The sequence below is a fragment of the Exilibacterium tricleocarpae genome, assembly GCF_007004655.1.
Classification (GTDB): Bacteria; Pseudomonadota; Gammaproteobacteria; order Pseudomonadales; family Cellvibrionaceae; genus Exilibacterium; species Exilibacterium tricleocarpae.
Genome location: NZ_ML660101.1, coordinates 115344 through 162636 on the forward strand (window position 1 = coordinate 115344; position 47293 = coordinate 162636).

The window sequence follows — 47293 nt, forward strand, 5'->3', positions numbered from 1 at the left end:
TGCCAAGCCTAAAATGTAACAGGTTTAAAACGTCACTATCTCCTGATCGACGATATGCTGTAGCAGCGGACTCTTGGCGGCGCGCTCAAATGCTGCATCTATGGCGGCGGCGCGCTGCTGGGTGATGGGCCGGTAATTGGGGTGGGAGAAAATATAGAATTCACCCTGGTCCAGCGCCTCCACCACCCGCTTGCCGATAATGTTCACATCGATTCCATTCTCAACTGCCACGGCGGCGCCGCTGGCCATTTTCATTTGCTTTTCCGAGGGCGGCTGATCGGGCGCATAGCGGGCCTGGCGGTTGCGGTGCGACTGGTGAATGCGGGTTTTCACAAAAGCCGGGCACAGCACGGCCACTTTGATCTCGCGTGACTTCAGTTCCTCGCGCCAGGCTTCCGACAGCGCTACCACCGCGTGCTTGGTGGCGGTGTAGGGACCGGCAAACGGGGTGCCGGCCATGCCCGCCATGGAGGCCACATTGATGACCCAACCGCCCTCGCCCTGTTGTTTCAGCAGCGGAATAAAGGTTTGCGCGCCGTACACCACCCCCATCAGGTTGACGTCGATGGTCCAGCGCCAACCGGCCTCATCGGTATGTTCGGCATTGCCGGGAATACCGCCGACGCCGGCGTTGTTGACCAGCATATGCACCTTGCCGAAGTGCGCCAGGGTCTGGCGGGCGACCTCCTGCCACTGGCTCTCCACGGCGACATCCAGAGGTAGGGTCAGGACCGGAATCTGCTCGGCGGACAATTGCTCCTGCGCCACGGCCAGCTGCGCGGTGTCGATATCGGCCAACACCACGTTCATCCCCTGTTGGCCCAGGGCGCGGCCGATGGCCAGGCCGATGCCCTCGGCGCCGCCGCTGATGACGGCGGTTTTTCCTTTATAGTTACTCATGTTTTACCTCAACTCTTGGCTGTTGTGAAAATTGTGCCCGGTGTCAGGTGCCGGCGATTGCATTGATATCGCTGTGTTGTTGCAGCAGCGACCGCAGCATCGCCGGCAGCAGGTCGTCGAAACCGACGCCCTGGTTGAGCTGGCCGGCCAGGTGCAGCGACACCAGGCCGTGGACGGCGGCCCAAAACAGGTGCGCCAGGGTGGCCGGGTCGCCGCGCAGGCAGCCGCGGTCCACCGCCTGCCGGGTGGCGGCGAACAGCATGTTGCCGGTGTGTCCCTGGGCCGCCTCGGTCTGTGGAGGTGCCGGTAACTGGTGTCGGTGCACCACGTATAGCAGGCGGTAGGCGTGGGGGTGCTCGCGGGCGAAACGGATATAGGCGAGTGCCAGGCCCTCCAGGCGTGCCAGCGGATCGAGCTGTGCCGGTACCTGCTCCAGGTACTTGCCCAATTGGCCGAACAGGCGGCTGCGCAGGGCGGCGAAGACGGCGTCTTTGTTGGCGAAGTAGCGATAGGCCATCATCGGGCTGCACTGCATGGCTTTGGCGATACCGCGCATGCTGACGGCATCGTAGTCGGCGTTTTTGTACAGCTCATAGGCCGTGTCGCAAAATTGGTCGCGAAAGCGGTTGATTTGATCTGGACTGAGCGATTTGCGGGCCATCGGGGGATGCTAGGTCATAAAGTTTACGTTGTAAATTAAATATATGATGCCATCGGCCGCATAAATAACCCAGGGTTGGGAGGATCGGCGAGCTAAGATCAAATTAGCCTAAAAATTGTCCTGTGCGGGACTGGCGAAGAAACACTGCTGCGCTATAAATATTCTCGCTCGGCGCGCAAGCTTGCAGCTAAGCGGCGACGCTTGCCGGTAGTGTCTTGTAACCGGCAGAACCAGGCCCGATTTAATTGGTTAGGTGATCGCATGGCAACGAAGAATCCTCCGGCGCGCGATGGTGACGCTGGTGTCGAGAAAGAGTTTTTTGGTAGTAGAGATGACCACGCGGAGGGACGCAGTGTGTCTTCACGTGACCGCTTGCGCGGGCAGTTACAGGATGAGGTTGAAAAGTTTCTCAGCCAGGGCGGCAAGATCGACCGTGTGGACCCTCATGTGACGGCGGACCCGCCGAAAAAGCCGAACAGTAGTTATGGCAGTCGGCCTATTTAGGTTGGCTGGTGCGATGCCTGTCCCAAGGACTTTCCTTTGGCATCTCTCCCGGCGGCACGGTGCGGGGACAGGTTTTACCTGTCCCCCTTGAGCGGGACCACGTACTCTCAAACAGCACTGCTTTCGGTGGCACGGTGCCGCTAAGAGCGCTTACAGTCAGCTTGAAGACAAAAAGAAATCGCAGTAGACCAAACAGGTGGCTCCAGAAAGGGGAGTGGCACCATTCTAGGGGGACGCAACTAAAGTTACGTCCCCGCACCGTGCCGCCGAGAGAGACGCTGTTCGATGTCAGCTACTGCCTGCGGTATTTCGCTGAGACACGCAACCTCGGCATCCGGCCTGCAGCTCGACTCGCGCCAGGGCTCGCCCTCGCGATTCACCCAAATCGTCTGTATACCCAGGGCCGCAGCGCCGAGAATATCGTCCCGCGGACTATCGCCGATATGGATACACTGGCGCGCCTCGACTTGAACGTGCTCGAGCGCGGTCGTGAACGGCACCGGTGACGGCTTGCTGGCATTCAGGGCCTCAGCGCTGTAGTGAAAATCAAAGTAGTTGTCGATACCCAGCCGCCGGGGACAGGCATTGCCGTTGCTGAGGATACCGAGCTGGTAGTGCCGGCCGAGCTGCTCGACCACGCCGAGCGCATGGTCAAAGAAGGTCACCCGGTGGCGAAAGTCCATAAACAGCTCAAATGCCTCATCACTGTGCTGTCGCGCCTCGGCGGCGCTGTAACCGCAGCCCTCCAACAGGTGCGCCAGCGATGAGCGGCGCATAATGCTGATCTGGTGCTTGAATTCAGGGTGTTGTTTCCAATAGGCAACCCGGGCCTCAAACAACGCCTCGGCCGAGTAGGCGCCGGTGAGGGTGGGGCAGTGGTGCTGCAACCAGCCGTACACCGCCTGTTCGGCTTTGCGCAGCACCTCGTCCACATGCCAGAGGGTATTGTCGAGATCGAAGGTTATCAGTTTGACAGCGGTCACTGGGGTGCCTCGGGACGGTTTTCAGGCGGCTCCAGGTTATCTGTTACACCGCCTTCTGCATTGCCGGTACGCCGGGCCCGCGGATGGGCCGCGTCGTAAACCCGGGCCAGGTGCTGGAAATCGAGATGGGTATAGACCTGGGTGGTGCTGATATTGGCGTGGCCGAGCAATTCCTGCACAGCGCGCAGGTCACCGCTCGATTCGAGCATATGGCTGGCGAACGAGTGGCGCAGCATATGCGGATGCACCGGCTGTTCCATGGCCTGGCGTTGACTGATCTGCTGCAGGCGTTGCTGCACGCTGCGCGGCTGCAGGCGGCCGCCACGCCGGCTGACAAACAAGGCCGGTTCGCCGGCGCCGGCCAGCTCTGCACGTGCCCGCAACCAGTCCCGCAGGGCCCGGCAGGCCATTTTACCGACCGGCAGCTGGCGGGTTTTGTTGCCCTTGCCCAGCACCCGCAGGCTGGCGTCGGCCAGGTCGATATCGGCGATATCCAGCGACACCAGTTCCGCCAGTCGCAATCCCGAGGAGTACATCAGCTCCACCACGGCGCGGTCGCGGCAGTCGATAGCACGCTTGCCGGGCAGGCTGACAAACTGGCCGGCCTGATCCACATCCAGGGTCTTGGGCAGGGTTCTGGCACTTTTGGGTGCACGGATGCCGGCGGCAGGATTGGCCTTGAGCCAGCCCCGGCGCAGGCAGAACTCGAAAAAACTGCGCAGCCCCGACAGCCAGCGTTGCAGGCTTTTGCCTCCGAGACCGCGGCGGTGCAGGGTTGCCAGACTCTGGTGCAGGTGAAAAGGCCGGATATCGGCCACGCGCTCAATACCCTGCTCGGCGCAATAGTGGCGCAACTTGTCGATATCGCGCTGATAGGCTGCGGCCGTGCGGGGTGAAAGCTGCCGCTCGGTCACCAGGTAACGCTGGAACGCCAGATTTTCCCGCTGTAACGGCAGCGGTTCGCTCATCGCCGCAACAGTTTCGGCGGCAGCATGCGGTTGAGCACTTCGCCGATATAGCTCAGAAACAGAGTGCCCATGCTGGAGCGATAGTACTTCGGATCGCGGTTGCCGATCGCCAGCAGCCCGAACGCATTGCCGTGAATCAGCGGCACTATGGCGGTGGAACCCACTTGATCAGCGCTGTCGCCAAACAGAAAGCGGCGCTCCGCCGGGCTCATGCTGCCACACATGGCGCGGTTGGTTTTCAGCACCTGGCCGATATGGGCGCGGGCCTCGCCGATACTGACTACCCGCGCCGCCGTCGACGGCAGGCGGGCGGGATCGCCGTAAAACAGCAGGGTGGTGAAGTGAATGTTGAATTCGTTGTCGAAGCTGTAGAACAGGGCATCCACCAGGTCGCCCAGGTCCTGGGCTTCGAGCAGGGCCAGAATCAGGCGTTTGGTTTTCTCAAACAGCTTGTCGTTGTCGCGGGCGTTATCGAGCAGTTTGCTCAGGCGGTGGCGCATATCCATATTGCGTTCGCGCAGCACCGATACCTGTCGCTCCACCAGGGAGATGGCGCCGCCGCTCTCATGGGGCAGGCGCAGGTCGGCGAGCAGTCCGGGATTTTTTACGAAGTAATCGGGATGCTGGCGCAGAAACTCGCTGACCTGCTCTTCGCTCAGGACCGTATCGCGGTCAATGATGGTGTGATCACTCATTAGATCTTTATCTGCCCGTGGAAAACTGTAGTTGCCGGACCGGTCATAGTCACTGCCTGCCCCTCTCCCGGCCAGGCAATGGACAGACTCCCCCCCGGCAGGTTGACCTTTACCTCTGAGTCTAACAGGTCCTGTAGGCGGCCTGCCACTACAGCGGCGCAGGCGCCGGTGCCGCAGGCCAGGGTCTCACCGGCACCGCGCTCGTAGACACGCAGGTTGATTTCGGTGCGTGACAGCACCTGCATAAAACCGGCGTTGACGCGACGGGGAAAATCGGGGTGAGACTCGACCCGGGGGCCCAGTCCCGCCACATCGGCGCTTGCCACATCCTCTACCCGGGTCACCGCGTGAGGGTTGCCCATGGAGACGGCGGCGATGGTCAGGCGAGTCTGGTGGTCCAGGGCAAGGGGGTAGGTGGTGGCCCGCTGCGGGGCCGTGAAGGGCAAGTCGGCCGGTGCCAGGCCCGGTACCCCCATATCGACACTGATCCCACCGTCGGCCCGTACCTGCAACACCATGATGCCGGTGGCGGTCTCCACCGCAATGCGATGCTTGCCGGTCAATTTGCGCTCGCGCACGAATTTGGCAAAGCAGCGGGCGCCGTTGCCGCAGTTCTCCACCTCGGTGCCGTCGCCGTTGTAGATCCGGTAGTGAAAGTCGACCTCGGGGTTGTTCGGCACCTCCACCACCAGCAGTTGATCGCAACCTACGCCGAAACGTCGATCGGCAATTTTGCGCACCTTCTCGCCGGTGAGTTTGATTCGCTGGCTGATGGCGTCGACCACCACGAAGTCGTTGCCGAGGCCTTGCATCTTGGTGAAACGTAGGCGCATAGTCGTCCTTCAGGGTACTTTCTTTATTCCGGCCTTTATTCCGGCCTTTATTCCGGCGCTTTTCGGCGCGTTCAAACCGGCGATTGCGGCAACAACTGTTCCCCGCGCACGAGGTGGTCGAAGTCCTCCCGTACCCGTGCCACGTGGACCTGTTGCCCGTCGATTAACAGCTCCGCGGCACGGCCGCGGCTGTTGTAATTGGAACTCATCGCAAAGCAGTAAGCACCTGCCACCATCATCGCCAGGCAGTCGCCGACCTCAAGATTGAGTTGGCGATCCTTGGCGATGAAGTCACCAGTTTCGCACACGGGGCCGACCAGATCCCAGGTATTTGCGGTGCCGTTGCGGGGTCTTATGGGCTTTACATCCTGCCAGGCCTGATACAGCGCCGGGCGAATATTGTCGTTCATGGCGGCATCGACAATGGCGAAATTGCGCTGCGCCGTTGGTTTCAGATAGATGACGCGGGTCAACAGGACACCGGCAGCGGCGGCAATGGAGCGGCCGGGTTCGAAAACCAACTCTACTTGTCTGTCTCCGAGACGGGCTTTGGCGGCGTTGATATACGTGGCCGGGGAGGGCGGGTCCTCATCCTGGTAAGTGACCCCCAGGCCGCCGCCCAGGTCCAGGTGGCGGATGGCGATGCCGTCCTCGGCCAGGTGATCCAGTAGCGCCAGTATCCGGTCCAGGGCGTCGAGAAACGGCGCCAGCTCGGTCAGTTGTGAACCGATATGAGAATCGATGCCAATGATCTCGAGGCTCGGCAACGCCTGTGCCCGCCGGTAGACGTCGCGGGCCTGATCGATATCCACCCCGAATTTGTTTTCCTTGAGGCCGGTGGAGATATAGGGATGAGTGTTGGCGTCGACATCGGGATTTACCCGCAGCGACACCCTGGCGGTGCGCCCCATCTGCGCCGCCACCTGCGCCAGCACCTCCAGCTCCGCCGCCGATTCTACATTGAAACAGTGCACCCCGGCGCGCAGTGCCTCGGTCATTTCCGCGGCGGTTTTACCCACGCCGGAAAACACCACCCGGGCGGGATCGGCGCCGGCGCGCATTACCCGCTGCAGCTCGCCGCCGGAGACGATATCGAAGCCGGCGCCGAGCTGTGCCAGTACCTGCAGCACCGCCAGGTTGGAATTGGCCTTGACCGCGTAGCAGATCATCCCGGGATGGTCGCCGAGCGCCTCGGCATAGGCCTGGTAAGCGCGGGTCAGGGCGGCCCGGCTGTAGACGTAGGTGGGCGTGCCATGGTCTCTGGCGAGGGCCTCGAGGGGGACGTCCTCGACGTACATCTCACCGTCGCGGTAGTGAAAATCTTGCATGTCGCTCTCGTCCTTCTCGTTCGTGGTTATCAATGGACAGTGTCGCCAGGGGAGTAAACGGGGCCGGCCCGGTGCTACCGGACAGTGGGGGCGGGCGGTTTGACTGTGGGCTTGAGTCGGGCTTCGGTAGGCTCTTCCCTCTCTTTTTCGGTTGAGGGCTCTCGATTGGCTGAGGGCTCTCGATTGGCTGAGGGCTCTCTATTAGCTGAGGGCTCTCGATTGGTCGAAGGCTCCTGACTGCCAGAAGGTTGCGGGTCGGTTGCCGGCTGCGGCAGGTACAGTGGACCTTTTTGACCGCAGCCGACCAGCGCCAACGCCAATAGCAGTGCGGTTGTGGAGGAGAAAATCGGACGGCCCATAGGGTGGTAACCTTGCGTCAAGCCAAAGCGGGCAAGTATAGCGGCTGGCGTGAGGTTCAGGCAATTGCGTCCCGTTGTGGTACAGAGACGCAGACTGGTGCCACTCCCCTTTCTTGAGGCACTCCCGCCCGCGGCACGGTGCGGGGACAGGTTTTACCTGTCCCCCTAGAATGGTGCCACTCCCCTTCCTTCAGGCACCACTTCCGGCGGCACGAAGGGGACCGGCCGGCCCTTGGCACATCCTTGCTACAGTAAACGCAACCCTTATCAAACCGATTGCAGCGAAAGATTCAACTGCATTTCGAGATCGGCCTTAATCCGCAGGTAATGGCTGATCTGCAGCCGGCCCTCCGGGGCCAGTTGCATGCGGCAGTTGGACAGGTCCAGATCGGTGATATGGCAGGGATAGCGCTCATCGTTGCTGCGGCGTGAAAGAATATGCTGGGCCACAGCATCAAACAGGTTTTCACCAAAGTCCAACTCGCTGAATTCCTTTTGATCGCAGTAGATGGTGTAGCAGATCTCGCCCGTATAATTGATATCGGCGATCACCTGCACATTGAAGAAGTTGAGCTTGTTTAAATCGGTGTTGACGCTGCGCCGCTCGCAGTGAGTGGTGCCCTGGGCACCGGACATCAATTCATAAAAGTCTATCGGATAGATACCGAAGCCGTCCTGCAACAGATCGGACTCGACACTCTGGCGGTCGATAACGGCGCGGATAAAGCGGTGCAGCGGCCGCAGCAGGGTCTGGTGATTGAGAAAGGGCGCCCGCATCTGCAGGATCGACCCTTTCTCATCCACCACATAGACATCCGCCTCGGTGTCGTCCAGTTGCCGGTAAAAAATCTGGATGGCAGTGTCATTGGCGAGATCGGCGATGATGCTGAGGGGATTGCCGCGCAGGGCGTAGCGATCCACCATCAACGGACTGTAGCTCGCCTGCGCCTGGCCGAGATGCTCCATCAGGCCTTCATTGTCGTGCAGGTGGCTGATATGGGGCTGGTTGTCGCGAAACTGCAGGCTGTAATAGTCGCCCGACATCTCAAACAGGTAGCGGGTATTGGACGGCCGTGTGCCGCTGTAAAAACAGGCCGCGACATCGCGCAGCAACTCCTCCACCCGCTGGCTGATGGCCACCCCCCGATTGGTGTTCAGGCAGCGAATGGTCAGTTGCGGCAGTGGCCGATTGGAATCCGGCGGGGTCAGGCGCAGGTAGTGCAGCAGGCAGTTCAGCAGCGCGTGATTGCCGAAGTGGTGGGTGCCCACTTCGTTCCAGGAATTCAGGCTGATCAGGTCGATGGTTGAAATCAGGTTTTCCCGCAGGCCGCTGAACCCCAGCGGATCGACGTGGCCGCTGAGCCGGTGGATGCCTTTTTGGTGCAGGTGGTGGTGCGGGTCGGTACCCACGTTGATCAGCAGCAGCAGCGACAGGGAATAGGCCTGGTGCTGAAAACTCTCGTGGGGGACGGGGCTGAGCGGCAGCGGCAGCCAGCGCTGCACCGCCTGCAGGGTTTGCAGCAGAGCACCGGCGGACAGATTGTCCAGCGACGAGGATACCTCACAGCGGGTTTGCTGGGTCAGCACGCCGTTGCAGTGGCACCAGGTGATCAGCTCCACCAGGTCGCGACTCTGCTTGATTGCCTGCTCGGTTTGAAACGGCTGGCCGGAGGGTGCCTCGGCGTAGGCGGTCCAGACGGTGCCGAGCTGGAAGCTGCCGACGACTTCGCGCTTTTCCTCGACAAATGTAATGAAGGGCTCGCTCAAATCCTGAGAGATATGCGGGTTGATCCATTCAACCTTGCCGGCCTTGCGCTCGAAGGCGGCGTGCAGCTTGCGACCGAGGATATTCAGCTCCTCGGCACTGATGGCGGCGTTGATATGGGTCTGGCGCGCGAAATCCACCAGAAACCGGTAGCTGTTGGTGAACTCGTTGACCAGCAACTGGCGCTCTTCCATCACCTGCTGGGCCTTCCATTGCGGGCGCGCGTCGAGCAGGCGCAACTGGTTTGCATCCCATCCCCACTCCTTGACCAGTTTTTCCAGCAGTGACCGCTGCCAGGATTTGGTGCGCCCTGTCAGCGCCTTGGTCAGGGGTTTGTTGACCTTGAAGTAAAAACAGCGGCGCAGCAGCTCCAGTCGCTCGAACTCCTCGCGCGAGGTCAGGTAGGTTTCCAGACGCCGGTACACCATGACGTAGGGGTCCAACTCATTGACATCGGTATGGCCGTCGTAGATAAGCTGTTTGAACGTCAACGACAGCGGTGAGATATCCGGGTGTTCCGCCGCATAGCACTCCAGCAGCATTAATTTCAGCACTGACTTGTAAGGCGACTCGATACCTTTGTAGAGCTGCCAGACGCCGGCGCCGATAAACTCGCCGCCGGGAATGGCCGCTATACTGCCGAAGTCGACTACATCTGCCGCGCGCATAAAGCGTTTGCCGAGCAGTGTTTCGGTGTAGGTGTCGTAGTCCCGCTCGCGGCCGGTGGGATTGAACCACCACAGTGGCGCGCGCCCGGCGATCAACAGACCGGTGCGGTAGAATTCGTCGAGCAGCAGATAGCGCTGGGCGCTGCCGCTGCCCTCGCTGTCGAGACTGGCGAGGTGACCCTTGCGAAAGCGCTCGCAGTCCATCAAAAAGAAATGGGCCTCCAGGCCCAGTTGCGCCGCCCAGCGACTCAGTTGCTGGCACTTGTGATCGAGGTCCGACAGCGCCGCCGCCTCCAGTCCCGGTTTGTGGCACACCCAGATATCCATATCGCTGCTATCGCTGTGAGCGACGGTGCCGACACTGCCCATGATGAACAGCGCCTGTACCTGGCGCTTTTTATGGGGCTCGCGGTGCTGGTGAAAGCTGCGGGCGAGACTGCGGGCCAGTTGCAGCTCCTCGGCCGACGGCGTATAAGCGGCTACGCCGCAGGGCGTCTGGTGGGAAACATAGCCGGGCAGCATCGGGTGATTGGTGTGAAATAGCAGCGGCAGCAAATCCAGAAAGATCTGCTGGCGTTCGGCCAGGGCCGAACGGGTGCGCTCGATACGAGCTTCGTTCAGTGTCAAAAAGCGGGTTCTAATGGCGCTTAAGAGTTTGCGATCGAGTCCTTCGTCGATAGATTCGGTGGAAATCTTTTGCGGCTGCATAATATGAGTATATATCCCGGCCGTGGTTATGCTTTAAACCAAATGCGTTCTACGTTACCAAATTGCCAAACTTTTGTGCATGAACCCCTTTTTTAGCGGCTGTTTTGCAGCCGCTGCGCTGCCTAGCCGGCAGCGATCCGCCTGCGGGCCCGCCCCACTGCCTCGCGCACCTGACTGGGCGCGGTGCCGCCGATATGGTTGCGGGCGGCCACTGAACCCTCAAGGGTCAGCACATCGAACACGTCCGCCTCGATGATAGCGCAGAACTGTTGCAGCTCCTGCAGTGTCATCTCCGCCAAATCTCTACCCTGGTCTATACCGTAAGCCACTGATTTTCCGACAATATCATGTGCATCACGAAAAGGGATTCCGCGTCCCACCAGATAGTCCGCCAGGTCGGTGGCGGTGGCGAAGCCGCGTTTGGCGGCGGCGTACATGGCCTCCCGGTTGGCCTCGATGGCCGGCACCATATCGGCGAAGGCCCGCAGGCAGTCCTTGACCGTGTCGATGGTGTCGAACAGGGGTTCCTTATCTTCCTGGTTGTCTTTGTTGTAGGCCAGGGGCTGGGATTTCATCAGCGTCAGCAGACTGACCAGATGGCCGTTGACCCGCCCGGTCTTGCCCCTTACCAGTTCCGGCACGTCGGGATTCTTCTTTTGCGGCATGATGGAAGAGCCGGTGCAGAAGCGGTCCGGCAGTGCGATGAAATCGAACTGCGCCGAAGCCCACAGCACCAGCTCCTCGCTGGCCCGGGACAGGTGGGTCATCAACAGCGCCGCAAAAGCACAGAACTCGACGCCAAAATCCCGGTCGCTGACCGAGTCGAGGGAATTTTCCGTGGGCGCGGTAAAGCCGAGCAGTTCGGCGGTGTAAGCGCGGTCGATCGGGTAGGTGGTGCCGGCCAGTGCCGCCGCCCCGAGCGGTGACTGATTGAGCCGCTTGCGGCAGTCGGCCAGCCGCCCGGCGTCGCGCTGCAGCATTTCAAACCAGGCCAGCAGATGGTGCCCGAAGGTTACCGGCTGCGCCGTCTGCAGGTGGGTGAAACCGGGCATGATGGTACCGGCTTCCCGCTCCGCCAGGTCCAGCAAACCGGTCAGCAAACGGGTCAGCTCGGCATCGACAGTGTCGATTTCATCGCGCAGATAGAGCCGTATGTCGGTGGCCACCTGGTCGTTGCGGGAGCGGCCGGTGTGAAGTTTTTTCCCGGTTGGGCCGATCCGCTCGGTGAGGGCCGCCTCCACATTCATATGCACATCCTCGAGGCTGACCGACCAGTTGAAGGTGCCGGCCTCGATATCCCCGCGAATGGCCTCGAGCCCGTCGACGATCTCCCGGCACTCGGTTTCGGTGAGCACGCCGACCCGCGCCAGCATCGTGGCATGGGCGATAGAGCCGCTGATATCGTGGTGGTAGAGGCGCTGGTCAAAACCGACGGAGGCGGTAAATCTTTCCACAAAGGCATCGGTGGCTTCGGAAAATCGACCGCCCCAGGGTTTTAACGGTTGTTCGTCTCGGCTCATGTATGACTCGCCCGATTTGCTGAGTTGTTGACACAGGTGACTAACTCTTTTATGAAAGAGTTGCTATTAAGAATAAACAGATGTCCGCCCCGGCTTTGAGCCCGGTGCGGGTGAGGTCGCGCATTATACCTTAACTGCGGGAGGTGCTGCCATTTCTCAACGAATCGGTCCCCGGTCTGACCAACAACCGGGTGAGGTCGCGCCGCCTGGGGATTTCTTACCGAACCTCTGTACCTTGCAGGCGGTGGTTGCGCTGGTATTGGTCGGTGAGTTGCTGGCACTGGCGCTGGTGGTGACCGATGCCGGTCTGCAGCGCTTTGACTGGGTGCAATTGGGCGCTGTGTCGTTTTTGGTGCAGTGGATTGTATTGAGCAGTGCCGCTTTACTGTGTCCTCTGCGGCCTTTTTTGCGGCGCCAACCGCCGGTCCTGGCCGGCAGCCTGAGCTACGGTCTGGTGCTGTTTATCGCATTGGTTTTTCTCGCTGCGGGGCAGTGGATGCTCGCGCCGGGCACTGAAACCCGCTGGTGGGGCCTGCTCGACGGGCTGCTGCTGGCGGCGATTTTTGCCGGTATTGCCCTGCGCTACTTCTACCTGCAACAGCAACTTCACAACCAGCAGCGATCGGAATTGGAGGCCCGGATACAGGCGCTGCAGTCGAGAATCCGGCCGCATTTTTTATTTAACAGCATGAACAGTATTGCCAGCTTGATCGAAACCGAGCCCCGGGTCGCCGAGAAAGTGGTGGAGGACCTGTCCGATCTATTTCGCGCCAGCCTGGCGGAACCCGCCCTGGTGCCCGTTGCCGACGAACTGCAACTGTGTCGACAATACGTGCGCATCGAACAGTTGCGCCTGGGGCCGCGGCTGTCGCTCAACTGGCGTATCGGCGAGTATCCGGCGGGTACGCTGATACCGAGCCTGCTGGTCCAGCCGTTGCTGGAAAACGCGATCTACCACGGCATTCAACCCAGACCCGAGGGCGGTTGCATCGATGTGGAGTTGTCGGTACGGGACCACCGGCTGACGCTCGAAGTGCGCAACCCGCTGCCGGCGCCCGGCAACAGCGGGCGTAAAACGGGCAATCGCGTTGCCCTCGAGAATATTCGCCATCGCCTGGTTTTGCACTTCGGCCCCTCGGCTACCTGTGTGGCGGAACCGCGCGACACCCTGTTTATCACCACCATCAGCTACCCGATTTGATAGTGGCATAAATGTGCATTTGTTCTGAGGTTCCCAAAGAAACTTGAGGTACACTTAGGCAATGGATGTTCTGATAGTTGACGATGAGCCGCTGGCGCGGGATCGGCTGATCCGGATGGTGGAAAAGATCGACCACTGCCGGGTGGTCGCGCAGGCGGGTACCACAGAGCGGGCACTGCAGGCGGTGCGTGAACACGACCCGGATGTCGTGCTGCTCGATGTCCGTATGCCAGGCGCCGACGGCCTGAGTGCGGCGGCCGATCTCGCCGAACTCGACGATCCCCCGGCGATTATCTTCTGCACGGCCTACGATGAATACGCGCTGGACGCCTTTGACACCGAAGCCGTGGGCTACCTGCTCAAACCGGTGAAGCAGGAGCAGTTGGAGACGGCACTGACCCGGGCGCGCAAGCTCAACAAGGTGCAGTTGGCGGTGTTATCACAGCGCCAGACGGGTCGGGAGGATGAGTCGCAACGGTCCCATATCAGCGCGAAAACGCGGCGCGGTGTCGAGTTGATTCCGCTTGATGATGTGCGGTTTTTTATTGCTGACCACAAGTATGTAACGGTCCATCATGTCGGCGGTGAGACGCTGATCGACGATACCCTGAAGGATTTGGAAAACGAGTTCGGCAGTCAATTCGTCCGTGTCCACCGCAACGCCCTGGTTGCGGTGCGGCATATCGAGGGCATGGAGCGGGCCAGCCAGGGGCACTATCAAATACGCCTCAAGGACATTGAGCAGCGGCCGGTGGTGAGCCGCCGCCACGTGGCCAAGCTGCGCGAGCTGATGGCGCAAATCTAGCCCTGTTATTGCAAGAAGGCCTGCGGCCGGTATTCCCGCACCCCGCACAACGGGGGTGACTCTGGTATTATTCATCTCATAACACGCTAATTTCTCCATCACCGAGGTACTTTAAGCGCATGTCGAATAAATTGCGCATCGCCACCCGCAAGAGCGCCCTGGCCCTGTGGCAGGCCAATTATGTCAAAGACGAACTGCTCAACTATCACCGCGATTTGACCGTCGAGCTGGTGCCGCTGGTCAGCCGCGGTGACAAAGTGCTGGACGTGCCGCTGGCCAAGGTGGGTGGCAAAGGGCTTTTTGTAAAGGAGTTGGAACAGGCCCTGTTGGCAGGCACGGCCGATATTGCCGTGCACTCAATGAAGGACGTCCCCATGGCATTTCCCCCCGGCCTGGGCCTGGCGACCATCTGTGCGCGGGAAGACCCCCGCGATGCGTTTGTATCCAACCGCTTTGACACGATTCAGTCACTGCCGCCGGGCAGTGTGGTGGGTACCTCGAGCCTGCGCCGCCAGTGCCAGTTGCTCGAACAGCGCCCGGATCTGGAAGTCAGGTTTTTGCGCGGCAATGTCAATACCCGTCTGCGCAAGCTCGACGACGGTGAATACGACGGGATTATCCTCGCCGCTGCCGGCCTGATCCGCTTGCAACTGCGCCAGCGCATACGTGCCTTTATCGCCCCGGAGATGAGCCTGCCCGCCGGCGGCCAGGGTGCTGTCGGCATTGAGTGTCGCCTCGACGACGCGACCACTCATGCATTGCTAAAACCCCTGCACCACCCCGCGACGGCCGAACAGGTGCTGGCCGAGCGAGCCATGAACCGCCGCCTCGAAGGCGGCTGCCAGGTGCCTATCGGCTGTTTTGCCCAGCACGACGGCGAAGACCTGTGGGTGCGCGGTTTGGTGGGCAGTCCCGACGGCAGCCGGATACTGTGTGACGAAATTCGCGGACCGGCGCAGCAGGCGGAGGCCCTGGGCACGGCACTGGCGGAGCGTTTGCTGAGCGCCGGCGCCGGCGACATTCTCGCTGCGGTCTACCGCGATCAACCCCAATGACCTCGTCGCCCGCAAAGCGTGCCCCCGATCTGACCGGCCTCAGGGTTTGTATAACCCGGCCACAGCAACAGCAGAGCGCCTGGCGGACGGCCCTGGCCGGGGCCGGCGCTGAGACCCTGAGTATTCCATTGTTGGCGATAGAGCCGCTGCGGGATCGCCAGTCGATCGACCGTATTAAGGCATTGGTGATGGACCTCGACCATTATCAGGTGGGCATTTTTGTTAGCCGCAACGCCGTTCACCACGCGCTGGAATGGATCGATCGGTATTGGCCGCAACCGCCGCTCGGTATCGACTATTTCGCCGTGGGCGAGGCCACGGCCCGGGCCCTGCGCGAAGACGGTATTGTCGCCCAGAGCGCGCAGCAGGCCATGAACAGCGAGGCGCTGTTGGCGCTGCCGGTGCTGCAGGCGGTGGCAGACAAAAAAGTGGTTATTTTTCGCGGTCGCGGTGGTCGCCCGTTGTTGGCGGAACAATTGTGCGCGCGCGGTGCGCAGGTGCAGTACTGCGAGCTGTACCAGCGCCGGTTGCCGGCAGAGGCTGCCGCGACCATGGCGCGCAGCGGGTTGGGGCGGCGCGCCGATGTGATTAGTGTGCACAGCGGCGAAACCCTGACTAATCTGGAACAGGTTATCGAAACCAACGGCCAGGTTGTGTTGCGGCATCTGCCGCTGCTGGTACCGGGCCAGCGGGTGGCGGAGCTGGCCCGTGAGTTGGGCTTTGACACGGTGGTGGTGGCGGAAAATGCGACGGATCGGGCGATGCTGGGTGCGTTGAGCGAGTGGCATGCCTCTTCATCAAGTTTGCAGTAAGGAATCAATATGGCAGATAAAGTGCCCGACAAAACTGAAACCGAGCCGCCGGCCGCAGACCCGACAAAGTCCGCTAAGGAGCGGCTCGAGGAGGAGCGTGCCGAACGAGACGAGTCCGCGTCTTTAGCGTCTGCAGCGCCTGAGCAAGAGGAGCCAACCTCAGAAGAACCGAAATCAGACCCGCCGCAGTCGGAGGGGGCAGAGCCAACGGGGTCCAATTCAAAGAGGCCCAATCCAAAAAGATCAGGGCCGGAAGCGCAAAAATCCGAATTGCCAAAGCCCGCCCCAGCCGGTAAGCGAACAGGCCGGGGCCTGTGGCTTTTTGCAGTGTTGACCGTGCTGTTGCTGGCTGCCCTGGCAGGCGCCGGTTACTGGGGCTGGCTCTGGGTTGAACAGGAGCGCGACAAAATGACTGCAGAGCTGGCGCAGCTCGCCGGGCAGATGCAACAGCAGCAGACCCGGTTGCAGGCGCTGCTCACCGGCGCGCAAGAGGAGATACAATCACAGCAACACAACCAGCAACAACAGTCGGCGACGTTGGAGCGGGCTTTGACCACGATGCAGCAGCGCCTGGAAAGCCACAACAAACGCCTGTTGTCGCTGTCGTCCACCGACCGCGACGACTGGCGCCTGGCCGAAGCCGAGTATCTGTTGCAGTTGGCCAACCAGCGTTTGCTGATCGAGAACGACAGCCGCAATGCCGAGCAGTTGCTGGCCGCTGCCGATACCATCCTGTTGGAGTTGCAGGATGTAGACCTGTTTGTGGTGCGCGAAGGTATCAACCGGGACCTGACGGCATTAAAGCTCGCGCCGAAAGTGGACCGCGAAGGTATTTACCTGCGGCTTGCCGCGCTGGCCGGGCAGGTACAAAACCTTGCGGTTATTCCGCCCAATCCCTTTGCTGAACGGGCTGTGCCGGCGGTTGCCGAGGAATCTGCCGCGATGCCTGCGGATAGTAATTGGTTGCAGGCGGTGAAGCGAAATTTTGTCGATGCGTTTGACAAGTTTTCCGACTATATTCGCGTCACTCATCACCGCGAACCCCTGCGCCCGATCCTGCCGCCGGACAGTCAAAGCTATTTGCAACAAAATCTGCGTTTTATGTTGGAGCGGGCGCAACTGGCGCTGATGCGACAGGAGCAGGCTATCTACACCGGCAGTATCCAACAGGCGCGCGATTGGTTGCGGACTCACTACCGACTGGCCAGTGACCGCGACGGTGTCGCCGTGCAGTTTGATAACGAGTTGGCTCAGTTACAGCAGGTACAGGTGGCTCAGGCACTGCCGGATATTTCCCAATCGCTGGAACAGTTGCAGGCCTATATCGAAAAGCTGCATAAACTTGCGCCTGCGCCGTCGCCTACCGGGGAGGGCAGTGAATGAGGACGTTATTTTTTTTCGCCTGTCTGGCACTGCTCGGCGGCGCGGCGTTGTTTTACCTGATGGACAGTCATAGTGGCTACGTGCTGATTGCGCTGGATAACACCAGTGTTGAAATGACGTTCTGGCTGGCGATTCTTTTAGTGCTTGGGATTTTCGCTATCCTTTGGGCGGCGGTGTGGTTGTTGCGAAACAGTACCGGCGTCCTCGCGGCGGGCGCCAACCGGGTGCTTTATGGCCACGTGCGCAGTGTGCAAAAGCGCACCGCGCGGGGGTTGATCGATTTTATGGAAGGCAACTGGAAACAGGCAAAGCGGCATTTGTTGCGCTCGGCCCACAAAGCTGACACCCCGTTGATCAACTATCTCGCCGCCTCCCGCAGCGCTTTTGAATTGGGTGAGAAGGAGGAGGCGCTGGCGTTGTTGCACAAGGCGGAGGAGTCTACGCCGACCAGCGAGCTGGCGGTGGCATTGACCCAGGCGCGTATGCAACTGCTGGCCAAACAGTACGAACAGTGCGTGGCCACGCTGGAGCGGGCGAAGAAAATTTCCCCCAAGCACCCGGTGGTTCTGGAGTTGTTGAAACTGTCTTATACTCAATTGCGCGACTGGAAAGCGCTGCAAAAAATACTGCCCGACCTGCAGCGCCATAAGGTTTACCAACCCGAAGAGATAGAGACCATTGAGCATGATATCTATCTGGCATTGATCAGCGATACCGGCGAGCGGGCAAAACGTCTGTTGGGTGCGGAACGCCTGAAGCTGCTGGAAGAGACCTGGCAGACTCTCCCGAGCCATATGCAAAAACATCCCGGTATGGTGGCGGCCTATGTGGAGCAGCTCAACGCCAATGGTGACGAGGTGGCTGCCGAGAGCCTGTTGCGCCGCACCCTGATTAAGAAGTGGGATGAGAGGTTGGTGCGTTTGTACGGACTGGTAAAAGGTGAGGACGTACAGAAACAGTTGCTGACCGCCGAATCCTGGCTGCAGGACAGCCCCGGCAGCGCCGCGTTGATGTTGGCACTGGGCCGGCTCTGCCTGCGCAATGAACTCTGGGGCAAGGCCCGGGACTATTTTGAAAGCAGCCTGCGACTGCATAAAAATCCGGACACCTTTGCCGAACTGGCCCGCCTGCTGGCGCATTTGGGCGAGCATGAGCGCAGTACTGAGCACTATCAGCAGGGTTTGTTGATGATGACCGATGGTTTGCCGGAGCTGCCGATGCCGCAGACTAAAGGGAATGAACTGCCGCCTGTGGTTTCTGTGCGGTAGATGGATATGTGTCTGGGCTAGCAAAAACGACTAGGTGTTCTGTGTTGATGGCAGGTCAAGCTGGTAAATGGTTACGGCTTGGCGAACAGCTCCGGATAGAGCATTGCTTGAAAGAGTGCTTGAAATCCTCCCGCCAATATCCTCGCGTTAGTGATGAAACAACAAGTAGTTGCCGGTTTCTGTACCCTGCCGATACAAATGTTTGCCCAGACTTAATTGCTGTGGCTCCCAAGCCAGCAAAGCCTGGTCGATGTTATCCGGAAACCTCTTAAGAGCTTCTGCCAATGCGATGGCATTAGCAGCCGCTTTGGCAGTGCTGGCAGCGGTATGCGGGCGGGGAATAAACGCCGCATCACCGAGCAGAATAACACGACCGTTCACCATACGATCGACGGTTAAATCGCGTATCGCTTGCCCGAACGGCTCCGCTGTGGCGTTGACCATGGCGGCAAAGTTGGGCGGCAGAAAAATCTCAGCCTCGCTATACACATGTGCTCGCCATCGCTCAGTCAGTTTGCCTTCCGGTATAGAGAAGCCGCGATAGTTGCCCGCTTTGTCGGTCATAATATCTTTCAGTTGAGCATCACCAGCGACGCGATACCACACCCAATTGTAGTAGCGGTGTCCTTCTCGTGTGTCATTGTTATCGCCCGGTACCAGGTAGCCCAGCATATGCGACCCTTTGTTATTGGCAAACGCAAAATCACCGACTAAGCCGTCGGCGGCTACCGCAGGGATATCCCGCTCGCGGACCAAGCCACGCCAGGCAAGATAACCGGCGTAAGTCGGTTTTGCATCGGGCCAGAGCAATTGGCGGACGGTGGAGCCGTTACCATCGGCACCAATTAACAAATCGCCGCTGGCTTCGCTACCGTCGTCAAATCTGGCATTGACCTGCGCTGTAGTTTTATCTTGCTGAATCGCAATCAGCTTTTTGCCTTTGTGGTAATAAGTATCGCCAAAGGTGTTTTTCATGGTGGTGTAGATCAGGGACCACGAGGTTTGGGTTTGTCGGGCCGGGTGCTGGCTTTGAATGGAGCCATCCGGGTTAAACACTGTGCGATAACTGGAATCGACACCGAGATCGATACTGGCAATATCGATACCGGATCGGCGAAAGACCTCAACCACATCGGGTTGTAACACGATTCCGCCGCCGCGACTGTCCAGATCATGGGTGGAACGCTCGTAGATATGCACATCCCAACCCATACTGCGCAACATATTGCCGGCGAACAGGCCGCCCAGCGAACCGCCGATTACGATGGCTTTGCCAGGTTGGGGTTTTGATTGACTGACTTTGTGTTGTGACATGGTGATCTCCACCAATTTTAGTAGTGGGTTGATGTAATCAGCTGTTAGCGGCTGCCTGCAAAGCGAGCCGCATCCGCTCGGCACTTTCTGCGCCATACAGGTAAGCATCACCGATTTGAATATGGGGCACTCCGCGCACACCTTTATCAATCGCTTCACGCTCAAGCGCAATCAGTTCTTTAGTGCCTTCATCACTGCGCAGAAGCGCTAACACAGCATCGTGGTCCAAACCCACTTTGGCGGCCAAGGTCGCCAGCGCGTCGATATTGCCAATATCGATACCGCTGGAGAAGTAACCTTCAAACATCCGGTCCACCAAGTCGGGCAGTGTTTCTGGAAAATGGCGACCCACAAACCACACTAAACGATGGGCATTGCGGGTGTTCGGTGTCGTCAGTATCTTGTCGTAGTTGAACTCCACCGGGTCCTCCGCCGCAGCCTCGATCGTGCCGGCATCCAACGCCATGGACTTTTCCCAGCTGCCAAATTTCGTGCTGCGGTAGATTTTGCGATTTATGCCCGCTGCCGGCATGGTCGGGTTCAGTTCGTAGGGCTGGTAGCTGACTGACAAAGAGATACCGCTATCTTTAGCCACAGCCCGCAAGCGACGTTCGGCCACAAAGCACCAGGGGCAAATAAAGTCGGACGTGAAGGTGATATTCACGTTGTCTTTGGGTTTATCCATAGAGATTTCCTCATTCGGGTTAGTTCGGTGATTCAGGTCCACAACGGTTCTTTAACCACGAGGGGAAGCTTATAGGGTAATCGTATTGATGATAATATGGCAAAATGGCAAAGTATCTTTGCGTTTTACGCAAAGATACACGGTAAATAGGCGATACACAGACGCCTTCCCTGTCAGAGAGTGTTGAAAACGGAGAAATACATTGGACAAATTGGCAGCAATTGAGGCATTTGTGGCCACCGTTAAAGAGAATGGCTTTTCACCCGCCGCCCGCAAGATGGGGGTGGCGACCTCCAGTGTTACTCGCCTGGTCAACAACCTTGAACGGGAGCTGGGTACAACACTACTAAATCGGTCAACCCGGCGTGTAGTGTTAACGGCGGCCGGCGAAGTATTTTATGAGCAGGCCAGGTATGTCTTGCAGAATTTACATCATGCGGAAGATACTGTTCGCGATTTGGACAGTGCGGCTCGAGGGCGGCTGAGGATATCCATGCCTGTCGCCCTGGGGCGCTTGTGTATCATGCCAATTTTGCATCAGTTGGTGAAAACCTATCCAGATATTACCCTGGATTTGCAGCTGAGCGATGAACCTATCGATATCCAGGCGCATGATATCGATGCTGCCATACGCATTGGTGACTTGCCTTGCGCAGGAACTCTGGTTGCCACACAGTTGTTACCGCAACGGCGGCATATCGTCGGTTCTCCACAGTACCTTAAGCGACGTGGTGTGCCGCAAAAGCCCGCCGACCTGCAACAGCATTCGTGCTTGGCCTATAACTATGGTAGCAGCGTCGATTACTGGCATTTTGCCAAGTCGGATAGATTGGATAGGGTGGAAGATATTCCGTTAAACCCCGTGCTTCGTGCGAATAATTCCGAAGTGCTGCTGGCCGCAGTGAAACAAGACTTAGGGCTTGCGTTACTTCCCGATTGGTTGCTGAAGATCGATATTGATTCGGGGGATGTTGTCGTTGTTCTCAATCAATATATTGCCAATCCACGAAGTATGCAGCCTGCTATTTATATCGTTTATCCGGAAAACCGCAGATCAATGAAGAAGATACGGGTGCTGGTGGATGCTTTGAAAGAAGGTATTTAAGAAGAGGGGTCAGGGGCGCTTATCCATTGAGAGAATGCTTACGATTCTGGTTGCAAAGCGAGTATACCACTGGCCTCGTCGCAAGATTCAAATTGGCGGCGTGAAATACTGAGGAAGCTATGAGTATTACACTGAGATCAATTGGGCTGTTCGGAATACTGCTTTTTGGAATTCTACTCTCTATCACATTTATATCACCCAAAACTATTGAAGAATCGGCAAAGGGATTCGTGAAATACCAGATAGAGAAAGAAGTCCGAGAAAAACAGCAGGCTATACGAGATTCTAGCGTTGCAGGCAAAGCACTGAGTATATCCGAAAAGCTTGGATTAGAGTCTGAACAAATTCGAGAAAACCTGAACAACAACCTGCCACAGAAAATAGCGAGGGTTATTGCCTCTATGTGTGGCTATGATTGTGAGCGAACAAAGGCATTGGCTCAGTCAATTACAACAGGTTATTTAGACCGCCTTAAGAGCATTAAGGTTGCCCAAGATACTCTCGGCGACCTGATAAAAGGGAAGTACATCGAAATAGTTGGTAATTTGAAATTTGAACTTCGTATATTCCTAGGGTTAAACTTCGCGATGTTTCTTATACTTCTGATCGTATCTTTCGCAAAACCGAAAGCTATAGCTCATCTGTTCTTACCTGGAGTACTTTTGGTTCTGGCCACCATATTATCTTCAGCAGTATACCTATATGGCCAAGATTGGTTCTATACCATTTTGTACAATGATTATATGGGTTTTGGGTACTTAGCGTATCTCGTGATTATATTTGGCGTATTAATTGATATTGCACTTAATAAAGCACGGGTTACAACTGAGGTAATAAACGGTATAGCTAACGCCTTCGGATCGGCATTCTCGGTGCTTCCGTGCTAGGCGCATTTAACAAAGCAATCAACCGGACTCCGCATTGCGTGGCTCGCTTCGCTCACCCCCTTACCACGGCGTTGTACGTAAGGAGAGTCATGAACGAAAATTAATTCTCGAACATCATCGGTATGTTGAATCGGGATGAAACTAGGGATGATGAGGCAGTTGTAGAGCCTGTTGTTGAATATTTATCGAAGAAGCCTGATGAAGAAACCTGATGAAGAAACCTTTCAGTTTGAAGAACTTTTGGCTCAAAAACTCCACTCGCTTTATACGAAAGCTCATGCTAGAGAAATAGGTCGGGATACCTATGTAAATGATGATGAATACTTTTCTGTCGATGGTTTCTATATTCAAGGTGCGTCGTTGTTGCCAACGGGAAAGAATTTTTCGAGCACATTTTAAAGAATCCCATGGGATTTCCAAAAGACATGGAATTTGAAGCAGTGTTACATGTTGCACAAGAAGCTTATGAATTGAAGAACAACAAAGAGTGGGAGTATGTATCTCCCACAGATTACGAGATATATAAGAATGTTAATGGCTGGTAGTAAACGTATAACAAGTCGTACAACTCCGATAATTTAAAACGTCGTTTGAAAAAAGCAACGTTTTAAATTATCGGTTTGCTCTGTGTTAAATGTCTATGAGAATACTGATCGAGGGCATCATCATTCTAGGTTCTTTTGCAATATCTATAATTGCTGGATACTTCTTATACACCTTCATCGAAGGTATTCGGTTAGATATATACTGCAAAGAACTTCGTGAAGGTCTAGATTGTTACCAAGAGGGCTGGGTATCTTTTCCTGCTTGGCTGTTTTCTTTGGTTGGTGGGTTTGTGGCAATACTATCTATTACTTTGGTGTACTTGTTTACGCCAAGCACCCGAGTGAGAAGTTCAAAAATAGTTTTTATTGCCGGATCTGTTTTGAATTTCCCGTTTGCTTTTTTAATAGTAGGGCCAATTGCATTTTTAATCATATTATTATCTGGCTTTATCGCTTTACTGGTAGTTCTACATTTAACAAATCAAGGCAGTCGGACGGCTTCGCCGCCCGCGGTGTGAGGCGAAAACACGAATGGGTAGCGCGAAAATGGAAACCGAAGTTATAATCGAGAAAGATGAAGAGAGTGAGCGCCCAATTCCATCGATTTGGCGTCCGATATTTTCACATATCATGGAGGCTTTCGTAGAGAAAGATTACTCTCTCGTGGCGTTCCGGGTGTTTGCCCAGTTCCTCCGGGGACAGAAAAACAGATAAAAGACTATATACAGGATTATGGAGAAGAGCTAATTCTGCTGCCCAGTGAAACTTGGGAGTCATCGGTATATATATGGATGAGGGGGCATTGGGATGTACTAATAGATTTATGGACTGTTAGCGAGGGACGGAGTGATCTGGTGCTTGGTGCAGACGTTACAGAAGGCGAGAACGGTTATATCCTTGAAATTAGCATGGTCTATGTCCCATAAACCATTTAACCTGCGTTCCGGCAAATTAACGCGGCGTTATGCAGAACTAGGAAAGAAATAGTGGATGATATTCCAGAAGATTTTGAACCGATATTTCGAACTAGCCCATACCTTGATTTATTGGGCCCAATTTATAACAAGAAAACTGACAGAGGTTTGGTTATCGGAATTAAAGCTGAAGACAAGCACTGTAATGCTCGAGGGTTGGTTCACGGCGGTGTTTTCAGCAGCCTTGCTGATGTGGCGCTAGGGTACAATGCAGCTTTTCAGGGCAAAGAACCAACTCCTATGGTCACAGCAAGTTTAACCGTCGACTATGCAGGCACTGCTAAACTGGGCGATTGGATTGAGATATATACTGATATCCAAAAAGTAGGAAAAAGTATGGCTTTTGCCAATTGCTATTTTTCTGTTGGCACCAAGCGCATAATAAGAGCAAGCGGTGTCTTTAGTATAATAAATGCATAACGAGTAGCTGCACTCGGGAAAACTACTCGCTATACCCTAGTTTCCGGTGAGCAGAGAGTTACTGACCCGGTAGGTTTTTCTCCTACTGGTGTGAGAGTTGTCCAATTTGATGATGGTCCGACCAATATTCAAGAAGTTGCAAGAATCATATCGCCTCAAAATACTGCGTATAGTAGTCCGAGAGTTGATACTTTGGATGTCACAAACGCAATTTCGAATATCGTATCAAGGGGACATGCAAAGCAGGTCGGACATCAGACGTTTGGTAACGGAGAGTATGGGTGTTTGATTTACGGCTCGTGGCTTGATTTAGTCTGGGAATAAGAATTTTACAGGTTCTAGGCAAGATAGTTAACAAGGCCATCAAATTCGCCCGCACAAAATGCGGGCCGAACGGCTAACAAGTGGCCGCCGTTTATGACGGCCTTAAGTGTGGATGAATTTAGTGTTCAATATAAAAGTACAGAACGATAAAATCTATATCTATGCTAATGATATTGAGTATGTGGTCCCAATGTCTATTAATAGCTGGAGTGAAGTTGATGTTCTTCAGCGTTGGGGGTATGAGCTATATGATTTACTTGATCACTATACATTGAGTTTTTTGCTCACGGGCTTAATCGAGAGTAAAAGTGGTCAGGGTTATATCAGGGCCTTTCGAGCCGTAAGGAATAGAGATAGCGTGCATTTTGATGATGTGTTGGTAGTATCGCATGGAATGTCCGCGGCTGGACACCAATTGAGGCGCTAGAGTATGTATTATCTCCTGCTTCCCAGACTGTTTATGATTACGAATTTAAACTTGGCAATAGGTTACCTGAATTTTCAGTTTCATCAGAAGATTTGTCTTCCTGGCAGTTTGAAGCACTGGAAAAAGAGGTGCCTGAAGACTATGAATCGAGGTACAGATTGTACACAGAAGTAGAAAACACTTAACACTATGCAGCACGTCGGCCACTGCATTGACCGAATTTCCACAAGCCTCACTTCATGGCCGGCATACAAAGGCGTTAGCTACTTAGAATCATGCCAATAGAAAGAATTGGAAAATATCTAGAAACATCTGATTTGGGCTTTACCCATTCCCTAGGAATTGAAACGAACCGGAAAGAAGCCTGTATACGAGAAGTTCAAGAGCGAAGAATACTTGGTGTTTTTGGATGCCCGGTATTTGGTTTTAAACAAGACAACCTGGATTTTTTGCGTGAAATTCCATTCATCGAACAGGTTTGGTTTTGGGAGGTCGCTCTAAAGAATGTAGATGGATTGTATTCGTTAGATGATCTGTCATATTTTGGCATTCATGAAAAACGGCCCGCTATAGACTTTTCAAAATTTAAAAACCTCAGAAAGGCAGTTTGGTACCCTGTTCGCAAGGATTGCGGTTTTGGAGATTTGAATTCTCTTCAAAGTCTTGATGTTTGGAGATTTAAACCGAAAGACAAATCCTACGCAAGTATCGAGTTACCCAAAAGCCTGAAGCAGCTCGATTTCAATTGGTGTAACCCCGCTTCGTTGGAAGGAATGCCAACTCTGAGTGAGCTGGAGGAGCTACAAATCCATTATTGTAGAAATCTTGAATCAATTAATTCTATTTTTGAGTTTGCACCAAATTTGAAAAGGCTTGTGGTAACACGGTGTGCGAACCTAAAAGATTTTGACGTGATTTCTGGTCATGATTGGGAGCACATATATATCAATATCAAAGGTAAAACTGTAGCCAACAAATCAAAGAGGTCGGACGGTGTAAACGCCGCTGGTGTATGAGGCTTTATGGTGCTCTGTCCCATTTTTAACAGCTGTCTCGGTAAAATAAAAATCACTGCCCTCAGCTAATAGTTGGACATTAAGGAATATGCTGTCCTCACGCTTAAACAGATTCGTTCCGGCACCTTCGTTAAAACAAGTGGTATCGACAACACCGGCCGGTTTATGGGGCGTGCCACTCAGAAAGTAAACAGTTACGGCAAGTGTGGTATGCCTGCCGGTGTCTTGAGTACCTCGTCCTTAAGTAAAATCGAGTTTTCTAGACAAGCCACTGCGGGTAATGGGACCTCATACAAGGGCCGGCCACCCGCGTGCGACGACGTGCTTCTGCAGAGCACTCCGCGGGTTGCCGCGATTTGGTTTTAAAGCAGGCCCATCGGTCTCTCTGCCTGGCCGATTCCCACTTGTTTTCTACGCCTGGCCTCTTTACTATTTAGTGCTTAGAAAGACAAACAGGGATTATAGAGATAGATATTGCCTATGGTGAGGGCGGCGGTCAATTAAGCCTCTTATAACCGCAATTTCTTTAGCACGGCGTTGCTGCAACAGTGGGCTGATTTCCTTTAGTACCCACCGTCTATGTTTTTAGTCTGTTTGTAAGTCATGGTTTGACCAGTGATCTTTGGGGGATCTTATGGTTTTTCGCCGCGTAATTACGGCGTTGGTTTCTTTTCTGGCTGTTGGGGCGGCAAGTATTGCCGAGGCCAGCCACTTGAGCGCAGATCGCTATGATGTCTATTACGGCGATATCGACGATAACGGTCAACAGGATATTTATTTTCACGGCAAAGACCGCTTTGTGCTGCTGCATGGGGATATTGTTACCCCCATAAAAATCAATGAACCTAGCTTCGTCGTCTATCAAAACAGCGCCGGCTACAGCGCTCCCCAGGCGTTGACGCTCAGCGATGCCCAACTGGCCCCCCTGACGCTGGCAGTCAACGACGACGACTATTTCCTTGCCGACTTCGATGATGATACCCATCTGGACGCCCTGGTGCGCGGTGCCACCGGCAGTGACCCGGCTTTGATATTGACGGGCACCGCCGGCAGGGCTCTGCCGGTTATCCTGGTTGAATACACTGGTGCCGATGCGCTTGAGCATCACAGCCTGAGCGACCGCAGTCTCACCCTGGCTGTTGCCGACAGCAACAATGACGGCCGTTTGGATATTATCCTGGTCGGCGCCGGCAGCAACGGCGGTGATATCAACTATCTGGCCGACGCCGGCGGTGTGCCGCGCCAGTTTGCCGGTGTTCTGCCGGGGGTTATTCAGGCGGCGCCGGTCCCGGCCGCTGTGCCGAGCGTGGACCAGGCGCTTATTGACGGCTCGGATGACGTGGGTGCTATCGCCGGACAGTTTCGCGTCGATGAGAGCGGTAGTGCCACCTACACCATCCCGATTGCCACGTTGGCCGGCACCGCGGGTGTAGCACCCCAGATCAGCTTAAACTACAGCAGCCAAACGGGTAACGGTCTTTTGGGTAAAGGGTGGAGTCTGGGTGGGCTTTCGGCCATTACCCGCTGCCGCCAGACCTTGCAGCAGGACGGCATGGCGGCACCTATTACCTGGAGTGATGGGGATCGCTTCTGCCTGGACGGCAAACGCCTGCTGCTGACTTCGGCGGGTGCTTACGGGTCGGTCGGCTCAACCTACAAAACCGAAATCGATTCTTTTGCCAAGATCACCGCCATCGGCGGAACGGCGGGAGACCCCGATCACTTCAAAGTGGAGCGCAAAGATGGCTCTGTAAGTTACTACGGCGCTACAGTCGATGCCAGCCTCGACATTGAGGCGGGTACAACCTATAGCTGGGCGTTAAAACAATTTAACGACAGTGTCGGCAACCCGATTGTATTTGACTATCTGAATGATGTTGACGGGCATCGGATCAGCGCCATCTACTACGCTTATGGTCAAACAGTTGCGACGGCGACATATACACCGGCGGGCACTTCCACCACCCGGCTGGTGTTTGACTACGATCTGCAGGATCGACCCGATATTATCGGTGGCTATGTCACCGGTCACAAGCTCACTGTGCGCAAGCGGCTGAAGGCAATTCAATCTGTTAATGAGGGCGTGACAGTTCGGCAGTACAACCTGACCTACGAAAATCTGCCGACCGGCAACGCCGCCAATAAAACCAGTCGCCTGGCCAGTGTGCAGGAATGCCGCACTGGCAACAGCGACTGCCTGCCTGCGATAACCACATTCGATTGGCACACACCGATACCCGGTATTTCATCCGACCCCAGCATGAGCTTTAGAGTGGCCGTCGGCGGCAAGACCCATCTGGCGGGTTTTGAGATGGCGGATATTAACGGCGACGGTAAGTTGGATATGGTCTGGTTGGATAGGTTTGTGCCGACCGGCAGCAACGATCAGGACCATTACCTGAAATACGCGGTGTCCGATGGAACCAGCATGGTGCGGCAGTCTTTTGCCAGTGGTGCCCAGCACTACAAATACGGCGAAAACGCCAATGAAACCATCCTGATGAAGGTGATTGATTACAACGCCGATGGCCGGCAGGATATTATGGTATGGTCGCTGCGGGCCGCCAAATGGGAGCTGTATTTGTCGGTGCCCGATGGGCAGGGAGGTTGGAAACTGTCGCGCAGGTCCGATATCACATTTCCTTTTAATTCTCTGAATATAGCTTTGATAGATATCAATTCGGATGGCTTGATCGACGCTTGGGACGGCACCAATGTGTTTTATCTGCAGAGAGATCCGTCTCAGGCGGCCTCTTCTGCCACGGCCTATCATTTCAGTAGCGCAGAACCTTTGGCTATCGATCCCTCGAACTGGATGTATTTTGATGACGTCAGGCCTGTCAGGGGGGCGGGCGATATTAATGGTGACGGTCGAGAGGATATCCTGTTCTACGGGCAATACCAGGATATTGGTCCAACCGAAGAGCCCATAACAGCATATCTCTATGGGATTCAAGTCAGCACTGTTAATGCCAATGGCGAATTAGAGTATCGCATACTCAATCGGGACACCTTCCCGGACCAATATGATGAGCTCCCAATCGCAGCGTCAGGATATATAGTATTTGGTGACATAAATGCCGACGGTTTGTCTGACGTCTTGAACTTTGATCAACAGCATGGCGAATGGCGCCTGTTCTTGAGCGATGGTGAAACGCTGGTGCCTCAGGGTGCCGTGGTGTCGGCTGCCGGTCTGTCTGCAGCCAGGGAACAGGCCCTGCAGCTAATCGACTATAACCAGGACGGTTACCTCGATGTCGTTTGGCATGACAGGGCACAGAGAAAATTGATGGTACGCCACTGGGACCCGGAGACGGAAAGCCTGGCTACCGCTGTGGATATTCAATGGCACTACAACGGTGTGTCGCTGCCTCTGTACACGAGTCTTGACGCAACAGTACAAAATTTGCTGGTCGACTGGACGGGCGACGGGGTAGTTGATTATGTGCGCTACCAGGATGAAACGTTTACCTTCTACCCCAACACCGGCACCGGTCCGCGCGATATCATCACCACAATCAGCAACGGCTTGGGTGTCGATACCCATATTGAATTTGAGGCACTTAACCAGACTGACCACTACGCCCGAGCCGATATAACGGTAACGGGTTCAGAGGTTTGTTTCCCAAATATCTATGGTCCCGGCAATCTGTGCTACCCGATTTTCAGTAGTGACTACAGCTACTTCAACGATCCGTTTGCCTACCTTCCACCCGATGCGCACTCGCTGCAAGTCGAAGATGTCGCGCCGGTACTGGAGTTCAACGGCCCTGCCTATGTCGTGACCCGGGTAACCAGCAGCGCGCCCACCGCGGCGGACCCCAATGCACAAAGTGCTATCAGCTATGCCTATGCGGAGGCGAAAATACAGGCATCGGGCCGCGGGTTCCTGGGTTTTCGCAAGGTGCGAAGCATCGATGAACAGACCGGCGTGGACACGGTCACCACCTACCGGCAGGACTGGCCGTTTATCGGCTATCCGCTGGAGACCCTGGTGATGACTGGTGCCGGTGAGGTATTGAGTCAAGCGGAAAACACCTGGGCGTTAAAAGGGTTCCAGAACACTTGGGCTGACACAGTTGCAGCCAACGGTAGCGCGGCCTTGGGGGCGCTAAAACCTTATCTCGCCGGCAGTGTAGAGATAACCTATGGCACGGTAACCAATTTGTCACTCCCCGATAAACTGAGTGTCAGTACTACACCTGTGCAAACAGTGGCCACCACTAACACCTACGATGATTATGGTAATCCGGTGACTATCCTGGTCGAAACCAGTGGCGGCGGCGACACCTTCACTAAATTGACCAGCAACGAATACGGCCTGACTCAGTATGATCGCGAGAAGGGGCGTTTAAGCAAAACCTCGGTAGTCAATACCCGCAATGGTATTTCACAACCTGCGCGCGTATCGGCATTTAACTACTACACAACAGGGGCAAAAAAGGGACTGCTCAAAGAAGAGATCATTGAACCCGACAATAATCAGTTCAAGCTGACTACCCGTTACGAATACAACGATTTCGGCAATAAGATCAAAGTGACACAAAGCGGTGCCGGTGTTACAGCGAGGGCCACGGAGTTTATATACGATGCCGGGAATCGCTATATCGACCAGACCAAGAATGCCCTGGGGCAGATTACCGAACAGGTAGTATCGCGCAACAGCTATGGCGCGCCCACCCGGATGCTTGATATCGACGGTATAGCGACCGATATTTACTATTCTGCGTTGGGACGCGAGTACCTGCGTTACTCACCTACCGGCGCTTACACGCAGTCGCTTAGCGCGCTGTGTAACGGCTGCGACAATGTGGCCAATGCCCGTTATAAAGTTACCAGTACCCAAGCCGGTGGCAGCAAGGTCACTACTTATTTCGACGCGCTCGGCCGCGAGGTCCAGTCACGCACCCTTCAATTCGACGGCAGTGTCAGTTATCAGAACACGGAATACGATAGCCTGGGACGGGTAGCGCGGGTATCGCAGCCTTCCAGCAGTGCGACGCCGGGTTACTGGACGGAAAATACTTACGATATCTTGGGCCGTGTAGTGGAGATGACGTTGCCTGATGCTAGTGTCAACACCGTCCACTATAACGGCCTGACGACTATCTATACCAACGATAAGCTGCAGACCAAAACCGAGACAAAAAACATCTATGGTGAGTTGACACAGGTTGTGGATAACCACGCTGGCACGATTGGCTATACCTACTTACCGCAGGGGGAACTGGAACGGGTACAGGTTAGCGCCGGCACAGACGGCACGGCGATCGGTGTGCCGAGTACCATCACCACGACGTTTACCTACGACCTGCTTGGGCGCAAGACGAGTATGTCCGATCCCGACAAAGGTGATTGGGAATACGATTACAATGTTTTTGGCGAACTGATCGAACAGCGCGATGCCAACGGGCAGCGGACTATCCTGACCTACGATCAACTCGGTCGACAGTCGACCCGTGTAGACCGGCGCAGCAACAACAGTATCGAAGGCAGCGCGACCTGGACGTATAACAATGGCACCACGGGTACCGGGCGTGGCCAAGTGGATCAGGTAGCGGACAGTGTCTCGGGTTACGTGAAAGGGATTACCTATGATACCTACGGTCGTGTCAGCGAAACCGTCACCAGCCTGGGCCAGAACGCCGCTGACGGCGTACATTTTGAGAAGGTGACCTACGACCAGTTTGGTCGCACATTCCAGATCTTCGATGCCGCTCGCGATGGCAGCGACTACGACGAGAATGCGATCGAGCACCGTTACAATGCCTATGGTTATCTCAGCGCGGTGGTGGATGCGGCCTATGTGGGGGGTAACCCACGCACCACCTACTACCAGGTGCTGGCCATGGATGCCCGCGTCAATGTCACCGAAGAGAGGCTTGGCAATGGGCATACCACCAGACACAACTTCGATCCCGCTACCGGTCGCCTGACGCGCACCGAAGCCGATCTGTTAAGTGGCCTCAACACGCTCCAGGATGTGACCTATGACTGGGATACGCTGGGCAATCTGACCCGGCGCCACAACCGCAGTGGCACTAAAAATATCGAGGAAACCTTTCTCTATGACGGTCTCAATCGCCTGACGCAGACCCAGGTGACCGGCGGTGATCGCACCACGGTCACTTACGATGCGTTTGGCAATATCGAAACCAAAAACACGTATCGTAGTGACAGCACGCTGAACACTCATGCCAGTGTCGGCACCTACAGCTATGGGGCAGGCACAGCGGGAGACCACGCGGTAACGGGTACGACGATTGGCAACAAGACCTACAGTTACGACAGCAATGGCAATATGACCGGTGACAGTGATGGCCGTTCAATCACCTACAGCACTTTTGATAAGCCGCTGAGTATCAGCAAAGGTAGCCATACGACCCGCTTTCAGTATGGTCCCGATCGGGCTCGCTACAAGCGGGTAGACGATGCCAATGGTGAAGTGACCTCCACACTTTATATCGGCAGTGTCGAGAAGATCACTCGCCCTGATGGTAGCAAAGAGGTTAAACGCTATCTCAATGGGGTGGCTATCATTACCTTGAATTATGAGAGTGATAATCAGTTTTCCAATGCGCAGGAGATGTACCTGTACAAAGACCACCTCGGGTCGATCGATATTATCACCGATAAAGTCGGGTCTATCGTGCAGGAAATGAGCTTCGATGCCTGGGGCAAGCGCCGCGCGGCGGTCGACTGGACGGCGCTGACGGCCGGTGAGTTGGTTCTTTTCCCCCATACCAATACCACCCGAGGGTTTACCGGGCATGAGATGTTGGATGAAGTGGGTCTGGTGCATATGAATGGGCGGATTTATGATCCGCATTTGGGGCGGTTTGTGCAGGCCGATCCGTTTATTGATGGTGTCAGTATTACCCAAGGGTACAATCGTTATTCCTATGTCCATAACAACCCTTTGAATGCTACTGATCCGACGGGTCACTTTGCAGTTACCTTATTTGCCGCCATTGTGTTAGCGGCCGAAGCCGCTGTTTGGTACGTGGCCGGAGCGGCTCTCTTTGCAGCCCAACTTGTAGAATCTCTTGTTCAAGGGGCAAGTTTTGGTGATGCACTTAAAGCTGGTATTATATCCGGCATTTCCGGCGCAGCTTTTTCTGCTATAGATACCTCTGCATGGGATTTTATTGGTGGCAGTGAGCTGCTGACCCAGTCGCTGGCTTTTGGTGTGGTTGGTGGAATTACCAGCACGCTACAGGGAGGTAAGTTTGGTCATGGGTTTATCAGTGCCGGTGTGGGGGGCTGCTCGGAGGTTCCGTAGCCAAAGGAACCAAGCTTGGAGATGCTCTTGGTTCTAGTGGTCGCGTTGTGGCCAAGATTGTGATTGGTGGCACTTTATCAGAGGCGACTGGGGGTAAGTTTGCAAACGGGGCGGCGTATGCGGCATTCAGTGCGATAGCGCAATCGGCCTTCACGTCAAACACAAGACCCGACATTACAGCACCGCAACCGAGGATGGTGGACACTAACGGCGATGGCAGTTTTGATACGGTTGCGTTAGTGAATCCGAATACAGAGGCTGCCAGTGGTCGGCCTTATGTGTTTGTTGAAGAAGTGGGTGGTGAGCAAGGTGGGAGTGTTTTAACGGTTGACAACACGGTGGCCGCACGGCGTGCATTTGATGCGCTACCCAGAAATACAGGTACTCTGTTTTATGCATCCTACTATGACCTTCTGCAAAAGGATAAGGCGAGAGCGTTTAATAGAAATGCGAAGATTGCTTCTGGTGCTGTTGTTGTGGGGGGCTCTGCTATAGCAGGCGTGCCAGCTCTAGGCGGTGCAGTAATTGGAATGACGATGCATACGGTTCCTAGATATTTTAGTGGTCAAGATATATCAGCGGGAGGACTGCTTTTTTCAGGAACTCTAGGGGCTGTAGGTGGTTGGGCAACTAATTCATTAGTATCTGCATCTGGCGGTGGATTAGCAGCGGAGATCGTGTGGCGCACCCGAATATTGAGTGGAAACGTTGCTACAAATCAAATTGCTAACGACATATTTGGGTTTTAGAAGAGATGGCCATAAAGTGATTTTAGAGTGGCTGCCAGTTATAGTTTCCGCCTGTCTTTTTGGACTGGCGACAGCTGTTGTTAAGAGATGTAACTTTGGACCCTTAACAGCATTTACTGTTGGTTTTGTTTTTACTCTGTTTTGTGTGTACTGCGGATATGAGATGTCCGAGAAAACCGTTGAGCCATCAGTACCTGTATTGATCAGTCTGCTAGTGGTCCTCCCTTCTTTTATAGGAGGAATGATGGTGCTGAGTAGCTATCAAAGGGATGAGTGAATTTTGGCCAAGCCAGTGTAAAAAATGGTTAAGATGACGGAAGGATAAAAGGCATGGCGGGGACGGCATGGCGAGGATGGCGAGGACAGGCACATGGCGAGGACAGGCACACGAGTCAGCAAGCGAGTCCGAGTCAGCGAGGACAGGCGCCGCTAAAAAGACTGAGTCAGGAAATTGAGGGGTCAAGTCTTGACTAATAGTATTTAAGCCAGCAACGGGCAACGATTTTCTTTTCCTTTTTCATCAAGGGTTTTAGCTGAGTTATCGTAAGCGATACTGTTGAATTATTACTCTGATAGAAAAAACCTTAAATTTAAGCACTAACTATTAGTTAAGACTTGACCCTTCTCCCTACTTCTCCCTATTTGCCGCCATTGTGTTAGCGGCCGAAGCCGCTGTTTGGTACGTGGCCGGAGCGGCTCTCTTTGCAGCCCAACTTGTAGAATCTCTTGTTCAAGGGGTAAGTTTTGGTGATGCACTTAAAGCTGGTATTATATCCGGCATTTCCGGCGCAGCTTTTTCTGCTATAGGTACCTCTGCATGGGATTTTATTGGTGGCAGTGAGCTGCTGACCCAGTCGCCGGCTTTTGGTGTGGTTGGTGGAATTACCAGCACGCTACAGGGAGGTAAGTTTGGTCATGGGTTTATCAGTGCCGGTGTGGGGGGCTGCTCGGAGGTTCCGTAGCCAAAGGAACCAAGCTTGGAGATGCTCTTGGTTCTAGTGGTCGCGTTGTGGCCAAGATTGTGATTGGTGGCACTTTATCAGAGGCGACTGGGGGTAAGTTTGCAAATGGGGCGGTGACGGCGGCTTTTGCGGCAGTGGTGCAATCGGCGCTCAGTGATGATGGTGAAGCACCGCTTTACACGGATGAAAATGGCGAAGAGTACTTTCTTGATAGTGATGGTAATCGCGCCTACACGGCGGGATATTTTGATGAAAATGGCAATCCCATTTTAGCGATGGAGTGGCCGAGTTTACCGCAAGGCGCGGTTGATTTTGCAGCTGGGTTTGGGGATGGCATTTCGTTTGGGTTAACAGGTTATATTCGCAATAGTCTAAATGTTGACGGAAGCGTTAATTATAACTCTGGATATTACTTTAGTGGTGAGCTATCAAGTTTACCTGTTCTAGGTGGTGCTGGGTTTAAGGGAGGAAAATATCTGGTTGGACCTCGTGGGCCTTTGTTTGGAAATCGGTATTTGCGTAATGGAAAAACTGGCTTTTTTAATAAAGGCTATCGTCGTTTAGGTTGGAGCAGATACGGAGGTAAAGGCAAAAGTGCTTATCACTTTGAATATCGTGTAGGCAATCATGGCAGTAAAAGACCTTGGTCTGTTGTTCCTAGCAAGGATGTAAAAAAATGGCAGGTAATTTACATCATCGCTTTCGAGAATTATTAAATGTTGTTGAAGCTTTTAATGCTTCTTTAGATGAAAATCTGGTTATATGTGAAATTGAAGACAATCCAATATTTATCAACTTTGATTACAAGCCGATCTCTCAATCTGGTTGCAATTTAAACATTACAATTGATAAATGCGTTCCTTGCTTTTTGACTATTAATATAGGTAAGAAAATATTCTATGAAGAATATGAAGGACAAAGGCTACCTAATGCTGATTATTTAAATGAGTTGATGAATAGTGTTTCGCAGGGCTGTGTGACAGAAGAAGAAACATTTTCGCTAGGTAAATGTATTTTGCACAAAGGGCATGTCAAGCTGGATAGCTATGAAGACATTCAAGTTGAAAGAAAGTCAATTTTTGGTTGTATGATGCCTAGTAGAAGTAAAAAATCATACGAATATAAACCTTGGACTTCTGCATAGAGGGAAGCTGTACGTAAGAGGGGCTGGGGACACTGATTCTTTAATAACTTGAAAGCCCCCGGCAATGCGCATTGCCAGGGACTTTGCATTTTGAGAATTGAGGGGTCAAGTCTTGACTAATAGTATTAAGCCAGCAACGGGCAACGATTTTCTTTTCCTTTTTCATCAAGGGTTTTAGCTGAGTTATCGTAAGCGATACTGTTGAATTATTACTCTGATAGAAAAAACCGTAGATTTAAGCTCTAACTATTAGTCAAGACTTGACCCTTCTCGCTACTTGAAGCCGCTGTTTGGTACGTGGCCGGAGCGGCTCTCTTTGCAGCCCAACTTGTAGAATCTCTTGTTCAAGGGGCAAGTTTTGGTGATGCACTTAACGAACAGCGAGGACAGGCACCGCTAAAAAATAACAAGAAGGCGCAGCCAGAATACTCACCAAAGAGAAAGCTGTCTTTTCTTAAAGCGGCGGGGGCTTTTGAGATAGTGTAAAAATTAACCGATGATTAAAAAATGGCTGTAAGTCTATGAAAATATAGCCAACACCATTAGCCTAGGGCACAAATACCCGTCAAGGTGTGCCTTGATAGAAGTTTCAGTAAACGATTTTAAGCGACTTTTTTGCGAGCCCGGGGTTTTCTGAATAGCGCTGTGTGGACTTGTTCAAAGGTTTGGCTATATTGTAGCCAGGTTTTGGGTGGCATTGAAAGCCGCTGTAAAAGCGGCGGTAAGCTATTAGGGATAGACCCTCGCTTGTCACTTCGAATAGCTCGTCCCGTCCAATCAACCAGCTCCAAATAGTCAGTAAGACTAAACGGAACCCCAGGGCATGCCTTGTCCGTGATGCGATCGGAAAAGTGCAGCAGCGGCTTTAAAGGCAAAGCAAAGCGACTAAAAGCGCCCTGCGTTTTCTGTTCTTTAATGGCGTTGGCCAAATCAAATCGCGGCGCTATACGTTCCTGGACGCTTGTGTAGTCGGAGCATTCAGGCATCTTGGTAAGGCCCCCTCGGATTGGATTGAGGTCAACGTAGACCATACAACTCAACAGAGCCTCTTCAGTTAACAACGCTTGGGACTTATAACGAGATTCCCAGAAGTGGCCGGTGCATTGATCTTCTTTATTAGCCTCTCTGGCAATAGGTTCGTTCAAGCACTTCATAAACCAGCTTAAATCGGTCAAGCGTTGGCGCCACACGGCGATGATGTCGGCGATGGTTGCCAATTCGGCAGGTGTCAAAGGCTCGCCGCTTTGATAACGTCGGGCTAGCAAGGGGCCTTTGTACAGGCTGGTCCAGCGTTTAATGACATCAGCATCATGCCAGCACTCGGCTTGCTCTGGATTGAGCTTGACGACGATATGGTAGTGGTTGGACATTACGGCATACGCACAGACGTCAATCGAGAACAGAGAAGATAACAACCGAATGCGGTTGACAATCCATTGGCGGCGGTGTTCGTAGTTTCGATTGGTGTGCTGATCGATGCCACATAAGAAGGTACGCCGGACACAACGGGAAACTACGTGGTAGTAGGGGGTATCTTGAACAGAGACGAGTGCTTTTCGAGGTCGAGTCATCGTTAGGTCCATTAACGATCGAGGAGTAGCGATCTTAGGATAAGAGTGTTAGATTGTCAATTTAGGAGTGCCTGTCCCAGCAAACGCCATTGAGGGCTTGTTCCTCATAGACAGACTGTTATACCGATAAGGAGATTCAATAGTATGAAAAAACATATAATAAAAGTTTTTTTTGTAATGGTTTCTAGTATCACTAGTGCTGCCTCTTTTGATAGAACAGATACTATACAAAGATTAGGGGCAATAGAGTCAAGATCAGACGGAGATTATATTCTCCTCAATGGTTTTACATCGGCAGGTTCGTGTCCTAGAAGTTCTGCTGGTTATGTCATTGCTCGTTTTCGTTCCGGAGAGTTTGGAGCTAGGACTTTTTCTATGGCACTAGCTGCAAAAATTTCAGGTAAAAGAATCAGGCTTGCTGTTGACGATTCTCACAAAAATACCGCAGGCGAGTGTTTTGTTAACTCAATAGAAATCTCTGACTAACAACGGCGTAACAAGCGCATTAACTTCGCGGTCTATGGCCGCCGGACAGCAAAAAGCTGCGCTTTTCACTGCCGGCTATGGAGGCGTTAGGCCTCAAGGAGAGTAGGTTGGATTCCGGTTACGTGTACATATGCAAAATGGTTAAAAACAGATATTGTTTCTGTGCGTATTGTTCAACCTAGAGGGAGGATTTGGCTTGAGATTACACAAGAGGAGCACATTGCCGGATATCTTGTTGATCAGACAATCAAACGCACAGATCTCGGTTTTATTGCTGAAGATTATGATGATAAATACTTCTCGCCAGCAGTTGATATATCTGTAAACGCTGAAAGATTTGTAAATGAATTTGAACCTTATTCAATAATGATGACTACCGATTTATTTCATGAAGAAGGCTGCAATGAAGTTAATGAGCGATTCAATCCTCATCGGGCCTAACAAGAGCTGCTGTCGGAGAAAGTTTCCGCTACGCAACAGCAAGAACAGGCACCGCTAAAAATCAACGCTAGAGGTAAGTATGGATCGAGTACCCTGCAAAAAATGTGGAGCTAAAGCACTGCCTTCGACGATTGAAAAAACTAAGGGCTATTGCATGCCATGTTTTAAAGGCCCAGACAAAAGATCCGAGTTGCAGAAATATGAAGATAAAGCCGTTCGCATGGGGCTTATGAAAGACTCAGACAGGGTAGCTCATTTGCCCGGTTTAGAGACTAAGGAGCTTAACGTATCTGATGAGCTTTTGCCTTTTGGACGTACTTACAAAGATGTTTTGAGGTGCAAAGATGAAGCCGAACCTTACCAACTCTTAAGTAACTTGTCAGCTATCATTATGTATAAAGAACAGAGTCATGGACTGGAGTCTCTCTCTCAAGAAGAGCGATATATTTATGCCGTAGATGGAATGTTGACAGAAGTAAACAATGGTGGATTTTATCAATTCTTTTTTAACAGCACTGGTGAGTTGTCTTATGATTTAGTACCAGCACTTGAGGTAATTGGCTCAACACTATTTAAAACAATAGCGTTAAAAGCAGTTAAGATTTTTGGCGAAATTCCATCTCTAGACGAAGATTCGAGATATTCACACCTTGATAGTATTACAGAAAATGATGAATTACAGCTTTGGGATAAATGCGATAGTGAGTTCTATGATTGTGGCGAGGAAATTGAATCGATGGCCTTAGCTTATGCGCAAATCAATCTCGTCTAACTTTAACAAAAGCATTGTAGCGGGCAAGCCGTTGAAAAGCGCGGCTGGGACGTCATCGCTATCGCTCTTCCGTCTCAGAGCTTTGTGTTAAGTGCCCGTGTCATTCAAAAACCAGGGAAAATATTTTGCAAAACCTTATCGCTGTTATTTTTTTATTGCTCGCGGCAAAAGCATCAGCCCTTGAAATATCCGATTTCAAATTTGGCCATATGTGTGGTATTAATAAAGATGATATGGGGTGGGTCTGCTTTGAGGCAGAGAAAATATATATTACAGGGCAAAGTTTATGCGTGTCGAAAAATGAAGTTCTCAAGTGTACATGGTATGGCTTCTCATTTAATTACACTGGAGCTAAGAAGGGTCAGAAAATTAGGTGTAACCATACACAGTCCAACCCTATTTATGACATTAACCTTGATTCAGCTAGTGAAAAGCCAAGCACAATAGGTAGTTATACTTTTACTCTTGAGAAGGAAGAAGGGCATTTCGTAAATCCTCAATATTCTGTCTTAGGTACTTCTGGTAAGAGTAAGCCGCTTAAAATAGAGCAAAAAACTCATTGTATTAGTGAGGGAAAGAAAGTTTTTGGGTATAAATTTATTTCTATTTATCCATCAAGCAAATAGCAAAAGTGTTGTGTTCGCACGCAAAAAACGCATGCTTGGACAGCTTTTGTGCTGCTCCAGCCTCCCCATGTCCAGGCGTTATAGGCAACCTTTTTTTGTGGTTTTGAATCGAATTAAAAGAAGTGAAAATGGGTAAGTTAAAATTTACAGTATTAGCATTGGCAATGGGGACAACTGCAATACCATCAAAGGCCGATGATCACTCGGTATTAGCTACGGACAATATTGAGTGGGGTCTACTTAACCCTCTCAGAGGCGATGCCAGCCCAAGAGCAGCCGACTTATGGGGAGATCGCACCAAAGGTATAGCAACAGGTATGTTAGTGAAGTTTAAAAAAGGGTTCTCTTCACCACCACATATCCATAACATTACCTACCGCGGCGTAGTAATCGAAGGGTTAATGCATAACGACGATCCCGCGGCAGAGAAAATGTGGCTGCCACCCGGCTCGTTTTGGACTCAACCTGCGGGTGAAAGCCATATCACAGCAGCGGATGGGCCAGATAATCTCATCTACCTAGAAATCGACAGCGGTCCGTACCTCGTTCTTTCTGCAGAAAAGGCGTTTGATAATGGGGAGCGTCCAATAAATTTAGATGAGCGCAATCTGGTTTGGCTCGATGCTAGAGATGTGAAGCAGCTGGAGAAAAGCACCGTACAAATAGCGTACTTATGGGGGAAGCCTCATCTAGCTAATGGCAGCTTTGTCAAACTACCAGCAGGCTTCAAAGGTTCAATCGAAAACGACAATGGGTTAAAAGCTGTAGTAGTGAGAGGTAAAGCTACCCATCAATGGAATAACAACGAAGCGAGAATCGCGCTATCGCCAAGCAGCTTCTTCAGCTCTAAAGCGAAAGGTGAACACAAAATTACTGTTGAGACTGAAATGGTTCTCTACATTAACTCAAATGGCAGGTACGCTGTAGAGCAACCGGTTGCGCCACGACAAGCGCATTAAGTGTACTACGCCCTTTAGGGTTCCGTCCGACGCGCTAGAGCGTACCGCTTATGCACGAGAGAATAGGGACAGGCATTCTCAAAATACCCACCTGAGTTATGCACAGTCGCTTTATCAGCATGGCTGAGATTGTTGAAATAACGTAAAAATCAACTGCGATGTTTAGGAAAATGCCTTAGGATTGGTGAGGAATATCTGGCGCCACTAATTTAACGCGCAAAAACCTTTGAAAACATGTCTTGTTGAGGTTTTCAGAAGGAGATTTTAAACGGTTTTAAAGACAGATCGAAGTGATTAAGCACCCCTTATGTTTTCTGCTCGCCAATGGTGTTGACCAAATCAAATTGCGGCGCTATACGTTCCTTGACACCGGTGTAACCAGAGCATTCATGCGCCTTGGCCAGGCCTGTCTGGATTGGATTGAGGTCAACACAGGCCATGCAAGACAATCATGCTTCCTCAGTTAACAGCACTTATGACCTTTGCCGGGACTCCCGGAAATGGCCGGTTCTCTGGTCCTCTTTGTTGGCTTGCCCGGCAATAGGCTCGTTTAGGCATTTCATAAACCGGCTTAAATCGATGAGGCACTTAAAGGTAACGAGGACAGGTCTCTCTAAAACACCTGTATGTCAATGAGATACAGCATCAAACTGCAGCGGAATACGGTATTGGTTTCAATCCAGTTGATTGGATTCACAGAGCCGGTAAAAACCAGCAATTCTAAATATATTCATCACTTTCAGCTATTTTCAAATACTTTGAAAGCTCTCTATATCTTTTGAGCGGATTTTAAGTATGTTAAGCTCTTTCAACATATTTTAAGTCATGCCCAGCAAACCATCTGCGATAACAATAGAAGCCGAAAAGCTCCTGAAAGTGCGGGAGCCGACCGTCAGACCCCGGATATATGATCGGGAGCTGCGTGCCATAAAACTCGGGCGGGAGTTGCGGATGGCAGTCAAGGATCTGGAGGCTTTTATCAATCAGCACGCGACTTTCGAGCCGAGCTGGCACCAACACTACTGGTATCAACACAAAGAGAGCGGCTGACGTGTGTCAGCCGCGGCGCTGAACAGGATAGGGTGGGAATGCCGCAAGCAAAAATCGATGCAGAGATAAAGACCAGTCCACCCTCAGAATGGCACCATCGATCTTTTGCCGAAGCTCTCGCGGTGTTCGGCTCCAATGCCGAAACCGGCCTGGCCAACGATGACGTGCACCAGCGCCGCTCAAGCTGCGGCCCCAATCGCCTGCCCGAACCACGACGGCAGGGACCGCTGTTGAGGTTTCTGCTGCAATTCCACAACGTCTTAATCTATGTCCTGCTGGCGGCGGCCGGGACCACCGCCGTGCTCGGCCACTGGGTCGACACCGGGGTTATTCTGGCCGTGGTGGTGGTTAACGCCGTTATCGGCTTTGTCCAGGAAGGAAAAGCCGAACAGGCGCTGGCAGCCATTCGCGATATGCTCGCACCCAAGGCCACCGTGGTGCGGGCAGGTCGAAGGCAGACCATCGCCGGTGAGGATATCGTGCCCGGTGATATCGTGATAGTGGAAGCGGGGGACCGGGTGCCGGCCGACCTGCGGCTACTGGAAGTCCGCGGATTGAAGATTCAGGAAGCGGCACTGACCGGGGAATCTGTTGCCGTTGACAAAGCACCCGATGCAGTTTCGCCCTCTGCCCCGCTCGGCGATCGCCAATCCCTGGCTTTCAGCGGCACCATGGTTGCAGCCGGACAGGGCAAGGGTATTGCTGTGGCAACCGGCGCCGCCACCGAACTGGGGCGGGTAAGCGGACTGATCGCCGAGGTGCAGCCCACCACCACACCGCTGATCCGCCAGATGGCGGTATTCGCCAAATGGCTGACGCTGACTATTCTTGCCATCAGCGCGGCAATTTTATTGTTCGGATTGACCCTGGCGGACTATAGTTTTAGTGACTTGTTTATGGCCGTGGTCGGTTTATCGGTGGCCGCTATTCCCGAGGGGCTGCCGGCAATTTTGACGGTGACCCTGGCGATTGGCGTGCAAGGTATGGCGCAGCGGCACGCTATCGTTCGCCGCCTACCGGCGATAGAAGCGCTGGGATCGGTGTCGGTAATCTGCTCGGACAAGACCGGAACCCTGACCAAAAATGAAATGACGGTAGCCTCGGTGGCGACAGCCAAGCGGCTGTTTGCCGTTTCGGGATCGGGCTATGCCCCCCACGGCGGCTTCTTGCTCGACGGCGCTGATATCGCTGCCGCCGACTATCCACTGCTTATCGATCTGTCGCGCGGGGCACTGCTGTGCAGCGAGGCGGAACTTTCCGGTCACGACGAAGAATGGACGGTTATCGGCGACCCGATGGAAGGTGCACTTTTAACCTTGGCGCACAAAGCGGGTCTTGACCCGACCTTCGAACGCCGCGCCAACCCGCAGACCGATGCCATTCCCTTCGACGCCCAGCACCGTTTTATGGCGAGTCTCCACCACGACCATACGGGAGAGGCCGCCATCTATGTAAAAGGGGCCCCTGAGCGGCTGTTGCAGATGTGCGCACACCAGCGCCGGGAGGACCACAGCGACGAGCCCATCGACCTCGACCACTGGCATGCCCAGGCCCACGCCGTGGCTGACCGCGGCCAGCGTGTGCTCGCCATCGCCACAAAGAAAACCCGTGGCGATCACCAGGCGCTCGTGTTCGACGATGTGGAGGACAACCTGACGTTACTGGGGCTCGTCGGCCTGATCGACCCACCACGGGAGGAGGCGGTCGCGGCCGTCGCGCAATGCCGGGCTGCCGGCATTCAAGTCAAGATGATTACCGGCGACCACGCCGGCACGGCTCGGGCCATCGCCCGCCAGCTCGGCTTGGGAAACACCGATACGGTGCTGCAGGGAACCGATATCGACGCTCTCGATGGCGATGCCCTGTGCAGGCAGGCAACGCAGGTCGACGTCTTCGCCCGCACCAGCCCCGAACACAAACTGCGCCTGGTCGAAGCGCTGCAGCACAGCGGCGCGGTGGTCGCCATGACCGGTGACGGTGTCAATGACGCACCGGCGCTCAAGCGGGCCGATATCGGAATCGCTATGGGCCGCAAGGGTACGGAAGCGGCCAAGGAAGCGGCGGAGATCGTGCTGGCCGACGATAACTTCGCCACTATTGCCGCGGCGGTAAACGCCGGTCGGACGGTCTATGACAATCTCAAGAAGGCCATTGTCTTCTTACTGCCGGTCAACGGCGGTGAGTCCCTGAGTCTTATTATCGCGATTTTACTCGGCCTGACCCTGCCGATTACGCCGGTACAGATTCTCTGGGTCAATATGGTCAGCTCCGTGGTGTTGGCTATGACCCTGGCATTCGAGCAATCGGAGCGCGGCGTTATGCAGCGGCCGCCGCGCCGCCCGGACGAGCCTATTCTCTCCCACTTCGTGGTATGGCGCGTCGCCCTGGTCTCAGCGCTTTTCTGCGGCGGGATCTTCGGCAAATTCGCTTTTGCCCAGACCCAGGGGGCCAGTGTGGAGGAGGCGCGAACCATCGCGGTCAATACCCTGGTGGTGATGGAGATTTTCTACCTGTTCTCGGTGCGCTACCTCAACAATCCTTCGCTGACTCTGCGAGGTATCGCCGGCACCCGGCCGGTGCTTATCGCAATCTCGGCAGTTACCGCACTGCAGTTTTTATTTACCTACGCGCCGTTTATGGAAGCGTTTTTCGACACCCGTCCGCTGAGCCTGCAGGAAGGCCTGCAGATCGTCGCCGTTGGGGTAGCGCTGCTGTTGGTTCTGGAATTCGAGAAGCAGATGCGCCACCGGCTGGTGTCGCACTGATCAGGTAATTCAGCACCGGAATTAGCGCACAGAAGCTAGAACAGCTTTCCGCGCCTTTACTTCCTCTCTTTGACCAACCAATTATATAGGCTATTACAATGGCCTATTTGTATGTAAAGTTGAGTTTATATAGCTATTATAGTGGCCAATGTGAGGGCTTGTGATGAAAAAGCAAGCAACGGTAGAGATATTCAGGGAGGGCCACTGGTGGGCGGCCGCCACGATCACGCCTGCGGATTTGGCAGCTGGCCACAATGGCGCTTGCCGAATGGAGTATTTGCTGGATTATGCCTGTGAACATATTGATGATCCACAGGCGGTGAAGGCTGGTGTCAGTTGTCGTTACCCTGTTGATTTCGATCTGCATGATGAGCAAAGCTGGCCTGCTTTTTTGTTGGATATTCTCCCTGGCGGGGCCGGCCGTGCCCACTGGTTGAAGCGATTGGAAATAGCTGATGAAGATGCAGCTGACTGGCCTTTGTTGTTGCGCGGGACGGCTTTTCCTCCGGGCAATTTGCGTATTAGAGAGGCTGTTGATGCCCGGTCAACTGATACAATACCTTCGTTATGAAAATGGCCTGGTGACTTTGACTCCGCTGTTTGATTTTGCTCCCATGTATTTGGACCCTGAAGGTATCCCGCGAGCCTGTCGCCGGGAGGGTGAGCAAGAGGTTGGGGGCTGCCCAGTCTGGGAAAAAGTCATTGCTGCTTTGCCAGGCGGTATTTCCCGGGAGCGACTAAAGGTTGAGCTTACAGCCTTCGCTGGTTTACTGGAGCAATTGCCGGGTATCATGGACAGTGCCCAGGTCGATCGCGAGATTATCACTGCTCGAATGCCTGTGATAGAACAGCATGTTGCGCAGTTAAAAGCGCTGGGTAATTAGCGCGTCTATTCAACGAGGTCGTACGATGAAACCTCCCGAGCATGCTACAGAACTTAAAGCTGAACTAAAGCGTTCTCTTATGGCGGGTGAGTTATCTCTGGGAGAGGCCATACGGCGGATGCGAAAGATTGTAGGTATGAACCAGACTGATTATGCTAACAAAGTGGCGAATGTTGCACCGCGCATTTTGATGGATATCGAAAGGGGGCGTGGCAATCCAACGGTTGAAACTCTGAATAAAATTGGCCGGCCGTTTGGTTATAAAGTTGGTTTTGTTCCTAAAAAGCCCGCGACCGATAAGTAGTGTCGGAGTTTTAGGGACAGTTCACTCAATAGAGATTTACGGAGGCGCTTAAGAATAGGTAGGGTCTGTCTATTACAATTTTGAACACTACCGTTTACACTTCTATCAAGTAACCGGTCATTCCCCCACGGCAGAATAGTTTTGTGTACCGCGCCTTACAATCGACTCAAAGGGCTTTGCACTCCCTGCGCTCCTCGTTTGAGGACATGAGTTTATATTTCAGTAGTCGTCACATCAGTATGGCCCAGTTGCTCCTGAACCGTGCGTATATCTACCCCCGATTGTAGCAGGTGTGTAGCAAAGCAGTGGCGTAACGTATGGCTGCTGGTTTCTTTTGAGATGCCCGCTTTATGCCGAGCGCTGCGGATAAATTTACTGATTCCAGATTCACCGATATCCTTCACTCGTAAACGTGCCAGTTCTACTCTCCTTAGCCCTGAGCCGTACATTAACGCAGCTACTAGCCAGTGAGTTCCTTTCAATTGACTAAGCAGGCGAGTGACTTCGTTCGTAGTGAGCACTACCGGGAGTTTTGGTTCACGCCTGGCGCGACGGAATTGACCAACATCGCCTAGTGGGCGATTGATAATGTTTTTGTATAGAAACACAAGCGAATTAAGGGTAACAGACCGTGTGCCGGGGCGACATGCCGTTTGACTGATAGATATGTCAGGAAAGCTTCTACTTCGCTTTCGCCAAACTCGATGGGGTGGCGCTTATTGTTGAATACAATATATCCCTTGATCCAGTACAGATATACCTTTATTGTTCTACGGCTAAAATGCCTGGCGAGCATGTATTGGTAGATGGATTGAAGGAACGGTGATTTGAGCATGTGGAATTCCTTTTCCGAAAACTGTTTTTATAGACAGTAAGCATTCTGTATTATATGTCAAGCTAAATGCTTAAATTAATTTCTCTGTTACTTAATGCCAAAAAGCCGGATAGTTAGAAGCTTTTATAAATCAATATGTTGCGTGTGCCGAGAGTTCACAAGATATACTAAGCGGGATTCCCGGTAATAATTATTATGAGGACTTGTTCCTCATAAACAGACTGTTATGTTTACCTAGGAATTCAAAATGAGCAAGGTTAGCCAAAAAGATATTGAATCAGAGGGAGTACCGAAGCATATATCTAAAACTGATAGGCTGGCATTGCGTAAGAATTCAAGTCGTTGTCCAG

45 protein-coding genes are annotated in these 47293 nt (G+C 53.5%); 29 read left to right on the plus strand and 16 right to left on the minus strand.

Annotation, left to right across the window (positions count from 1 at the left end; all coding sequences use genetic code 11):
- Positions 1-24: 24 nt before the first annotated feature.
- Together FKG94_RS20775 and FKG94_RS20780 are read right to left on the minus strand one after the other, a co-directional pair.
- Positions 25-900, minus strand: coding sequence for an SDR family NAD(P)-dependent oxidoreductase (locus FKG94_RS20775; protein WP_142928863.1), 876 nt, complete (start codon positions 898-900; stop codon positions 25-27).
- Between the two features lie 43 nt (positions 901-943).
- Positions 944-1561 (minus strand): TetR/AcrR family transcriptional regulator, encoded by a 618-nt coding sequence (locus tag FKG94_RS20780; RefSeq protein ID WP_142928864.1) that lies wholly within the window; start codon positions 1559-1561, stop codon positions 944-946.
- A 261-nt stretch (positions 1562-1822) separates the two neighbouring features.
- On the opposite strand from FKG94_RS20780, the gene FKG94_RS20785 reads away from it, so the two are divergent.
- Positions 1823-2065 (plus strand): hypothetical protein, encoded by a 243-nt coding sequence (locus FKG94_RS20785; protein ID WP_142928865.1) that lies wholly within the window; start codon positions 1823-1825, stop codon positions 2063-2065.
- Between the two features lie 245 nt (positions 2066-2310).
- Here the strand turns inward: FKG94_RS20785 and FKG94_RS20790 are convergent, their stop codons facing one another.
- The 8 genes from FKG94_RS20790 to argH form a co-directional block, all read right to left on the minus strand.
- On the minus strand, positions 2311-3048 hold the full coding sequence (locus FKG94_RS20790; RefSeq protein WP_142928866.1) for an HAD family hydrolase: 738 nt from the start codon (positions 3046-3048) through the stop codon (positions 2311-2313).
- Complete coding sequence (gene xerC, locus FKG94_RS20795) at positions 3045-4016, minus strand: tyrosine recombinase XerC (protein ID WP_142928867.1); 972 nt, start codon at positions 4014-4016, stop codon at positions 3045-3047. Before xerC ends, FKG94_RS20790 begins: the two co-directional genes overlap by 4 nt.
- The gene (locus FKG94_RS20800) at positions 4013-4711 is read right to left on the minus strand and encodes a DUF484 family protein (protein WP_142928868.1); all 699 of its coding nucleotides are present in this window, start codon (positions 4709-4711) and stop codon (positions 4013-4015) included. Before FKG94_RS20800 ends, xerC begins: the two co-directional genes overlap by 4 nt.
- A complete protein-coding gene (dapF, locus tag FKG94_RS20805; RefSeq protein WP_142928869.1) occupies positions 4711-5544 on the minus strand; it encodes a diaminopimelate epimerase in 834 nt (277 codons plus the stop codon). The genes FKG94_RS20800 and dapF overlap by 1 nt, the downstream gene beginning before the upstream one ends.
- A 71-nt stretch (positions 5545-5615) precedes the next feature.
- The gene (gene lysA / locus FKG94_RS20810) at positions 5616-6872 is read right to left on the minus strand and encodes a diaminopimelate decarboxylase (RefSeq protein WP_142928870.1); all 1257 of its coding nucleotides are present in this window, start codon (positions 6870-6872) and stop codon (positions 5616-5618) included.
- A gap of 74 nt (positions 6873-6946) precedes the next feature.
- Complete coding sequence (gene lptM / locus FKG94_RS29610) at positions 6947-7231, minus strand: LPS translocon maturation chaperone LptM (protein WP_142928871.1); 285 nt, start codon at positions 7229-7231, stop codon at positions 6947-6949.
- A 267-nt stretch (positions 7232-7498) separates the two neighbouring features.
- On the minus strand, positions 7499-10372 hold the full coding sequence (locus FKG94_RS20820) for a class I adenylate cyclase (protein ID WP_142928872.1): 2874 nt from the start codon (positions 10370-10372) through the stop codon (positions 7499-7501).
- A 122-nt stretch (positions 10373-10494) separates the two neighbouring features.
- Positions 10495-11892, minus strand: coding sequence for an argininosuccinate lyase (argH, locus tag FKG94_RS20825; RefSeq protein WP_142928873.1), 1398 nt, complete (start codon positions 11890-11892; stop codon positions 10495-10497).
- A 244-nt stretch (positions 11893-12136) separates the two neighbouring features.
- Here argH and FKG94_RS20830 point away from each other — a divergent pair, with 244 nt between their 5' ends.
- From FKG94_RS20830 to FKG94_RS20855, 6 genes are all read left to right on the plus strand, one after another.
- Positions 12137-13093 carry a sensor histidine kinase gene (locus tag FKG94_RS20830; protein WP_246125293.1) on the plus strand — a complete coding sequence of 319 codons (957 nt, stop codon included), beginning with the start codon at positions 12137-12139 and terminating at the stop codon, positions 13091-13093.
- Positions 13094-13154: 61 nt separating this feature from the next.
- Positions 13155-13898, plus strand: coding sequence for a LytR/AlgR family response regulator transcription factor (locus FKG94_RS20835; protein WP_142928875.1), 744 nt, complete (start codon positions 13155-13157; stop codon positions 13896-13898).
- Positions 13899-14017: 119 nt separating this feature from the next.
- Positions 14018-14953 carry a hydroxymethylbilane synthase gene (gene hemC, locus FKG94_RS20840; protein WP_142928876.1) on the plus strand — a complete coding sequence of 312 codons (936 nt, stop codon included), beginning with the start codon at positions 14018-14020 and terminating at the stop codon, positions 14951-14953.
- Complete coding sequence (locus FKG94_RS20845; protein WP_142928877.1) at positions 14950-15765, plus strand: uroporphyrinogen-III synthase; 816 nt, start codon at positions 14950-14952, stop codon at positions 15763-15765. Before hemC ends, FKG94_RS20845 begins: the two co-directional genes overlap by 4 nt.
- Positions 15766-16092: 327 nt before the next feature.
- Positions 16093-17148 (plus strand): uroporphyrinogen-III C-methyltransferase, encoded by a 1056-nt coding sequence (locus FKG94_RS20850; protein ID WP_179957744.1) that lies wholly within the window; start codon positions 16093-16095, stop codon positions 17146-17148.
- Positions 17145-18416 (plus strand): heme biosynthesis HemY N-terminal domain-containing protein, encoded by a 1272-nt coding sequence (locus tag FKG94_RS20855; protein WP_142928879.1) that lies wholly within the window; start codon positions 17145-17147, stop codon positions 18414-18416. The genes FKG94_RS20850 and FKG94_RS20855 overlap by 4 nt, the downstream gene beginning before the upstream one ends.
- Positions 18417-18563: 147 nt before the next feature.
- Here the strand turns inward: FKG94_RS20855 and FKG94_RS20860 are convergent, their stop codons facing one another.
- Positions 18564-19730 carry an FAD binding domain-containing protein gene (locus tag FKG94_RS20860; RefSeq protein WP_142928880.1) on the minus strand — a complete coding sequence of 389 codons (1167 nt, stop codon included), beginning with the start codon at positions 19728-19730 and terminating at the stop codon, positions 18564-18566.
- A 37-nt stretch (positions 19731-19767) separates the two neighbouring features.
- Entirely contained in the window at positions 19768-20415 is a 648-nt protein-coding gene (locus FKG94_RS20865) for a DsbA family oxidoreductase (RefSeq protein ID WP_142928881.1), read from the minus strand.
- A 202-nt stretch (positions 20416-20617) separates the two neighbouring features.
- Between FKG94_RS20865 and FKG94_RS20870 the strand changes: the two genes are divergently transcribed.
- From FKG94_RS20870 to FKG94_RS29615, 4 genes are all read left to right on the plus strand, one after another.
- A complete protein-coding gene (locus FKG94_RS20870) occupies positions 20618-21520 on the plus strand; it encodes a LysR family transcriptional regulator (RefSeq protein WP_142928882.1) in 903 nt (300 codons plus the stop codon).
- 119 nt (positions 21521-21639) lie between these two features.
- Complete coding sequence (locus FKG94_RS20875; protein ID WP_142928883.1) at positions 21640-22407, plus strand: hypothetical protein; 768 nt, start codon at positions 21640-21642, stop codon at positions 22405-22407.
- 198 nt (positions 22408-22605) lie between these two features.
- Entirely contained in the window at positions 22606-22806 is a 201-nt protein-coding gene (locus FKG94_RS20880; RefSeq protein WP_142928884.1) for a DUF4240 domain-containing protein, read from the plus strand.
- Positions 22800-22952 carry a hypothetical protein gene (locus tag FKG94_RS29615; RefSeq protein ID WP_425460061.1) on the plus strand — a complete coding sequence of 51 codons (153 nt, stop codon included), beginning with the start codon at positions 22800-22802 and terminating at the stop codon, positions 22950-22952. The genes FKG94_RS20880 and FKG94_RS29615 overlap by 7 nt, the downstream gene beginning before the upstream one ends.
- Before the next feature lie 232 nt (positions 22953-23184).
- Here FKG94_RS29615 and FKG94_RS20890 read toward each other — a convergent pair whose 3' ends face one another.
- Positions 23185-23385, minus strand: coding sequence for a hypothetical protein (locus FKG94_RS20890; protein WP_142928885.1), 201 nt, complete (start codon positions 23383-23385; stop codon positions 23185-23187).
- A 172-nt stretch (positions 23386-23557) separates the two neighbouring features.
- Between FKG94_RS20890 and FKG94_RS29620 the strand changes: the two genes are divergently transcribed.
- From FKG94_RS29620 to FKG94_RS20930, 8 genes are all read left to right on the plus strand, one after another.
- Positions 23558-23878 (plus strand): DUF7668 domain-containing protein, encoded by a 321-nt coding sequence (locus tag FKG94_RS29620; protein ID WP_425460059.1) that lies wholly within the window; start codon positions 23558-23560, stop codon positions 23876-23878.
- 60 nt (positions 23879-23938) lie between these two features.
- Positions 23939-24346 (plus strand): PaaI family thioesterase, encoded by a 408-nt coding sequence (locus tag FKG94_RS20900; RefSeq protein ID WP_142928886.1) that lies wholly within the window; start codon positions 23939-23941, stop codon positions 24344-24346.
- Between the two features lie 1026 nt (positions 24347-25372).
- Complete coding sequence (locus tag FKG94_RS20905) at positions 25373-26113, plus strand: hypothetical protein (RefSeq protein WP_142928887.1); 741 nt, start codon at positions 25373-25375, stop codon at positions 26111-26113.
- Between the two features lie 634 nt (positions 26114-26747).
- Complete coding sequence (locus tag FKG94_RS20910) at positions 26748-33395, plus strand: RHS repeat-associated core domain-containing protein (RefSeq protein WP_142928888.1); 6648 nt, start codon at positions 26748-26750, stop codon at positions 33393-33395.
- Between the two features lie 47 nt (positions 33396-33442).
- Positions 33443-34144 carry a hypothetical protein gene (locus FKG94_RS20915; RefSeq protein WP_142928889.1) on the plus strand — a complete coding sequence of 234 codons (702 nt, stop codon included), beginning with the start codon at positions 33443-33445 and terminating at the stop codon, positions 34142-34144.
- A gap of 653 nt (positions 34145-34797) precedes the next feature.
- A complete protein-coding gene (locus FKG94_RS20920; protein ID WP_142928890.1) occupies positions 34798-35106 on the plus strand; it encodes a hypothetical protein in 309 nt (102 codons plus the stop codon).
- Between the two features lie 47 nt (positions 35107-35153).
- Positions 35154-35822, plus strand: a complete 669-nt coding sequence (locus FKG94_RS20925) for a hypothetical protein (protein ID WP_142928891.1) — start codon at positions 35154-35156, stop codon at positions 35820-35822.
- Entirely contained in the window at positions 35783-36250 is a 468-nt protein-coding gene (locus tag FKG94_RS20930; RefSeq protein ID WP_142928892.1) for a hypothetical protein, read from the plus strand. Before FKG94_RS20925 ends, FKG94_RS20930 begins: the two co-directional genes overlap by 40 nt.
- 602 nt (positions 36251-36852) lie before the next feature.
- On the opposite strand, the gene FKG94_RS20935 is transcribed toward FKG94_RS20930, so the two are convergent.
- Positions 36853-37821 (minus strand): transposase, encoded by a 969-nt coding sequence (locus FKG94_RS20935; RefSeq protein WP_142928893.1) that lies wholly within the window; start codon positions 37819-37821, stop codon positions 36853-36855.
- A gap of 144 nt (positions 37822-37965) precedes the next feature.
- Between FKG94_RS20935 and FKG94_RS20940 the strand changes: the two genes are divergently transcribed.
- The 10 genes from FKG94_RS20940 (at position 37966) to FKG94_RS20985 (ending at position 46108) form a co-directional block, all read left to right on the plus strand.
- Positions 37966-38307 (plus strand): hypothetical protein, encoded by a 342-nt coding sequence (locus FKG94_RS20940; protein ID WP_142928894.1) that lies wholly within the window; start codon positions 37966-37968, stop codon positions 38305-38307.
- A gap of 162 nt (positions 38308-38469) precedes the next feature.
- Positions 38470-38748 carry a hypothetical protein gene (locus FKG94_RS20945; RefSeq protein WP_218943593.1) on the plus strand — a complete coding sequence of 93 codons (279 nt, stop codon included), beginning with the start codon at positions 38470-38472 and terminating at the stop codon, positions 38746-38748.
- Positions 38749-38827: 79 nt separating this feature from the next.
- Complete coding sequence (locus FKG94_RS20950) at positions 38828-39520, plus strand: DMP19 family protein (protein ID WP_142928896.1); 693 nt, start codon at positions 38828-38830, stop codon at positions 39518-39520.
- A 125-nt stretch (positions 39521-39645) separates the two neighbouring features.
- Positions 39646-40146 carry a hypothetical protein gene (locus FKG94_RS20955; RefSeq protein WP_142928897.1) on the plus strand — a complete coding sequence of 167 codons (501 nt, stop codon included), beginning with the start codon at positions 39646-39648 and terminating at the stop codon, positions 40144-40146.
- A gap of 128 nt (positions 40147-40274) precedes the next feature.
- A complete protein-coding gene (locus tag FKG94_RS20960; protein ID WP_142928898.1) occupies positions 40275-41105 on the plus strand; it encodes a DUF4437 domain-containing protein in 831 nt (276 codons plus the stop codon).
- Between the two features lie 825 nt (positions 41106-41930).
- Positions 41931-42155: a helix-turn-helix domain-containing protein gene (locus tag FKG94_RS29395; RefSeq protein ID WP_142928899.1), complete on the plus strand. Its 225-nt coding sequence runs from the start codon at positions 41931-41933 to the stop codon at positions 42153-42155.
- A 38-nt stretch (positions 42156-42193) separates the two neighbouring features.
- A complete protein-coding gene (locus FKG94_RS20970) occupies positions 42194-44920 on the plus strand; it encodes a cation-transporting P-type ATPase (RefSeq protein ID WP_142928900.1) in 2727 nt (908 codons plus the stop codon).
- Between the two features lie 163 nt (positions 44921-45083).
- The gene (locus FKG94_RS20975) at positions 45084-45491 is read left to right on the plus strand and encodes a hypothetical protein (RefSeq protein WP_142928901.1); all 408 of its coding nucleotides are present in this window, start codon (positions 45084-45086) and stop codon (positions 45489-45491) included.
- A complete protein-coding gene (locus FKG94_RS20980) occupies positions 45457-45804 on the plus strand; it encodes a hypothetical protein (protein WP_142928902.1) in 348 nt (115 codons plus the stop codon). The genes FKG94_RS20975 and FKG94_RS20980 overlap by 35 nt, the downstream gene beginning before the upstream one ends.
- A gap of 25 nt (positions 45805-45829) precedes the next feature.
- Positions 45830-46108 carry a helix-turn-helix domain-containing protein gene (locus tag FKG94_RS20985; RefSeq protein ID WP_142928903.1) on the plus strand — a complete coding sequence of 93 codons (279 nt, stop codon included), beginning with the start codon at positions 45830-45832 and terminating at the stop codon, positions 46106-46108.
- Between the two features lie 212 nt (positions 46109-46320).
- Here FKG94_RS20985 and FKG94_RS29445 read toward each other — a convergent pair whose 3' ends face one another.
- Together FKG94_RS29445 and FKG94_RS29035 are read right to left on the minus strand one after the other, a co-directional pair.
- Positions 46321-46557 carry a tyrosine-type recombinase/integrase gene (locus FKG94_RS29445; RefSeq protein ID WP_218943596.1) on the minus strand — a complete coding sequence of 79 codons (237 nt, stop codon included), beginning with the start codon at positions 46555-46557 and terminating at the stop codon, positions 46321-46323.
- Positions 46558-46679: 122 nt separating this feature from the next.
- A complete protein-coding gene (locus FKG94_RS29035; protein ID WP_218943594.1) occupies positions 46680-46943 on the minus strand; it encodes a phage integrase N-terminal SAM-like domain-containing protein in 264 nt (87 codons plus the stop codon).
- Positions 46944-47293 lie beyond the last annotated feature (350 nt).

Coding starts and splice junctions, on each gene's coding strand:
- FKG94_RS29395 (WP_142928899.1), top strand. CDS start 41,931: ATGCCCAGCAAACCATCTGCGATAACAATAGAAGCCGAAAAGCTCCTG.
- FKG94_RS20890 (WP_142928885.1), bottom strand. CDS start 23,385: ATGATTAAAAATGCAATTGGCCCTACTATTAAAAAAGCAAACGGGAAA.
- FKG94_RS20940 (WP_142928894.1), top strand. CDS start 37,966: ATGAAAAAACATATAATAAAAGTTTTTTTTGTAATGGTTTCTAGTATC.
- FKG94_RS20875 (WP_142928883.1), top strand. CDS start 21,640: ATGAGTATTACACTGAGATCAATTGGGCTGTTCGGAATACTGCTTTTT.
- lysA (WP_142928870.1), bottom strand. CDS start 6,872: ATGCAAGATTTTCACTACCGCGACGGTGAGATGTACGTCGAGGACGTC.
- FKG94_RS20855 (WP_142928879.1), top strand. CDS start 17,145: ATGAGGACGTTATTTTTTTTCGCCTGTCTGGCACTGCTCGGCGGCGCG.
- xerC (WP_142928867.1), bottom strand. CDS start 4,016: ATGAGCGAACCGCTGCCGTTACAGCGGGAAAATCTGGCGTTCCAGCGT.
- FKG94_RS20935 (WP_142928893.1), bottom strand. CDS start 37,821: ATGACTCGACCTCGAAAAGCACTCGTCTCTGTTCAAGATACCCCCTAC.
- argH (WP_142928873.1), bottom strand. CDS start 11,892: ATGAGCCGAGACGAACAACCGTTAAAACCCTGGGGCGGTCGATTTTCC.
- FKG94_RS20975 (WP_142928901.1), top strand. CDS start 45,084: ATGAAAAAGCAAGCAACGGTAGAGATATTCAGGGAGGGCCACTGGTGG.
- FKG94_RS20775 (WP_142928863.1), bottom strand. CDS start 900: ATGAGTAACTATAAAGGAAAAACCGCCGTCATCAGCGGCGGCGCCGAG.
- FKG94_RS29445 (WP_218943596.1), bottom strand. CDS start 46,557: ATGTACGGCTCAGGGCTAAGGAGAGTAGAACTGGCACGTTTACGAGTG.
- FKG94_RS20960 (WP_142928898.1), top strand. CDS start 40,275: ATGGGTAAGTTAAAATTTACAGTATTAGCATTGGCAATGGGGACAACT.
- dapF (WP_142928869.1), bottom strand. CDS start 5,544: ATGCGCCTACGTTTCACCAAGATGCAAGGCCTCGGCAACGACTTCGTG.
- FKG94_RS29035 (WP_218943594.1), bottom strand. CDS start 46,943: ATGCTCAAATCACCGTTCCTTCAATCCATCTACCAATACATGCTCGCC.
- FKG94_RS20860 (WP_142928880.1), bottom strand. CDS start 19,730: ATGTCACAACACAAAGTCAGTCAATCAAAACCCCAACCTGGCAAAGCC.
- FKG94_RS20835 (WP_142928875.1), top strand. CDS start 13,155: ATGGATGTTCTGATAGTTGACGATGAGCCGCTGGCGCGGGATCGGCTG.
- FKG94_RS20950 (WP_142928896.1), top strand. CDS start 38,828: ATGGATCGAGTACCCTGCAAAAAATGTGGAGCTAAAGCACTGCCTTCG.
- FKG94_RS20865 (WP_142928881.1), bottom strand. CDS start 20,415: ATGGATAAACCCAAAGACAACGTGAATATCACCTTCACGTCCGACTTT.
- FKG94_RS20820 (WP_142928872.1), bottom strand. CDS start 10,372: ATGCAGCCGCAAAAGATTTCCACCGAATCTATCGACGAAGGACTCGAT.
- FKG94_RS20910 (WP_142928888.1), top strand. CDS start 26,748: ATGGTTTTTCGCCGCGTAATTACGGCGTTGGTTTCTTTTCTGGCTGTT.
- lptM (WP_142928871.1), bottom strand. CDS start 7,231: ATGGGCCGTCCGATTTTCTCCTCCACAACCGCACTGCTATTGGCGTTG.
- FKG94_RS20930 (WP_142928892.1), top strand. CDS start 35,783: ATGGCAGGTAATTTACATCATCGCTTTCGAGAATTATTAAATGTTGTT.
- FKG94_RS20905 (WP_142928887.1), top strand. CDS start 25,373: ATGCCAATAGAAAGAATTGGAAAATATCTAGAAACATCTGATTTGGGC.
- FKG94_RS20785 (WP_142928865.1), top strand. CDS start 1,823: ATGGCAACGAAGAATCCTCCGGCGCGCGATGGTGACGCTGGTGTCGAG.
- FKG94_RS20985 (WP_142928903.1), top strand. CDS start 45,830: ATGAAACCTCCCGAGCATGCTACAGAACTTAAAGCTGAACTAAAGCGT.
- FKG94_RS20800 (WP_142928868.1), bottom strand. CDS start 4,711: ATGAGTGATCACACCATCATTGACCGCGATACGGTCCTGAGCGAAGAG.
- FKG94_RS20980 (WP_142928902.1), top strand. CDS start 45,457: ATGCCCGGTCAACTGATACAATACCTTCGTTATGAAAATGGCCTGGTG.
- FKG94_RS20970 (WP_142928900.1), top strand. CDS start 42,194: ATGCCGCAAGCAAAAATCGATGCAGAGATAAAGACCAGTCCACCCTCA.
- FKG94_RS20780 (WP_142928864.1), bottom strand. CDS start 1,561: ATGGCCCGCAAATCGCTCAGTCCAGATCAAATCAACCGCTTTCGCGAC.
- hemC (WP_142928876.1), top strand. CDS start 14,018: ATGTCGAATAAATTGCGCATCGCCACCCGCAAGAGCGCCCTGGCCCTG.
- FKG94_RS20845 (WP_142928877.1), top strand. CDS start 14,950: ATGACCTCGTCGCCCGCAAAGCGTGCCCCCGATCTGACCGGCCTCAGG.
- FKG94_RS20880 (WP_142928884.1), top strand. CDS start 22,606: ATGAAGAAACCTGATGAAGAAACCTTTCAGTTTGAAGAACTTTTGGCT.